This window comes from Micromonospora sp. NPDC001898 (assembly GCF_042891255.1).
Lineage (GTDB): Bacteria > Actinomycetota > Actinomycetes > Mycobacteriales > Micromonosporaceae > Micromonospora.
Genome location: NZ_JBIATC010000014.1, coordinates 1 through 57,394 on the forward strand (window position 1 = coordinate 1; position 57,394 = coordinate 57,394).

Consider the following 57,394-nt stretch of genomic DNA (forward strand, 5'->3'; position numbering starts at 1 on the left):
TTGGTCGACTGCTGTCTTACCGGGAGCCTCGTCCTATGTCGACACGGGCTCCCCGCACCCACCGTGACCAGCACCATCACGATGGAAAAGCCTCAATGCACCTCCGGTGAGGATCATTTCCACCCGGTCGACCTTCCCCATCCAGGCCCGGCCCAGACGTCACCAGCAGCAAGCGCGTCGCTCCGGACTATCGATCATCGGCGCGCCGGCATCTCGTCACCCCCACGGCCGACATCGACGGCCCTGGTGCCCTGGGTTGGTACGTGCTTCGATCCCGAACGTTGGTCCGGTGCCGCGTAGGTGGTGCGGGCGGGAGGTGGATTCAGCCGGTGATGAGGTGGGTGAGGTGGTAGTGGTTCCACCAGTCGGTGTGGTGGTGGAGGTGGATGACGCCGTTGGTTCGGGTCAGCAGGAGGTGGTTGCCGTCCTGGATGAGGGCGGCGTCCTCGTCCCGGCCGGCTAGGACCTTGGCGACGGTGGTGATCATGTTGGGGATGGCTTTGTCGGCCAGGTCGTCGGTGTGGGGTGAGAAGGTGATGTTGACGTACGTTTCGGGTTCCCATTCCCAGCGGGTGCCGTCGTCAATTTCGGCTTCGTAGTAGCCGTGGGTGCCGGATCGGACGGTGATGGCGTAGCCGCGCTGGTCGTAGAGGCGGGCGGTGAACAGCCCCGGGTTCGCTGTCGGTCGCGGCGTCTCGTCGGGGTGCGCTGCGGTGAGGGCGGCGATCTCCTCGACGGGTGGATTGCCGACGATGATCAGCCGGAACTCGACGCCCATGTCCGCCCCCGCCTCTGTTCAGTGTCGCCGGATGATCTGTTGGATCGTACCGTCGGGTTTCACCACGGCCAGTTCCTTCAGTCCGTCGATGGGCCAGCCGTCGAACTGGCGGCGTAGCGCGGTCAGGTCACCTTCCCAGTCCTGGAGGTTGACCACCACCCGCTGGGTCTGTTTGTCGTCGATCTTCTCCCGGACCTGGCTCCAGACGTTGCGCACGGAGGTGCGGGCGCCGGGGGAGTAGCAGTCGAAGACGTGACTTTCAACGAGGTAGTCGGGATCCTTGTCCGGGTTGCCGTGGTCGCCGGTGCGTTCGCGGGCGTCGCTGGTCTGCGCCGGGGTGGGGTTCTGGTGCACCTGGTAGCCCTTGGCGGCCATGCTGTCGGCGCATTCGTTCTCCAGCTCCAGGGCTCGTCGGGTGCTGGCATCCACCTTGGGTCCGATTCTGGTACGTGGGCCGGTCGGTGTGCCGCCGGGGACGCCGGTGGGTTGCCGGCTCCACGGCGGGAACACCTCGGCCGAGCCCCGAGCGTGGCTGGGTTCGGCGGGGGAGGGGTCGGTGCTGGTGGTCGGGGTGGGGCTGGCCGGTGGGTGCCGGTCAGCCCCGGTCAGTTTCCCGGGGACCCGAGCTGCCGGGCCTGGCCGGTCGCCGCGTCGACGGCCTGCCCGGCGGTGCCAGCGCGTTGCACGAGCAGCACGAGGACCTGTTTGACGCCGTCGAGGGCCTGCAGGAGCGGGCCCGGTTGCCCGCCATGCAGAACCACGTTGACCAGGTGCCGGGCGTCGTCGAGGTGGCTGATCGTCGCGGTGGCGCACTCGCGGGCAGCGGCGATGCCCTGCTGCACCGGTACCAGCGCGGCGATGGTCTCCTGCGCGGCGGCCTGCCGGGGAACCCCTGCGGCGGCCGTGGTCGCCTCCCCGACCGCAGCGGCGACGCTGCCCAACCCGCCCTGGACGGTGGAGACCATCGCCCGTACCCGGGCGATCCCTGCGGCGACCCCGGCGAACCCCGCGGCGGCAGCCCGTAGGGCGATCTCCTGAGCCTGCCGGTCGATCGCCGCCGTGAGACCCTGGGCCCGCTCAACCCCCGCCGTCAGGGCGCGCAGCTCCCCGATGATCTGTTCCATGCTCGACACGCGTCAGCCACCCCGACCCAGAACGGACTCCGGAGCCTGCAACCTACCGGGACAACCCGATCCAGGGGCACCCCAAGCCGCGCGAGCACCACCGAAGGTGCCGTCAGGCTGCCGCAGCGGCGGCTCGGTGGGCGGATGGGCTCGGAATGGGGAGCCGCTGGTGGACGAACACCGATCTGGGCTCGTGGAACCCGGTCACCAGACACACCGACGCCCTTGTCGTCGGCTCGTGTACGAATCCCCCCTCGGACACCAAGAACTGATCTATAAAACAGCAAGTCAGACCCCCTCCGGTGGAGGGGGCCTGACTCGTCATGGGGGCGCCGTAGGGGAACTCAGCCTGCAGGGAAATCCTGGACCCGGCGGGCGATGCCGTCGACGTACCCCTCGGCGTATCCCTGGGCTCGGGCCGCCTCCGTTCGATCGGCTTGGCCGAGGACGCCGAGCGGCAGCCCCAGAGTGCCTGCGTCGACTGGGCCGCGGCCCGGACCGGCGGTCCGCGAGACGTAGGGCTGCCCGACCGCCCCTACGGCCGCCCGCCGGCACCCTCCGCTGTGCGGCGAACTCGCGCAGGTCGCCCACCTGGCTGGCCAATTCGGCCACCTGCGCGCGGGCTCGCCTGCGCGTACCCACCATGCGGCGGATGACCCAGCCGCAGCCGCCGATGACGATGCCTTCCCCGATGATCGTGTAGCCGCCACCCTCAGGCCCCCGCCCAGCCCGAAGGCTGGGCGGGGGCGTTCGCGTGTGGTGCGGTGTGGCTACAGCTCGCCGGGGACCAGGCACGGGGAGCCCGGCTCCCCTCCGGCCACCGACACGATCGACGTGAGCACCGACAACACCGCCGCGCCGGTCGCCACGCCGCCGGCCACACCCACGGGAGGTGTGGCGGCATCGGTCGGCAGGCCACGGCACGCAGCCTGGGCCCCGACACGCAGCAGCGCCCCCGCCCAGCCGTGCGGCCAAAGCAGGGGCGCTGTCGTAGCTAGACGCCGTGAGGCAGCAGGGGCGCCTGTGATCAGCGGGTGCAGTTGATCTGCGCCAGCACCGAGTAGAGGCCCGGCCACGGCTGAGTCGTGAAGCTTCCGCCGTGGCTGCACTGCGTGTCCGGGTCGAAGCCGTCCGCGCTGGCGAGCGAGCGCGCGTTGTTGGTGGCGAAGGACAGCGCCGTGAAGTAGTTGTTGTTCATGCCTCTGCCGTAAAAGGCCTTGGTCTCGGCGGCGGATGCCGGTCCGGCGAGCAGGACGGCCGCGGACACCGTCCCGGCCAGCACTGTGGCTGCGACGATCCGACGAAGTGCGGGCATTCGGGCTCCACTCTGTTCGATCCGAAGCCCGAGCTTGACAGATAAATTGACACACATCAACCACAGTGCGAAGCGGCCCCGCCACCCGGAAGGGGTGACGGGGCCGCTTCGCTTCACCACACATGCGCGGGGGACGCGAGTCGTGCAGACCTTCGACGGTGATCACGTCGGGATCACCCCCGCCTGCGCGGGGAACAGACCTTCGTTCAGGTCCGCACGGGGTCGCCCTCCGGATCACCCCCGCATAGACGAGGAACAGGCCCTGATCCTAACGACCCGTGGTGGTTGCGAATCCTTGAGTATGATGATCGTTGTTTGCGTCATGGTGGGTGCTGCGATTCACCGGGCTGCAGCCCGCCCAGTTCCGCAGGCTGGCCCGGCTCCCAGTGGATCAGAGCGGACATGCCCGCGGCCCTGATCATCGCCGTGCTGTACGCGCTGGCCCTGCGCGAGCGACCAGCCGTCCGCAAGCCCTGAACCGGACCAGTCCTGAAGCGGACTCGCGCATCGCAACCGGCGACTCACGCGACCGACACCTCAGAATGTGCGCTCGACGCACCTCGGGCCGGTCCGGACTGGCCAGGCATCGAAGTAGCGGCCCGGCCGCGTTCCATTCGCCCGTCCACTGCTGCGGGCCTTGGGCTGGACGCCCGGCCTCACGCTGCACGTCGGCGTCGTGACCGGCGCGATCGTGATCACCCGGCCGCTGATGGCGCGGACCTCGTGGGCACCCGCGAGGAACTGCCCCTCGACACCGACAGGGCGAGCAGGCTCACGGCGAGGGCATCGGGTGTGGCAGGGGGGCGGTGGCGCGCGGGCCCTGGTCGCGCCGGTGTCTTTCTCGGCTGGACGATGTGAGCGATAACAAGATGATCGTCCCATGCGCCCGTGACACCGAGCCGGCGCCCTCGGCAGCCCGTTCCATGGCGACGGCGAGGGACGCGGACAAGATTCGTTCGGATGGAACGGTGTTCCGGAGGGCGCGGGCATGGATGCCCCGTCACGTCTTGACGAACGGAATGTTATCGCTCACTCTCGATGTCGAGGATGACGGCATCTGTGGCTCACCGGGCGAGCCTCGCTGGCCGAACCTCGCGTCCAGGGCAGCCCCCAGGGCATACGGACGTCGCTTCAGGACCATCAGCAGCTGTCTGCGACAGCCGGTCGGACTGCCCGAGCCAGCGCGGACCGGCCGACGATGACCGGCGGTGCGCACCTGGAGGCGCCGCCACTCACCCATCTGACCGTCAGCGAACCGGTCTGCCGTCCCGGACCGGCTCCCCTGAGCGAAAGGGCACCACACCACCACCGGTGCAAGACAACGAGAAGGAACGACATGAGAACCAAGAGAACTCTGCTGTCGGCGGCGACTATCGCCGTCGCACTGACCGCGGGTATGACGGTGGCGCTGGCCTCGACGGCCAGTGCCGGCACGACCCTGAAAGCGTCCGCCGCAGAGAAGGGCCGCTACTTTGGCGTGGCCGTCGCGACGGGCAAGCTCTCCGACAGTCAGTACGTTGGCATCCTCAACCGCGAATTCAACAGCGTTGTCGCCGAGAACGAAATGAAGTGGGACGCCACCGAGCCGCAACAGGGTCGGTTCAGCTACACGGGCGGCGATCGTCTCGTCAGTCACGCTCAGGCCAACGGCATGAGCATGCGCGGTCACGCCCTGCTGTGGCACGCGCAGCAACCGGGTTGGGCGCAGGGTCTGTCCGGCACCACCTTGCGCAACGCCGCGATCAACCATGTCACCCAGGTGGCCACCCATTTCCGAGGGAAGATCCATTCCTGGGACGTGGTCAACGAGGCATTCGCCGACGGGGGCAGCGGCGGCCGGCGTGACTCGAACCTGCAGCGTACGGGCAATGACTGGATCGAGGCGGCATTCCGCGCAGCCAGGGCGGCCGATCCCGGCGCGAAGTTGTGCTACAACGACTACAACACCGACGGCGTCAATGCGAAATCGACCGGTATCTACAACATGGTTCGGGACTTCAAGGCCCGTGGCGTACCGATCGACTGTGTCGGTTTCCAGTCCCACCTGGGCACCTCGGTCCCGGGGGACTACCAGGCCAATCTGCAGCGCTTCGCCGACCTCGGCGTCGACGTGCAGATCACCGAACTCGACGTCATGACGGGCTCCAACCAGGCCAACATCTACGCCACGGTCACCCGCGCCTGCCTGGCTGTCTCGCGCTGCAACGGCATCACGGTCTGGGGTGTGCGGGACAGCGACTCCTGGCGCGGCACCGACGACGCCCTGTTGTTCGATCGGTCAGGCAACAAGAAGGCGGCGTACACCTCCGTTCTCAACGCCCTCAACGCCGGCGCCAACCCGCCCTCCACGCCTCCGCCGGGCTCCCCGGTGGATACCAGTGCCTGGTACCTGCTGGTGAATCGGAACAGTGGAAAGGCGTTGGACGTGTACAACCTCGCGACCAACGACGGTGCCCGGATCACCCAGTGGTCCCGGAACAACGGTAACCAGCAGCAGTGGCAGTTCGTGGACTCGGGTGGTGGCTACTACCGGTTGAAGTCCAGGCTCTCCGGCAAGGTGCTGGACGTTTACAACTTCTCCACCTCCGACGCCGCGGCGATCGTGCAGTGGAGCGATGGCAACGGCACGAACCAGCAGTTCCGCCTCGCCGAATCAGCCGGGGGTTACGTACGTGTGATCAACCGCAACAGCGGCAAGGCCGTGGAGGTGCAGGGTGCGTCCACCGCTGACGGGGCGAACATCGTCCAGTACGCCGACTGGGGTGGCAACAACCAGCAGTGGCAACTGATCCGCATCGGTTAGGCCGACCGTTCCGTCGGCACAGACTTGCGGGTCGCGTGGCTGCCGGGAGCCAGGCCATGCACCGCCGCGGTCGGCGCGGTCCTGCTTCTCGGCCGGTCCGGGCTGCGGCCGGGACGTGGGCCGGTGGCCGCATCTCCACCCGCACAACACCTCGATGTGCCGACGCCACCAGCAGAGGCCGGCACACACGCCAGGGCACGCGCGTGCGTTCTGCTCGTGGGTGACCCCGATCGAAGGAGTGGACCATGAAGGCCATCGGTGAGGCTCATCTCGCCTCTCCACGCAGGCGTCGCTGGCGGTCAGGGCTGGCCGCGGCGGCGGCCGCGGTCATGGCGGCCGGCACGTTCGTCGCGGTGAACGCGGCGCCCGCAGCGGCTGCGACCGTGGACACCAACGCCTGGTACGTCCTGGTGAACCGGAACAGCGGCAAGGCGTTGGACGTGTACAACCTCGCGACCAATGACGGGGCCCGGATCACCCAGTGGTCCCGGAACAACGGTAACCAGCAGCAGTGGCAGTTCGTGGACTCGGGTGGCGGCTACTACCGGCTGAAGTCCCGGCACTCGGGCAAGGTTCTCGACGTGCACAACTGGTCGACCGCCGACGGCGGTGCGATCGTGCAGTGGTCCGACCTCAACGGGACGAACCAGCAGTTCCGGCTGGCCGACTCGGACGGCGGCCACGTCCGGTTGATCAGCCGGCACAGCGGCAAGGCCGTGGAGGTGCAGGGCGCCTCGACGGCCGACGGCGGGAACATCGTGCAGTACTCCGACTGGAACGGTGCCAACCAGCAGTGGCAGCTTGTCCGCGCGGACAGCGGCAACCCGCCGTCAGGTGGCGCCGGGTGCGGCAGGGTGCCGACGCTGTCCAGCGGCACGCACACGATTCAGAGCAACGGCAAGAGCCGCTCCTTCATCCTGCGGGTGCCCGCCAACTACAACAACAACAACCCCTACCGGCTGATCTTCGCGTTCCACTGGCGGGGCGGCACCATGCAGGAGATCTCCTCGGGCGGCACCAGCGGGGCCGCCTGGTCCTACTACGGGCAGCAGGAGCAGTCGAACAACAGCGCGATCCTGGTCGCACCGCAGGGGCTCGGCAACGGCTGGGGCAATGCCGGCGGTGAGGACGTCACCCTCGTCGACGACATGATCAGGCGGATCGAGAGCGACCTCTGTGTCAACCCGAGGCAGCGGTTCGCCCTCGGCTTCAGCTGGGGCGGCGGCATGAGCTACGCCCTCGCCTGCGCGCGGGCCGACGTCTTCCGGGCCGTCGCGGTGATCTCCGGGGGGCAGATCAGCGGGTGCAGCGGCGGCACGCAGCCCATCGCGTACTTCGGGCTGCACGGCATCTCCGACAACGTCCTCAACATCGCCCAGGGGCGGTCACTGCGCGACACGTTCGTCCGGAACAACGGTTGCGCAGCCCAGAGCCCGCGCGAGCCGGGGGCGGGCAGCCGTACGCACATCACGACCACCTACTCGGGATGCCGGGCCGGCTACCCGGTCCAGTGGGCTGCGTTCGACAACGGTCACATACCCGGGCCGGTGGACGGAACCTACGCCGAGAGCGGCATCACGACCTGGACCAAGGGTGAGATCTGGAGGTTCTTCGCGCAGTTCTCGTGATGCTGGTCGGTGCCATGGCGATCTCAGGCGGCGGCGCCTGCTCCCGCATTCCGGGGGCGGGCGCCGTTCCCGCCCGGATCGACGTGGCGAAGATCCTGAGTGCGGACCATCGAGCCCACCACCGGGGTCAGCGTTGCAGGCGGACCGGCTTGCCCGAACCGCGGCGCCGGACCAGCCCGGCCTCGGTGATATGGGTGAACATCGCCTCCGCCGCACCGTCCGGGTCGTGGGCGGCGATGCGCTCGTAGATACGCCTGTGGCCGAGGTCGGACGTCGACGTTCGGTGCGGCCTATGTAGCGCGCGGTGTTGATGACCTGGCTCTCCAGCGCCCGTACGACACCGCGGGCGATGCGGTTACCGGACGACTGCATGACCGTGTCATGGAAGGCCCGGTCGTGCTCGTGGTCGTCGATGAGTTCGTCCATCCGGCCCACCGGAGCGCGCAGCCGCCTGCGACAACACGATGTGGTCCACCGAGCAGCCTTCGGTCGCGGCGTCGGCCGGCAACGCCACGGCGACCGCGGCCGGTGGCAGCAGGACGGTGCCAGCCGATGCCAAGGCGGCATTAATCGCTCTGTGTTTCCTCACAAGACTTCTCCTATGGGAGGTGGAGGTCGATGACGTGGTCTTTCATTCGGGGGAATCGGCCCAGCATGATCACCGCCGACAGCGCGGGCAGCAGAACGGTCGTGGCTCCCCGCATGGACCGGGGCGGGCTCGGCATTGCACCGAGCCCGCCCCTCAGGAACACTCGGGCCGGACCTGTGTCACACCCTCAGCGTTGCAGGGTCAGTAGACCCGGCCGGTAGGGCAGGAGGCCGTAGTCGCCGCCGGAGTTGGGGGAACGCCCCTGGTAGAGCAGCTGCAGGTTGCAGGGGTCGACGGTCATGGTCTGATCGGCGTTGCTGCGGATCAGTTCGCCGTGGCTGATGTCGTTGGTCCAGGTGGCGCCACTGTTGGCCTTGCCGGCGAAGGGGTTGCTCTCGGTGGCGGCCTGCGGGGTCCACGTACCGCCCAGGCTGGTGGCCGTGAACGAGCGGAAGTAGCGACCCTGCGAGCCGATCGCCTCGACGATCATGAGGTACCGGTTCTGGCCCTGGAGCTTGTATACCTGAACCGCCTCGAACAGGTTGTTCGTCGTGTCACTCATGATGGTCGTGTAGGTCGAGCCGAAATTGCCCGGGAAGTTCCCGATGGGCATGCTGGCCCGGTAGATTTTGCCGTTGTCTCCGGCGAAGAACAGGTACATGTTCGTGTCGTCACCGATGATTGCCTGATCGATCGGCCCGGTGCCGGAGCCGGAGATGCTGCCGGTGAAGAGCGTCTGCTGCGACGACCACGAGTTCACATTGGTGGGGTCGGTCGACGTCCGGTAGGAGAAGGCGGTCCCACCCCACTGGTAGGCGAGGACCCAGATGTTCCTCGGAGCGAAGTAGAACAGGCTGGGCGCGACAGCGGCGAAAGGCATCGTGTTCTGGCTGGCCGAGCCCATCTCAGACCAGTTCGAGAAGAGGCCGAAGTTCATCGAACCCCACGACGTCCCCGTGTCGTGCGTCGTCGCGTAGACGAGCTGCCTGCCGTTGTAGGGGGCGTGGGTGAAGTCCTTGAGCGAGACCCATCCCGACTTCGGATTCGCCAGCTGGCCCGTCGAGTTCCAGCGGTACGTCGACGGCAGAGCGCAGGTGCCGGGCGGCGGAGTGGTCGGGTTGCCCCCGCCGTCGACGCGGACGAGTTGCCACTGCTGGTTGGCGCCGTTCCAGTCGTCGTACTGCACGATGTTGCCGCCGTCGGCGGTTGACGCGCCCTGCACCTCCACCACCTTGTTGCTGTTTCGGTTGATCAACCGGACGTGGCCGCCGTCGGAGTCGGCCAGCCGGAACTGCTGGTTGGTGCCGTTGCCGTCGGTCCACTGCACGACGCTGGCACCGTTGGCGGTCGAGAAGTTGTAGACGTCCAGCACCTTGCCGGACAGCCGCGACTTCAACCGGTAGTAGCCGCCGCCGGAGTCCACGAACTGCCACTGCTGCTGGTTGCCGTTGTTCCGGGCCCACTGGGTGATCCGTGCACCGTCATTCGTGGCCAGGTTGTACACGTCCAGGGCCTTGCCGCTGTTGCGGTTGACCAATACGTACCAAGTGTTCGTGTCCACTGTCGCCGCAGCGGCGGGTGTCGACGCCACCGCCGCCGCGGCAACGCCGGCCATCACCGCCGCCACGCCGACGGCGGCGAACCGTAGCAACCACCCTCGCCGCCGCGACGGCAGCGCGATCGATGGAGATCTACTTAAAGCAGACATGATCCTCCTTTTGATAACCAAGAGCCAAACGGTCTACCCGAAAATGGGCGCACCGCGGCGCGTGGCGGGGCGCAGGCGTTGAGAGGACGTCTGCATGCCCCGGCGCACGGCGGATTCGAGGTTGACGACGCAGGCTCGCCCGGTAAGCCGCAGGTGTCGTCGTCTCTGGCCATCGACTGTGAGCGATAACATGCCGTTCGTCAAGTCGTGATGTTCCGCCAACCCGCCGGCGGCGTGTCCCACCCTCTGGGCGACCCACGGTGGCGGTCCGAGCAGCGTGACTTCCTGTGCGCGGGCCGGGGGAACTCCGACAACGGCGCGGCGCCATGCCGCCGCCCCGCCCTCCGCCGAGAGGTGCGATCGAGAGGGCTGAGGCCGTCGGGAGGCAGCTCGCCACTTCCGCGCGAGGGCAGGTCGACGGTAGTCGCGAAATCGAGTCAGTTGAATGTGACGAAGCGGTTCCGTAACATGGAAACGGTTCATGTGAACGTTCACATGGTCAGCGTGGCGAACTGGGTGTCCCGCTCCACTTCGCCCTGCGCCGCGCCCGGACGGCATCACTGACGGGAGACTCTGGTGAAGCGATTCGTGCGAGCCCGCCGTTGGGGGCGGGCCCTGGCGGCCGGGTTGCTCCTGGCCGGTGTCCTGACCGGCGTGCACGCCCCGGCGGCGCAGGCCCTGGAGAACGGGGTGGCCCGCACGCCCCCGATGGGGTGGAACTCCTGGAACTCCTTCGGCTGCAACATCAGCGAGACGCTGATCCGGCAGATGGCCGACTCGATCGTCAGCAGCGGGATGCGCGACCTGGGCTACCGGTACGTCGTCGTCGACGACTGCTGGTTCAACCCCAACCGCGACTCCGCCGGCAACCTGCAGGGCGACCCGACGCGCTTCCCCAGTGGGATGAGGGCCCTCGGCGACTACCTGCACGGCCAGGGGCTGAAGTTCGGCATCTACCAGGTGCCGTTGGACAAGACCTGCGCCCAGTACTTCGGCTCGTACCCGGGCGCTACCGGCAGCCTGGGCCACGAGGCGCAGGACGCTCGACAGTTCGCCGCCTGGGGGGTCGACTTCCTCAAGTACGACTGGTGCTCGCCGACCGGGTCGATCGACGAGCAGGTCGCCACGTTCGCCAAGATGCGGGACGCGCTGGCGGCGACCGGGCGGCCGATCGTGTACAGCATCAACCCGAACAGCATCCACGCCAAGACCGGCCCCCAGCGCAACTGGGGCGACGTGGCCAACATGTGGCGCACCACCGAGGACATCACCAACGCCTGGAACACCGGCCAGACCAACGGCTACCCGATGGGCGTCCAGAACATCATCGACGTGACCGTCCCGCTCGCGCCGTACGCGAAGCCGGGGGCCTTCACAGACCCGGACATGATGGAGGTCGGCCGGGGTGGCATGACGGACACGGAGATGCGCAGCCACTTCGCGATGTGGGCGGTGATGGCCTCTCCGCTGATCGCCGGCAACGACATCCGCAACATGACGTCGGCCACCCAGACCATCCTCAAGAACGCCAACCTGATCGCCATCAACCAGGACCCGCTGGCGCTGCAGGCCACCCAGGTCTCGTTCGACAGCACCCGGCGGGTGCTCGCCAAGCGGCTGGCCAACGGTGACGTCGCCGTCGCCCTGTTCAACCAGGGCGGTTCGACGACGACGATCTCGACCACCGCCGCCGCCATCGGCAAGTCCGGGTCCTCCTTCACGCTGCTGGACGCCTGGACCAACGCCGCCACCACCACCAGCGGGACCATCAGCGCCAGCGTGCCGTCGCACGGCACGGTGGTGATCCGCGTCAGCGGCGGGACGACGACCCCACCGCCGTCCACGTCGAGCGCGTTGGCGAGCGTCTCCTCGGGGCGCTGCCTGGACGTCCCGCAGAGCAACACCGCCAACGGCACCCAGCCGGTGATCTGGGACTGCAACGGGGCCGCCAACCAGCGCTGGACAGTGAACGGGCAGACCCTGCAGTCCCTCAACAAGTGCCTGGACGCCCCGCTCAACGCCACCGCCGGCGCCAAGGTCCAGATCTGGGACTGCAACGGCGGGGCCAACCAGCGGTGGACGCTCAACGCCAACGGCACCATCAGTAACGGGCAGTCCGGCCTGTGTCTCGACGTGTACGAGAACGGGACCGCCAACGGCAGTGCAGTGATCCTCTGGTCCTGCACCGCGGCGGCGAACCAGCGTTGGACCCAGCGCTAGCCGGGTGCCGCAGCCGCCGACGTAAACCGCGAACGGGGCGCGGTCCCGGCCGGCCTCCCCCGCCAGCCACCGTCGCCGCCCGGCTGCGGCGGCGGGTGGCCGGCCGGTGCCGGATCGGGCCAATGGTGGGGCGGGTGGCCCAGGTCGTCCTTGCTGGACGGCGGCCGGCGGGCTGAAACCGGGCGGAAATTCGCAAGATCCCCGTTACGGGACCGTGACATCCGGATTTCCGGAGGGGTGTTGACGAGGAGCTATGTGAACGCTAACACTCACCCCAAGGTGACAGGTGGTCCCGGCGTTCGACGGGAGTTCCAGAGAGGAGAAACCTGTGCGCAGGAAATTCCTGGTCGCTCTCGGTTCCGCGGCAATGGCGCTCAGCCTGGCCGCGTGCAGTGGCGAAGGCGCCGGCAGCGGCGGTGACACCAGCGGGGAGAAACCCGCCAACCTGACCATCGGCGTCGCGATGCCGACCCAGACCTCCGAGCGGTGGATCGCCGACGGCAAGGCGGTGAAGGAAAAGCTGGAGGCCAAGGGCTACAAGGTCGACCTGCAGTACGCCGGCGACGACATCCCGACCCAGTCCCAGCAGGTCGACCAGATGATCACCCAGGGCGCCGACGTGCTGATCATCGCGGCGATCGACGGCACCGCCCTCAGCGGCCAGTTGCAGGCCGCCGCCGACGCGAAGATCCCGGTCATCGCGTACGACCGGCTGATCCGGGGCAGCAAGAACGTCGACTTCTACGTCAGCTTCGACAACTACAAGGTCGGCGTCGCCCAGGCGACCGCGCTGCTGGTCGGCCTCGGCCTGCAGAACAAGGACGGCTCCAGGGGCAGTGCCACCGGCCCGTTCAACGTCGAGTTGTTCGCCGGCTCGCTCGACGACAACAACACCCAGTACTTCTTCGGCGGGGCGATGGACACCCTCAAGCCGTTCCTCGACAACGGCTCGCTGCGGGTGAAGTCCGGCCAGACCCGCATCGAGCAGGCGGCCACCCTGCGCTGGCAGCAGGAGACCGCGCAGAAGCGGATGGAGGACCTGCTCACCTCCAGCTACGCCGACGGCACGCAGGTCCACGGCGTGCTGGCGCCGTACGACGGGATCTCCCGGGGCATCATCACCGCATTGCAGAACGTCGGCTACGGCCAGGGTAAGAAGAAGCTGCCGGTGGTGACCGGCCAGGACGCCGAGGTCGCCTCGATCAAGCTGATCAACGACGGGGTGCAGAGCTCGACGGTGTTCAAGGACCTCCGGCTGCTCGCCGAGCAGGCCGTCCTCGCAGCAGAGGCGTACCTGAAGGACCAGCAGCCGCAGGCCAACGACACCAAGACCTACGACAACGGGGTCAAGGTCGTCCCGGCGCACCTGTTGCCGATCCAGACCGTCTACAAGGACAACATCAAGACGGTGCTGATCGACTCCGGCTACTACACGGCCGAGGAGGTCGCCGCCGGCCAGACCAAGAAGTGAGCCGGCCTTCGGGCGCGGCGACGGCCGTCGCCGCGCCCGAAGGCACCGCGAGCCCGCCTCCGGCCTTGACGATCAGGACGCTGACCATGGACGACACCATCCTCGAGATGCGACGCATCACGAAGACCTTCCCCGGGGTCACCGCACTGCAGGACGTCTCCCTCGCGGTGCGCCGAGGGGAGATCCACGCCATCTGCGGCGAGAACGGCGCCGGCAAGTCCACCCTGATGAAGGTGCTCTCCGGCGTACACCCGACCGGCTCCTACGACGGCGAGATCGTCTTCGACGGTCGGCCGGTGCACTTCCGGGGCATCCGCGACAGCGAGTCCCACGGCATCGTCATCATCCACCAGGAACTCGCCCTGGTGCCGCACCTGTCGATCGCCGAGAACATCTTCCTCGGCAACGAGCGCCGTGGGCTGGGCGGCCTCATCGACTGGAACCGGGCCAACGCTGACGCCGCCGACCTGCTGGCCTCGGTCGGCCTGCACGAGAACCCGGTCACCCCGGTCCTCCAGCTCGGCGTCGGCAAGCAACAGCTGGTCGAGATCGCCAAGGCGTTGTCCAAGAAGGTGCGCCTGCTCATCCTGGACGAGCCGACCGCAGCCCTCAACGACGTCGACTCGGCACACCTGCTCGACCTGCTGCGACGGCTGCGGGAGCGGGGCATCACCTGCATTCTGATCTCGCACAAGCTCAACGAGGTCACTGCGATCGCCGACTCGACCACCATCATCCGGGACGGGCGCACGGTGGAGACGCTCGCCATGGCGTCGGGGGCCGTCGTCCAGGAGCGGATCATCCGGGGGATGGTCGGCCGGGATCTGGACAGCTTCTACCCCGATCGGGTCTCGTCGCCGGGGGAGGAGGTGCTGCGGGTCGAAAACTGGAGCGTGCGGCACCCCACCCAGGACCGGCTGGTCGTCGACGGGGTCAGCCTGGACGTACGCGCCGGCGAGGTGGTCGGCATCGCCGGACTGATGGGCGCCGGGCGGACCGAGCTGGCGATGAGCGTCTTCGGCCGGTCGTACGGCCGGGACGTGCGCGGCCGGCTGTTCGTGCGTGGCCGGGAGGTGCGGGCGCACACCGTCGCGCAGGCCATCGGCCACGGCATCGCCTACGTCACCGAGGATCGCAAGCGCTTCGGCCTCAACCTGATCGACGACGTCCGGCGCAACGTCTCCGCCGCCGCACTGGGCCGGCTCGCCCGCCTCGGCTGGGTCAACGGCAACGAGGAGATCGAGGTCGCCGAGCGGAGCCGACGCGAGATGAACATCAAGACGACCAGCGTGATGGCGGTGGTCGGCAAGCTCTCCGGCGGCAACCAGCAGAAGGTCGTGCTGTCGAAGTGGTTGTTCACCAGCCCGGACGTGCTGATCCTCGACGAACCGACCCGGGGGATCGACGTCGGGGCGAAGTTCGAGATCTACACGATCGTCAACCGGCTCGTCGCCGCCGGCAAGGCGGTCATTCTGATCTCCTCGGAGCTGCCCGAGCTGTTGGGCATGTGCGACCGCATCTACACCCTCGCCGCCGGCCGGATCACCGGCCAGGTGCCGGTGGTCGAGGCGACCCAGGAGTACCTCATGGACCTGATGACGAAGGACAAGGAGCGCGTGGGATGACCAGCGTCAAGACCTCGTCGGCCCCCGCCCCGCAGCCCACCGGGAAGGCCCCGGGCGTCGCCCTGCACACCGGCACCAGCGACCTTCGGGCGCTGGTGCTGAACAACCTGCGGCAGAGCGGCATCTACGTCGCCCTGGTCGTCATCGTCGCGCTCTTCGCCGTGCTGACCGACGGGGTGTCGCTGAGCCCCGGCAACATCACGAACATCGTGCTGCAGTACTCCTACATCCTGGTGCTGGCGATCGGCATGGTGATCGTGATCATCGGCGGGCACATCGACCTGTCGGTGGGCTCGGTGGTCGCGCTCACCGGGGCGGTCTCCGCCGTGCTGGTCATCCGGGAGGGTTACCCCTGGTGGGTCGGCATCCTGGCCGCGCTGGCGGTCGGGGTGGTGGTCGGCGCCTGGCACGGCTTCTGGGTCGCGTACGCCGGGATCCCCGCCTTCATCGTGACGCTGGCGGGCATGCTGCTGTTCCGCGGCCTCACCCTGCGGGTGCTGGACAACATCTCGCTGTCGCCGTTCCCGGCCGACTACCAGCAGGTCGCCGCCGGCTTCCTCAACGGACTGCTCGGCGGTCAGGGCTTCGACGCGTTCACCCTGCTCATCGGGGCCGTCGCGGTGGCCGGGTACGTGGTCAGCGGCTTCCGGACCCGGGTGGCCCGGGTCCGGTACCAGCAGCCGGTGGAGTCGTTCCCACTGTTCGTCGCCCGGGTGGCGGTGGTCGGGGCGGTCATCATGTACTTCGCCTGGCAGTTGGCTCACGCCCGGGGACTGCCCATCGTGCTGATCGTGCTGGCCGTTCTCGTCCTGGTCTACGGGCTGCTCACCCGGCGTACCGTCTTCGGCCGGCAGGTCTACGCCATCGGCGGCAACCTGTCGGCGGCGACGCTGTCCGGGGTGAAGGTGCGGACGGTCAACTTCTGGATGTTCGTCAACATGGGCTTCCTGGCGGCAGTCGCCGGGGTCATCTACTCCTCGCGGTCCAACGGCGCCCAGCCCGCTGCGGGCAACATGTTCGAGCTGGACGCGATCGCCGCCGCCTTCATCGGTGGCGCGGCCGTCACCGGTGGTGTGGGCACCGTGGTCGGTGCCGTGGTCGGCGGCCTGATCATGGCGGTGATGAGCAACGGTATGCAGCTCATGGGCGTCGACCAGTCGGTCCAGTCGGTGGTCAAGGGGCTGGTGTTGCTGGTCGCCGTGGCCTTCGACGTCTACAACAAGCGTCGCGCCGGCACGGCCCGCTGAGAGCGGCGCGGCGGCCACCCCACGCGCTCCGATCCGGGGTCAGACACCCTCGCGGCGGCCCCGCGACACGTGGGACATGCCGACCGTGTCGCGGGGCCGCCGCGCTTCTGCCAAGGGCTCCGCGTCGCGGATGTCTCGTCTCGACAAATCAAGTCATCGCTCAGTGCCCATGACCAGCGGAGTGAGGTCGACGATGGTTCGTCGTATGCGTCCGATCTCCTGGCGCGTTGCCATTCGTGCGACCGAGAGCCCTCGCCGTCCCGCCCGGCGCCTCGGGCCGGCGCCCGGTTTCGACCGATCGCCGCCTACTGGTTGGCGACGAGCCGCCAGCGGTTGTCCGCGCTGCCGTTGTCGGAGTCCTGCACGGCCTGCGCGCCCCAGGCGGTCGAGCCGTTGAGGATACCGAGCAGCTTCCCGCTGTTGACGTTGCGGATCTTGTAGGTGCCGTCGCCCTGGCCCAGGAGGGTCCACCGGTGGTCGGCGGTGCCGTTGTCGGACCACTGCAACACGACGGCGTTGTCGGCGGTGGACATGTTCTGCACGCCGAGGACCTTGCCGCTGTTGACATTGCGGAACCGGACCGCGTCGCCATCGGTCACGATGACCCAGTTGTGGTCGGCCGTCCCGCTGTCGCCCCACTGCACGGCGAGCCCGCCGTCGGCGGTGGACATGTCCTTGATGCCGAGGACCAGGCCGGTGCCGACGTTGACGAGGCGGTGGCTGCTGGCACTGGAACCGCCGCTGGTGTTCCAGTAGACCGTGTAGTTGAAGCCCTGGGCGTCGTGGAACGGCCCGAGGTTGACCGTGGACCCGTTCGCGGTGGCGGTGAACGCCAGCGAGTTGGTGCTGGTCCGGGTGATCGACGAGACGTTGAGCGTCGGCAGGGCGCTGAGCGCGGTGTTGCCGTAGTTGCCGCACAGCACCGCCGGGCCGTACGTGACCGCGCCGACGTTGGCGTTGTCGTTGGCCGCCTGCAAGACCACCCGCATCGGCAGCCGTACGGTGATGGTGTCGCCTGCCGCCCAGGTGCGGGTGACCGTGGCGTAGCTGCCGGGCGTGGTGACCACGCTCTGCGTCGCCCCGTTGACGGCGATCGTCGCGTTGGTGGTCCACGCCGGGATCCGCACCCGGATGCTCCACGAGCCGCTCATCGTGCCGGACAGGGTGAGCGTGCTGGTGTCGCTGACCGGGTAGGTGGTGTTCTGGGTGACGGTGATCCCGCGTTGCGACCAGGTCAGCACCGACGGCACGAACAGGTTCACGGTCAGCGTCGTGCCGTTGTGGAAGTAGATGGAGTCCATCAGCTTCGTGTTCGTCTCGATGCCGGTGCCCTGGCAGCACCAGAACGAGTCGTAGTCGGTGCTCCAGGTGCCGCCACCCCAGGCCGGGCCGACCCCCCGGCGTGCGCCCGGCTTGAGTGGGGTGAAGTAGGTGATGTGACCGTGGCTGTCCGCCGGGTTCTGCGCGCCGATGAGGTGGTTGAGCAGAGCACGCTCGTAGTAGTCGAAGTACGCGGCCCGGTTCGGGTCGAGCAGCCACAGCTCCCGGGTCAGCTTGAGCATGTTGTAGGTGTTGCAGTGCTCGCAGGTGTCGTTGTTGAGGTAGCCGGCGATCGCGTTGGGTGGCCGGAAGTGCTCGGACTGGCTGTTGCCGCCGATGGCGTAGGTGTGCGCCCCGACGATCATGTTCCACGAGTTGCTGGCGATGTCGCGGTAGCGGGTGGTGCCGGTCTGCTTGTACTCCTTCGCCGCGCCGACCAACTTGGGCAGCATGGTGTTGGCGTGCTTGCCGTTGAGGGTGTCGGAGTTCACGGCGAGCGGGTCGTAGACGGCGGCGTGGTCGAACCGCTGAGCGACGGTGAGCCAGCGCCCGTCACCGGTGTACTGGTAGAGCTGGGTCAGCACCTCGTTCATGCCGCCGAACTCGGTGTTCAGGACCGTCTGCATCTGGTTGTAGTTCAGCCGGCCGGTGCGCCACTCGACCCAGCCGGCGAACCGCAGCAGGACGTCGCGGGCCTGGGTGTTGCCGATGTACCGCCAGACGTCGAGCAGTCCGGCCAGGGTCTTGTGGATGCAGTAGTACGACACGGCGACGGGCGTGCCCGCTTCGACCGCGCTGATGTCGGACTCGGGGAAGCCGGACAGGTAGCCGGTGTTGAACCCGGCGGCACTGTTGTTCGCCTGACACTTGGCCAGCTCAGCGACCATGTAGTTGGCCTTGTCCCGGCACGTGGTGTCGCCCAGCACCGCGTAGGCGTGCGCCCAGGCGGTGAGGAAGTGCCCCTGCATGTGGGTGCGGAAGGGGAAGTTCGGGGCATCCCAGCCGCCGTTCGTCGCGGCCCCGTTGGTGGAGAGCCGGTGGTTGGCCCGGAAGTTGTAGAGCATCCGGTCCACGTCGATGAAGCGCAGGTAGTTCAGCGTGCGGTTCTGGTTGTCCTGGAAGCGGCCGGCGGTCAGCCGTACCTGACCGAGGTCGAACGGGTACGCCGAGACGCCGATGTCCGCCCGCGCCGGGGGGACCACCGCCGCGGCGGCCGGCAGTTGACCGAGGATGGTGCCGCCGGCGGCGGAGACGAGGGCGGTGGCACCGGCGGCCTGCAGCAGCTGGCGTCGGCTGAGGGACGGGGATGACATGGATCCTCCATGGGACTGCGGCTCGGACCAGGGCCCGGCCGGGGGGACTCGTTATGGGCGGTGGACGGTGGTGGGGTGATGGTCCGCCCCGCCCCGGTGGGGCGGGGCGGACCATCACGATCGTCAGGCGGGTGTGCAGGTCAGGTTGGTCGGCGGTTGGTTGCTGCCGGTGGTGGCGCTGATGTAGCCGACGGTGGTGGTTGCGCCTGCGGCGAGCTGGCCGTTGTAGCTGGCGTTGGTGACGGTCACCTGGTTGCCCTGCTGGCTGTGGGCGCCGTTCCAGGTCTGCGACACCGTCTGTCCGCTGGGGAAGGTGAAGCTCACCCGCCAGCCGGTGACCGGGACGGACCCGTTGGTGATGGTCAGCCGGCCCTCGAAGCCGCCCTGCCAGGTGTTGACCACCTCGTTGGTGACCCCACAGGACAGCCCTCCGGGGCCCGTCGGGGTCGGCGTCGGGGTCACGGTCGGGGTGGAGGTCGGCGTGGGCGTCGGGGTGGGCGTTGCCGTCGGTGTCGACCCGGACGCTTTCTGGAACTGCCACCAGTTGACGTTGAACAGGTAGCCGCTGCCACCGGTGAACCGCAGGTACAGGTCGTGGGTGCCGGTCGCGCCGGAGACTCCGCAGGAAACGGTCTGCCAGGTCTGCCAGCCGCTGGTGCCGGGCACGGCACAGGCGCCCACCCGGGTGCCGGTGGGGCTGTCCAGGCGGACCTCGATGGTGCCGCCGCTGGCCGCCGAGGCCACCCGGGCGCTGAAGGACGACGCGCCGGTGCCGAAGGCCACGCCCTTGACCTTGATGTAGTCGCCGTTCTCGATCCAGCCGACGTTCATCCCGCCCTCGCTGGCCGGCTCCGTCTCGATGCCGGAGCCCCAGGCGATGGTCTCGGCCTCCTGACGCACGTACGGGTTGAGCGTGCCGATCTGCGGAGCGCCCGTGGTGGTCATGTTCATCGTCGGGATGGTGCCGTTGCTGTTGTAGGCGAACTTCTCCACGGCTACCGACCGGGTGAAACCACTGCCGCCGGGCAGTGCGCCGTTGTGGTAGAAGAAGTACGAGCCGCCGTTGAAGTCGACGACCCCGGCATGGTTGGTGAAGCTGCCGCCCTGCCTCGGCATGATCGTGCCTCGGTAGGTCCACGGCCCGGTGGGGCCGGGGGCCGTGGAGTAGGCGATGAACTCCGAGCAGCACTCCGCCGCGAAGACGTTGTAGTAGAGGCCGTTGCGCTTGTAGACCCAGGAACCCTCCTCGTACAGCGTCGGCCGGCTGGCGTTGCCGGTCCGGGTGCCGAATCCGGCGGTGGTGAGGGGAATCTTGGTGGCGCTGCCGGAGTACGAGATCATGTCGGCGTTCAGCTTCACGTACCACAGGTTCGGGTTGCCCCAGTACATGTACGCCTGCCCGTCGTCGTCGATGAAGACGGTCGGGTCGATCTCGCCGTTGGCCACCAGGGGACGGCCGATGGCGTCGTGGAACGGTCCGGTGGGGCTGTCGCCCACCGCCACCCCGATGGCCATCGAGTTGGTCGACGTGGCGGTCACCGGCACGTACCAGTAGAACTTGCCGTTGCGGGCGATGACCTGGCCAGCCCACGCGTTCGCCTTCGCCCAGCTGAAGGTGCCGACGTTGAGCGGCGAGCCGTGGTCGGTCCAGTTGACCATGTCGGCGGACGACCAGACCCGCCAATCCTTCATCGTGAAGTTCGTGGAGCCGTCCTCGTCGTGGCCGGTGTAGAGGTACACCCGGCCGCCGTGCACCAGCGGGGCCGGGTCGGCGGTGTAGATGTGCTGGACGATCGGGTTGTCGGCCTTGGCGGCGGTGGCCGGGAGCAACGTGGAGACCAGGAGCAGGCTGACGAACCAGGCGACAGAGCGCCGCAGTCTGATCAGCGGTGGCGGTGGGGGTTTCACCAGTGCCTCCCAGGGGGGTGGATGGGAACATCTGTTCAGCACGACCGGGTGGAGACGACGGCCGTCCGCTGCCCGGCCGGCACTTTGGTCGGCGTGTGGTCGGGGCGGGGTCGCCACGCGGAGGTGGGCGGCGCGCGCCGTGGCTCCCGGGTGGGTCGGGCGGCCAGCCCGACCCGCCATGCGCGCAGCGCCCGCCGGAGACGCCCGGAGACGCCCGGAGGCGGATCGGCCGGCGTTGGCCGTGTATCGCTCCACCAGGCCGGGTGCGGGTCGGGTGGAGCGTGGAGGCGTGCCCTTCGCCTCCGTGGCCGACGGTATCTGTTAGCGCTAACATGCGCAATGCATAGACGTACGTGACTCGGCGTGGTGCCGGACCGGGGTCTGATCGCGCGGCCACCGTCGGCCGGCCGTCAGCGCCGCCGTCCGTCGTGGCGGGCGGAGCTTCCTGGCCCTGGCATCCCGCTCCGCGTCGCTGGTCGACGGGCTCTGGAAGAACACGGTGGTGTCGAGTGGGATCCTTGTCTCCCCGGCCGGGTCGCGTAGAGGGTGGTGTTTCCCTCGACCGCGTCGCGTCGGCTCGCGCAGTGCCGCAGGCGCTCGTGCGGCGCGAGCGGGTGCGCCAGGAGCCGCCTCTGCCGCGACCGGTGCTTCCACATCGCGCAGCTGACCTGAAGACGCACCATCCCGGCCCCCTCCCGCCACCCCGGGCATTCCGGCAGCCGCAGCCCCCCGTGCCGCGACGCCGACCCCCCGCAACCGCCTCGTTATGCAGCTGTTGCGAACAGATGCCTTGACGAGAGTGGATGTGAGCGTTAACACTATCCGCGTCAAACGGTGGAGGTGAACATGGACCGTGTCGATGGAGCGGGCGACGGCTACGTCGTCGGTGTCGACTTCGGGACCCTGTCCGGCCGGGCCCTCGTGGTCCGGGTCCGCGACGGTGCCGAACTGGGAACCGCGGTGCACGAGTACGGCGACGGGGTCATCAGCGCGGCCCTTCCCGGCGGGCAGCCGCTGCCCCCGGACTGGGCGTTGCAGAACCCGCAGGACTACCGCGACGTGCTGCGCCACGCGGTGCCCGCGGCCCTGGCCGCCGCCGGCGTCGACCCCGCACAGGTCATCGGCATCGGCATCGACTTCACCTCCTGCACAGTCCTGCCGACGCTCGCCGACGGCACGCCCCTGTGTGAGGTCCCCGAGCTGCGCGAGCGTCCACACTCCTGGGTGAAGCTGTGGAAGCACCACGCCGCACAGGCGGACGCCGACCGGATCAACGCCCTGGCCCACGAGCGCGGTGAGCCGTGGATCGGCCGCTACGGCGGCAAGATTTCGGCCGAGTGGCAGTTCGCCAAGGGGTTGCAGATCCTCCGCGAGGACCCGGAGGTCTACCACCGGGCCGAGCGCTTCATCGAGGCCACGGACTGGATCGTCTGGGAGCTGTGCGGCACCGAGACACGCAACGTCTGCACCGCCGGCTACAAGGGCATCCGGCAGGACGGCCGCTACCCGGGCATCGACTTTCTCACCGCCCTCGATCCGGCCTTCGGCGACTTCGTTGCCAAACTGGACGGCCCCCTGTTGCCGCTGGGCGCCCGCGCCGGGGCGCTCACCGCCCGGGCCGCAGGGTGGACCGGTCTGCCGGAGGGGATCGCCGTGGCCGCCGGCAACGTCGACGCCCACGTCACCGCCGCCGCCGCGCAGGCGGTGCGACCCGGACGGCTCGTCGCCATCATGGGCACGTCCACCTGCCATGTGGTCAACGGCACCCGCCCCGCCAGCGTGGCCGGCATGTGCGGCGTCGTCGACGGCGGCATCAGCCCCGGCTCCTGGGGCTACGAGGCGGGGCAGAGCGGGGTGGGGGACATCTTCGGCTGGTTCGTCGCGCAGGCCGCCCCGGCCGGTGTCGCCAGCCACGAACGTCTCACCGAGATGGCCGCCGCCCAGCCAGTCGGCGCCCACGGCCTGATCGCGCTGGACTGGTGGAACGGCAACCGGTCGCTGCTGGTCAACCACGACCTCAGCGGAATGATCGTCGGGTTGACCCTGGCGACCCGGCCGGAGGACGTCTACCGGGCGCTGCTGGAATCCACCGCGTATGGCACCCGCATGATCATCGAGGCGTTCGCCGCCGCCGGAGTGGCGGTCGACGACCTGGTGATCGCCGGCGGCCTGACCTCCAACGACCTGCTGATGCAGATCTACGCCGACGTCACCAACCGCCCGCTGAACATCATCGCCTCCGCGCAAGGGCCGGCGCTGGGCTCGGCGATCCACGCCGCCGTCGCCGCCGGCGCGTACCCCACGATCGAGGAGGCGTCGCAGGCCATGGGCCGGGTGCACGAGGCCGTGCACCGGCCGGACCCAGAGCGGGCGCGGGCCTACGACGCGCTCTACGCCGAATACCGGCGGCTGCACGACCACTTCGGTCGCGGCGGCAACGACGTGATGCTCCGGCTGCGGGCCATCCGCAACGCGGCCCTGGACACGACGGCGGGCCGGACCGAGACCCTGTGGGAGATGGTCGGATGAATGCCGAGGCGACCCGACAGGCGGACGAGCTACGCGAGACCGTTGCCCGCCTGCACCGCCAGCTGACCCGCTACAACCTGGTGGCCTGGACCTCGGGCAACGTCTCGGCACGGGTGCCCGGCAGCGACCTCATGGTGATCAAGCCGAGCGGTGTCGACTACGACGACCTGTCGGCGGCCACGATGGTGGTGTGCGACCTCGACGGCACCCTGGTCGAGGGGGACTTCGCGCCGTCCAGCGACACCGCTGCGCACGCCTACGTCTACCGGGCCATGCCCGAGGTCGGCGGTGTCGTGCACACGCACAGCGCGTACGCGACCGCCTGGGCGGCCCGCGGTGAGGCGATTCCCTGCCATCTCACCGCGCAGGCCGACGAGTTCGGCGGCGAGATCCCGGTCGGCCCGTTCGCGCTCATCGGCGGCGACGATATCGGCAAGGGCATCGTGGCCACCCTCTCCGGGCACCGTTCGCCGGCGGTGCTGATGCGCAACCACGGCGTCTTCACCATCGGCCGCGACGCCCGTGCGGCGGTCAAGGCCGCCGTCATGTGCGAGGACGTCGCCCGGACCGCGCACCTGACCCGTGTCCTCGGCGACCCGGCGCCGATGGCGCAGGCGCACATCGATGCCCTGTACCACCGCTACCAGAACGCCTACGGCCAACGCGGCACCTCGGCGGCGACCTCCTGAACCGCCCCCGGGTACGACCGTCCGTCCGGCGGACGGTCGGCGCCACCCCACCACACCCCACCACACCAATCCGAGGAGAACTGATGCGAAAGATGCGAATGCCTTCCCGGCCCTGGCGCGCCGCCGCCACGGCCCTGGCCACCGTGCTGCTCGTCGGCAGCGTGGCGGCCTGCGGCAACAGCGACACCGGCGACGCCGGCGACGATGGAAAGATCGTCCTGGGCTTCTCCCAGGTCGGCGCGGAGAGCGGCTGGCGGACGGCCAACACCACCTCGATCAAGGAGTCGGCCGCCGCTGCGGGCATCGAGCTGAAGTTCGACGACGCGCAGCAGAAGCAGGAGAACCAGATCAAGGCGATCCGTAACTTCATCCAGCAGAAGGTGGACGTGATCGCCTTCTCGCCGGTGGTGGAGTCGGGCTGGGACACCGTGCTCAAGGAGGCCAAGGACGCCGACATCCCGGTGATCCTCACCGACCGCAGCGTCGACTCGGCCGACAAGAGCCTCTACAAGACCTTCATCGGCTCCGACTTCGTCAAGGAGGGCCGGCTGGCCGGCGAGTGGCTGGTCGAGCAGAAGAAGGGCACGTCGGGCCCGGTGAACATCGTCGAGCTCCAGGGCACCACCGGCTCGGCGCCCGCCAACGACCGCAAGAAGGGCTTCGCCGAGGCGACCGCCGTCAACCCGAGCCTGAAGACCATCGCCTCGCAGAGCGGTGACTTCACCCGGGCCGGTGGCAAGCAGGTCATGGAGCAGTTCCTCAAGGCCAACCCGAAGATCGACGTGCTGTTCGCGCACAACGACGACATGGGCCTCGGCGCGTTGGAGGCGATCACCGCAGCCGGCAAGGTGCCGGGCAAGGACATCACCATCATCACCATCGACGCGGTCAAGGACGGCATGCAGGCCCTGGCCGACGGCAAGTTCAACTTCATCGCCGAGTGCAGCCCGCTGCTCGGCCCGCAGCTCATGGACCTCGTGAAGAAGGCCCACGACGGCGAGCAGGTGTCGCCCCGGATCGAGACCGAGGAGACCACCTTCACCCAGGATCAGGCCAAGGCGGCCCTGCCCAACCGCAAGTACTGATCGCGGCCTGGGGCCGCCGCGGTGACGTGGCGGCCCCGCCGCGACGCGAACTCAGAAGAGGTCTGATGGGATGACGGATAGCCGTCCGGTCCTGACGATGACCGGGATCAGCAAGTCCTTTCCCGGGGTACGCGCACTCCACGACGTCGACTTCCGGCTCTTCCCCGGTGAGGTGCACGCCCTGATGGGCGAGAACGGGGCCGGCAAGTCGACCCTGATCAAGGTGTTGACCGGCGTCTACGACACCGACGGCGGCACGGTCACCCTCGGCGGTACGGAGGTCTCCTTCGCCGGCCCGATGCAGGCCACCGCGGCCGGGGTGAGCACCGTCTACCAGGAGGTCAACCTCTGCACCAACCTGTCGGTGGCGGAGAACATCTTCATCGGCCGGGAACCCCGCCGGCTCGGCGCCGTGCGCTGGGGCGAGATGCGCCGCCGGGCCCGCGCGCTGCTGTCCCGCCTCGACCTCGACCTCGACGTCAGCGCGCCGCTGGGGTCGTACTCGCTGGCGATCCAGCAGATGGTCGCCATCGCCCGTGCGATCGACGTCCAGGCTCGGGTGCTGATCCTGGACGAGCCGACCTCCAGCCTCGACGCGGGTGAGGTCGCGCAGCTCTTCCGCATCATGCGCCAGTTGCGCGACGAGGGCATCGCCATCCTCTTCGTGACCCACTTCCTCGACCAGGTCTACGCCATCGCCGACCGGATCACCGTGCTGCGCAACGGCCAGCTGGTGGGGGAGTACCCGACCGCCGAGCTGCCCCAGCTCACCCTGGTCGAGAAGATGATCGGCAAGGAGCTCGACATCCTCGAGGGCATCGACGAGCAGCCCAAGCGCGATCTGGCCGCGCTGGAGAAGGGGACGCCGCTGGTGGCGGTCTCCGACCTGGGCCGGTCCGGAGCGGTGGAGCCGTTCAGCCTCACCATCCACGCCGGGGAGGTGGTCGGCCTGGCCGGGCTGCTCGGCTCCGGTCGTACCGAGGTCGCCCGCCTGCTGTTCGGCGCGGACCGGGCCGACCGCGGTGAGATCGCCATGGACGGGCAACCGACCGGGCTGCCCACCCCCGCGCGGGCCATCGACCGGGGCATCGGCTTCTGCTCGGAGAACCGCCGGGCCGAGGGCATCGTCGCGGAACTCTCGGTCCGGGAGAACATGCTCCTGGCCATGCAGGCCGCCCGCGGTTGGCTCCGGCCCATTCCGCGCCGCCGTCAGGACGAGCTGGTCGAGAAGTACATCACGGCATTGCAGATCCGGCCGGCCGACCCGGAGGCGCCGATACGCAACCTCTCCGGGGGTAACCAGCAGAAGGTGCTCCTGGCCCGCTGGCTGATCACCGAGCCACGGCTGCTGATCCTCGACGAACCCACCCGGGGCATTGACATCGGGGCGAAGACCGAGCTCCAGAAGCTGGTCGCGCAGTTGTCCGACGGCGGGATGGCCGTGCTGTTCATCTCCGCCGAACTGGAGGAGGTACTGCGGCTGAGCCACAAGGTGGTCGTGATGCGCGACCGGCGGATGGTCGCGCACCTCGCCAACGACGACAGCCTCGACGCCGACCGCGTCATGCAGACGATCGCCAGCGGTTCCCACCGCGAGGAGGTGAACCGATGACCGACCCCAGGAGCCGCTACCGTGCGGTGACCGGGCACCAGCTGTTCTGGCCGGTCGCGGTGCTCGTGGTGATGCTGGCCGCGAACACGATCTACCGTCCCGGTTTCCTCTCCGTCGAGGTCAACAACGGGCATCTGTACGGCACCCCGATCGACATCCTGCGGCTGAGCGCGCCGTTGATCCTCGTCGCGTTGGGCATGACGGTCGTCATCTCCACCGGCGGCATCGACCTGTCGGTCGGCTCGATGGTCGCGATCAGCGGCGCGACCGCCTGCCTGTACATCAGCGAGCAGCCGGACCAGAACAGCCTTCCGGCAGTGCTGACCGCGCTCGCGATGGGTCTGGGGATCGCGCTCGTGCTCGGCGCCTGGAACGGGGTGCTGGTCGCCGTGATCGGCATCCAGCCGATCATCGCGACCCTGATCCTGATGGTGGCCGGCCGGGGTCTCGCGCAGCTGATCACCGAGGGCCAGATCATCACCATCAACTCCGGGCCGTACCGGGCGATCGGGCTCGGCCACGTCCTGACCCTGCCGCTGGCCATCCTCATCGCGCTGGCGGCGGCGCTGCTGGTCGCCGCGTTCACCCGCCGGACCGCGCTCGGCATGATCATCGAGTCGGTGGGCGGTAACGCCGAGGCCAGTCGACTGGCCGGCATCCGTTCGGGGCGGGTCGTGTTCCTCGCCTACGTGCTCAGCGCCGTCTGCGCCGCGGTCGCCGGATTCATGATCACTGCCAACGTGTCCAGCGCCGACGGCAACGCCGCCGGTCTCTGGGTGGAACTCGACGCCATCCTCGCGGTGGTCATCGGCGGCACGGCCCTCGCGGGTGGCCGGTTCCATCTCAGCGGCACCATCCTCGGTGCGCTGATCATCCAGACCCTCACCACCTCGGTGTACGCCATGAACATCTCGCCGCAGACCGCGCTGCTGTTCAAGGCGGTCGTGGTCATCGCCGTCTGCCTCATCCAGGCCCCGGCCTTCCGGGCCCGAATCACCCGCCAGCGCAGAGCTGCCCCGACCAGCCCGCCGACCCCGGCGCGGGAGAAGGAGGAGGTGCCGGCATGAGCAGCACGTCAATGACGCTCGGGCGGGCCAAACTGCGGCTGCCCCGCCGGCAGGTGCCGGTGCTGGCGACCCTCGTCCTGCTCCTGGTCATGTACGGCATCGGGGTGTCCCAGTACCGGGCGTTCTCCAACGTCCAGGTGGTCTTCAACGTCTTCATCGACAACGGATTCCTGCTGGTCGTCGCGGTCGGGATGACCTTCGTGATCCTCACCGGCGGCATCGACCTGTCGGTCGGCTCGGTCGTCGCGATGACGGCGATGGTGTCGGCGTCCCTGCTCCAGCAGGGCCTGCCGGCGCAGGTGGTGCTCGTCGTCGCGCTGCTCATCGGGCCGTTGCTCGGCTTCCTGATGGGCTGTGCGATCCACTTCTTCGAAATCCAGCCGTTCATCGTCACCCTCGCCGGGATGTTCTTCGCCCGCGGCATGTGCACCTTCATCAGCGGGTCGTCGATCCCGATCACGGACGGCTTCTGGACCACCATGTCTCAGCAGCGGATCGGCGATCCGCAGGGCAACTTCGTGTCGATCAGCGTGCTCATCGCCTTCGCCGTGGTCATCGCGGCGGCGTGGACGCTGGCCTACACCCGCCTCGGCCGCAACGTGTACGCCGTCGGTGGCAACCCCCAGTCGGCGCTGCTGATGGGGCTGCCGGTCGGCCGTACCCGGATAGCGGTCTACACGATCAGCGGTCTGTGCTCCGCGATCGGCGGGATCCTGCTGTCCTTCTACACGCTCTCCGGCGCCCCGCTGATCGCCGTCGGCATGGAGTTGGACGTGATCGCGGCGGTGGTGATCGGCGGCACCGTCCTCACCGGTGGCTCGGGTTACGTCTTCGGCACGGTGCTCGGCGTGCTGGCGCTGGGCGTGATCCAGACCCTCATCACCTTCGACGGGAGCCTGAACTCCTGGTGGACGCGGATCGTGATCGGCGGTCTGCTCTTCGCGTTCATCCTGCTCCAGCGTCTCGTCGGAATCCGCTACAAGTGACCGCCCCTCCCGCGGAAGGCAACCATATGGCGACACACGCGCAACCCGAGGTCTGGTTCCTCACCGGTAGTCAGGGCATGTACGGCGAGGACACCCTCCGCCAGGTGGCGGAGCAGTCCCGCCAGATCGCTGCGGCCCTGGACGCCTCACCCCACGTCCCCGTGCGGGTGGTCTGGAAGCCGGTCCTGACCACCAGCGCGGACATCCTGGAGGTCTGCCGCGACGCCGCCGTGCGGGGGGCGATCGGGGTCATCGCGTGGATGCACACCTTCTCGCCGGCGAAGATGTGGATCGGCGGCCTGGACGCGCTGCGGACGCCACTGCTGCACCTGCACACCCAGGCCAACGTCCGGCTGCCCTGGGACGAGATCGACATGGACTTCATGAACCTGAACCAGGCCGCCCACGGCGACCGGGAGTTCGGGTATGTCCAGACCCGGCTCGGTGTCGCCCGCAAGACGGTCGCCGGGCACGTCAGTGACCCTCGGGTGGCCGCGCGGGTGGGTGCCTGGGCCCGGGCCGCGGTGGGCTGGTCGGCCATGCGGTCGCTGCGTCTGGCCCGGTTCGGCGACAACATGCGCGACGTCGCGGTGACCGAGGGCGACAAGGTGGAGGCGGAGCTGCGCTTCGGTGTCTCGGTCAACACCTACGGCGTCAACGACCTGGTCCGGGTGGTCGACGAGGTCGCCGAGGCGGAGATCGACGACGTGGTCAAGGAGTACGACGACACCTGTCGCGTCCCCGCCGAGCTGCGTGTCGGCGGGGAGCGGCACGACTCGTTGCGCTACGCGGCCCGGCTGGAGATCGGTCTGCGGACGTTCCTCGACGCGGGCGGCTTCCGGGCGTTCACCACGAACTTCGAGGACCTCGGGGGGCTGCGCCAGTTGCCCGGCATCGCCGTGCAGCGGTTGATGGCCGACGGCTACGGCTTCGGCGGCGAGGGTGACTGGAAGACGTCGGTCCTGGTGCGGACGTTGAAGGCGATGTCGGTGGGCGTCGACGGCGGCACCTCGTTCATGGAGGACTACACCTACGACCTCACTCCCGGTGAGGAGTTGGTGCTCGGTGCCCACATGCTGGAGGTCTGCCCCACCATCGCGGCGGACGTGCCGAAGGTGGAGATCCACCCGCTGAGCATCGGTGGGCGGGAGGACCCGGTCCGGCTCGTCTTCGACGCCGCGCCCGGCCCGGCGGTGGTGCTGGGGCTGGCGGACATGGGGGAACGCTTCCGGCTGGTGGCCAACGAGATCGACGTGGTGCCGCCGCCGCACCCGCTGCGCCGACTCCCGGTGGCCCGTGCTGTCTGGCGTCCCCGCCCGAGCCTGCCCGGCTCGGCCGAGGCGTGGATCACCGCCGGCGCGCCGCACCACACGGTCCTGTCGCAGGCGGTGGGTGTGGAGGAGCTGCACGACCTGGCCGAGATGAGCCGTACCGAACTCGTCGTCATCGACGCGGACACCGATCCGCGTCGCTTCGCCGACGAGCTGCGCTGGAACCAGGCCTACTACCGACTCGCCCGCGGCTTCTGACACCGCGACCCGGGCGCCCCCGACGGGTGGCCCGCTCCGGCTCGCCCGAACTGAAGGTCATCGCTCGCCCGAACTGAAGGTCATCGAAGGAGGATCATGGCTTCCATTGGCTGGCTCAGGTGGTCCGCGCCGCGACGGCGCGGGTGGTTGTCGCGGGTCGCCGCCGCGATGGCGGTGGTGGTGGGCGGGGCGCTCGCGGCGGTGGGCCCGACCTCGCCGGCCGCGGCGGCGACGGTGGACACCAACGCCTGGTACGTGGTGGTGAACCGCAACAGCGGCAAGGCTCTGGACGTCTACAACCGGGCGACGACCGACGGCGCGCGGATCACCCAGTGGACGCGCAGCGACGGCACCCAACAGCAGTGGCAGTTCGTCGATTCCGGTGGCGGCTACTACCGGTTGAAGTCTCGCTTGTCGGGCAAGGTGCTCGACGTCTACAACTTCTCCACCGCCAACGGTGCGTCGATCGTGCAGTGGGGCGACGGTAACGGGGTCAACCAGCAGTTCCGGTTGGCGGACTCCGCCGGTGGTTACGTCCGGCTGATCAACCGCAACAGCAACAAGGCTGTGGAGATGCAGAATGCCTCCACCGCTGACGGCGGCAACGTGGTGCAGTACGACGACTTCAACGGCTCGCACCAGCAGTGGCAGCTGATCCGCGTCGGTGACGGTGGCAACCCCGGCGGTACGTACACCAACCCCGTGGTCTGGCAGGACTTCGCCGACGTCGACATCATCCGGGTGGACAACGTCTACTACTTGTCGGCGTCCACCATGCACTACTCGCCCGGCGCGCCGGTGCTGCGCTCGTACGACCTGGTCAACTGGGAGTTCGCCGGCCACTCGGTGCCCCGGCTGGACTTCGGCTCGAAGTACGACATGGGCAGCGGGCGGGCCTACGTCGACGGGATCTGGGCCTCGACGCTGAACTACCGGCCGAGCAACCGGACGTTCTACTGGGCGGGGTGTATCGACTTCGCCCAGACCCACATCTACACCGCGTCCGCCGTCGACGGCACCTGGAGCCGGCACGCGACCATCCCCAACTGCTACTACGACGCCGGCATGCTGATCGACGACAACGACACGATGTACGTGGCGTACGGCAACGGCACCATCAGCGTCGCGCAGCTGTCCGGCGACGGGCGTACCCAGGTCCGCAACCAGCAGGTCTACACGACCCCGTCGAGCATCGGCACCCTGGAGGGCGCCCGCTTCTACAAGCGCAACGGCGCCTACTACATCTGGCTCACCCGCCCGGCCAACGGGCAGTACGTGCTGAAGTCGACCAACGGTCCCTTTGGCCCGTACGAGCAGCGCCAGGTGCTGCTCAACATGCCCGGCCCGATCTCCGGCGGCGGCGTGCCGCACCAGGGCGGGCTGGTGCAGACCCAGAACGGCGACTGGTACTACATGGCCTTCGTCGACGCCTATCCCGGTGGGCGGATGCCGGCGATGGCCCCGATCACCTGGACCAGCGACGGCTGGCCGCAGGTCCAGACCGTCAACGGCGCCTGGGGCGGCTCGTACCCGGTGCCGAACCTGCCCGCGCCGCCGCGGGCGGTGAAGCCGCTCACCGGCGTGGACACGTTCACCGGCACCACTCTGGGGCCGCAGTGGGAGTGGAACCACAACCCGGACACCAGCCGGTTCTCGGTCAACAACGGGCTCCGGCTGCAGACGGCCACCGTCACCAACGACCTGTACGCGGCCCGCAACACGTTGACCCACCGCATCCAGGGCCCCAGCTCCACGGCCACGGTCGAACTCGACTACTCCGCGATGGCGAACGGGGACCGCGCCGGTCTGTCGGTGTTCCGTAACACGTCGGCCTGGACCGGCGTCAGACGCGACAACGGCATCACCCGCGTGGTCATGCAGAACGGCCTGACGATGGACGGCAACTGGAACACCACCAGCACCGGTACGGAGGTGGCCAGCGCGCCGGTCTCCGGCGGTCGGATCTGGTTGCGGGCCACCGCCGACATCAGGCCCGGGGCCGGCCGGCAGGCGACCTTCTCGTACAGCACCGACGGCGTGACCTTCACCCGACTCGGGAACGCGCTGACCCTGGCCAACAACTGGGAGTTCTTCATGGGCTACCGGTTCGCCATCTTCAACCACGCCACGCAGTCCCTGGGCGGCGCGGTCACCGTACGCCGGTTCGAACTGGCCACACCGTGACACCGACCGCGTCCTTACCGGTCGCTCCGGAGGAGGGCTGTTTCTTCCGGAGGTGACGCGCGATTCAGACGTGCGGGCCCGTCTCCGCGCCCCCGAAGGGCGGGGGGACGGGCCCTTCGTCTCGCGTGGCCCGGCCCGCGGGAACCCACCCACGGTATTCGTCGGACCTCTGGCGGGTGACCGCCGAGAGGGCTCGGTCGTGCCATGCCCAGTGCGAGGGCTGGCGTAGACTAGCGGCGGTGCAACGCTGGTCACCCAGGGCATCCGCACCGGCATCGTGGCCGCGCGAGGGGATCGGGCACGAGTCCGCGTGAGTCGACGTCGACGGGCCGCGGTAGCTGGGACGTCGGCGGGGGGAGTGACAATGGCCGTGCACGGTCCTGCGATGACGGACGTCGCCCGTCTGGCCGGAGTCTCCCATCAGACGGTGTCGCGGGTGCTCAACGGTCACCCCAACGTCCGCGAGCAGACCCGGTTGCGGGTGCAGGCCGCGATCGTCGAGCTGGACTATCGGCCCAACGGTGCCGCGCGGGCCCTGGTCACCGGCCGGTCGAAGGTCATCGGGGTGGTCGCGCAGAACACCACCCTGTACGGACCGGCGTCGCTGCTCGCCGCGCTGGAGCAGACCGCAGCGGAGCAGGGTTTCGCCGTCAGCGTGGGCAGCGTGCGTAACCTGGACCACCGGTCCATCTCCGTCGCCGTCGAGCGGCACCTGGCGCACCGGGTCGCCGGCATCGTGGTCATCGCCCCCGTCGAGTCGGCCGGGGAGGCGTTGGAGCGGCTGCCCAAGGGCGTACCGCTGGTCACCGTCGACGGTGATCCGCGTCGGCCGGTGCCGCTGGTGACGGTCGACCAGGTGGCCGGGGCCCGGGAGGCCACCCGGCACCTGCTCGACGCGGGGCACCGCACGGTCTGGCATGTGTCCGGGCCGTCGGACTGGTTCGACAGCGCGGGTCGCATCGACGGCTGGAGGGATGCGTTGTCGGCGGCGGGGGCGGAGGAGCCGCCCCTGATGTCGGCGGACTGGTCTGCCGCCTCCGGCTACCGGTGCGGGCAGATGCTGGCCCGGATGCCCGAGGTCACCGCGATCTTTACCGCCAACGACCATCTCGCGCTCGGCGTGCTGCGGGCCCTGCACGAGGCCGGCAAGCGGGTGCCCGACGACCTCAGCGTGGTCGGTTTCGACGATGTGCCGGAGGCGGCATACTTCATCCCGCCGCTGACCACCGTCCGACCGGACTTCGACGCCGTGGCCCGGGCGAGCCTGAACATGCTGCTCACCCAGATCGAGACCGGCGGTGGTGGCGCGTTGCGGCAGACCATCGCCCCAACCCTCGTCGCCCGCGACAGCGTCGCCGCCCCCCGCCACATCCGGGGGATTGGATAGCCGCGAGCCAGGACCGGCCATCCCCCCTGCCGCCGGGATGCTCGGTGACGCGGGCCAGGTGAACTGGGCCAGGGTAGGTCAGCCGGCTGCTGATCCGCCGCCCGGTCTTCGGCGGCGGCACGGCCGTCTGCGTCCGACACTGCCGGCCCGCCCAGGTGCCTTCGAACAGCTGTCGACTACCTGCTCGGCGACAAGCTGACCGCTCCTCGGTGGCCGGTGGCCACTGCGTGAGCAGGAAAGCCTGCGCCGATGGCGGGGGATCTCCCGCCATCGGGGTTGCTGTGCTTCAATCAGAGACATCGATGTTATCGATAACATCTCCACCGGTAGGCCACGTTCGGCTTCCTGGCGAGCGGCTCGGAGACACCGTCGCTCACCTGCACCAGCGCTTGAAATGGCGATCGGGCAAGGGTGACCTGCCCGAACCCTGCCACGCCGTGACCCGAGAGGAACAGACATGCGACCAATGGCAAGGTGGCTCACCGCGGGCGCCGCGATGGCCCTCATGATCGTCGGCATGGTGGCCCCGGCCGGCCCGGCCGGCGCGGAATCCAACGGTGGGGTACGGGTGATGCCGCTCGGTGACTCCATCACCGAGGGCACCCAGGTGCCGGGCGGCTACCGCATCGGCCTGTGGCAACGCCTCGCCAACGGCCGGTACACCACCGACTTCATCGGATCCCAGTACAACGGGCCCGGCAGTCTCGGCGACCACGACCACGAGGGCCACCCCGGCTGGCGCATCGACCAGATCGACGCGAACATCGTCGGCTGGTTGAAGACCTATCAGCCGCGTACGGTTCTGCTGCACATCGGCACCAACGACATCCTGCAGAACTACAACGTCTCCACCGCGCCGAATCGGCTCTCCACCCTGATCGACCACATCACGAGTACTGCCCCCGGGGCCGAGGTGTTCGTGGCGCAGTTGATTCCGTTGGCCAACAGCGGTCAGGAGTCGGCCGTGGGCAGATTCAACGCGGCCATCCCCGGCATCGTGCAGAGCAAGGTGAACGCCGGTAAGCGCGTCCACCTCGTCAACATGCACAGCGCCGTGACGACCGCCGACCTGATCGACGGCATTCATCCCACCGCGACCGGCTACGACAAGATGGCCGCTGTCTGGTACGGCGCCCTGCAGGCGGTGCCCGGCAGCATCGGCACCCCGGGTGGCACGGGCGGATCGACCACCGAGATCGTGGGCGCGCAGTCCGGGCGCTGCCTGGACGTGCCGAACGGCAGCACCACCAACGGCACCCAGGTGCAGCTGTACGACTGCTGGGGCGGCACCATGCAGCGCTGGACCTACACCTCGGGCAAGCAGTTGCAGGTGTACGGCACCAAGTGCCTGGCCGCCGAGGGCGGTGCCAGCGCGAACGGCACCCGCGTGATCATCTGGGACTGCACCGGTGGCGCCAATCAGCAGTGGAACCTCAACGCGAGTGGCACGATCAGCGGCGTCCAGTCGGGACGGTGCCTCGACGCGTACAACTGGGGCACCGCGAACGGGACGAAGATCGTTCTCTGGGACTGCGCCGGTGGCGCCAACCAGCAGTGGCGCCTGCGTAGCTGACTACTCGCAGTGTGGTCGGGCGACGGACGCGTCGCCCGGCCACAGCGGGGAGGGGCTGCCTGATCGGCGCGGGCGTCGGTCTGCCCGGCGAACAGGGTGCTGCCCGTGGTGTTCCGGCAGGCCACTGCACCCGGGGGGGGGGGGGGGGGGGGGGGGGGGGCGGGCCCGGCGGGGGGGGGGGGCGGCCCCGCGCGCCCCCCCCCCCCCCCGCCGGGTGCAGCGCTCAGGGGCTGGTACAGGTGATGTTGGCGGGCGGGACGGCGCCGTCGCCAGCGGCGGTGAACCCGGAGGTGGTCGACGCGTTCGAGCCCAACGGGCCGTTGTAGGGGGCGCTCCTGACGGCGACGTCGCCGGTGGTGCCCGTGTTGGTTCCGTCCCAGACGTTGCTGATGGCCTGGCCACCGCTCAGGGTCATGCGTACGGTCCAGCCGTTGAGTGTGGCGGCGGTGTGGTTGGCCTTGGCCGCGTGTCGCGCGGCGACCGGCCCATGGAGGTGGTCAGCACGCTGTCGTTGGTGCCGTGGATGCCGAGTTGGGCGACGGGCTGGGTACCGCCGTTACATCCGCTGAGGTTGGCGCCGGACAGGACGGTGACTGCGCGGACGATCCGGAAACACCCTCAGCGAGACGCGGCAGAAGCGGACACCGTCCTGCCGCAGGTCGTTCGGCGGTACGTCGGCGGCGGGACCGAGCCTGCCCGGCGACCCATCCGTTGACAACATCACGCGCCTTTCCATACGCTTAACATGTTGGTTAAGTGAAGGGAGCTTCCGATGGCTGGCACCGATCAGCTCAGCGTGGTGTTCTCGGCGCTGTCCGACCCGACTCGACGGGCGATCATCGCCGAGTTGGCCGTACGCGACGCCACGGTCACAGAGCTCACCGCTCCTTTGTCCATCTCGATGCCGGCGGTGTCACGGCACCTGAAAGTGCTCGAGCGCGCCGCGCTCATCTCGCGGTCGCGGTCGGGCAAGTGGCGCGCGAGCCACCTCGAATCTGCCCCGCTGCGCGAGGCGGCCGACTGGATCGAGCGCTACCGGCGGCTCTGGGACTCGTCCCTCACCCGCCTCGATGCCCACCTCGCCGCGGTGCAGGCCGCCGGACGGGCAACGGACCGGATGGTCGACGACCCCAGGGAGGTCGAATGAAAACGGAAACTCCGCAGCTCGTCATATCGCGCGTGTTCGACGCGCCGCGACAGCTCGTCTACCGAGCCTTCACCGATCCCGACCACCTGGCGACGTGGTGGGGCCCGATCGGCAACTCACTGCCGCGCGATGAGATTGAGTTCGACGTGCGCCCCGGCGGCTTTCAACGGTGGACGGAGGTCAATGCGGCCGACCCCGAGCTTCGCGTGCACATCCAGGTCGACCTCACCGACGTCGCCGACGGCGAACTACTCGAAGGCGTCATGCACGTCAGTGGCCGGCTGCAGGAGGACATCGAGCCGTTCGAGACGAGACTGCGGGTCGAGTTCTACGACGAGGCTGACGGACGGACGCGACTGGAGATCCGCCAGTGGCTCCCCGAACATCTGGCGCACCCCAGCGAGGAGGGTTGGCGCCAAGCGTTCACCAAGCTGGACGCCACGCTGATGAATGTCCAGGCTGTTGCAGCTGATCATCGAGAGGTAGAGGCATGGCAAAGCTGATTTACGTGACGAACGTGTCGCTTGACGGCTACATCGAGGACGAACGCGGCGCGTTCGACTGGTTCCCCATCGACGACGAGGTATTCGCGTTCACCACCGACCTCCTGCGGTCCGTGGGCACGTTTCTCTACGGGCGGCGCCTGTACGAGGCGATGGCCCTCTGGGAGACCGACGCCGCTCTGGCCGCGCAGTCCGACCTCACGGCCGACTTCGCGAGCGCCTGGCAGGCGGCGAGCAAAGTCGTCTACTCCACGACCCTCGCCGCGGTGTCGACTGCCGACACCCGACTCGAACGCCGTTTCGACCCCGCCGCAGTACGCGAATTGAAGGCCACGGCCAGCAGCGACCTCATGGTCGGAGGCGCCAACCTCGCGACGGAGGCTTTCAAGGCCGGGCTGGTCGACGAGTGCCAGCTGTTCATCCTGCCCATTGTCGTCGGCGGGGGTAAGCCGGGGCTGCCGACCGGCATACGCGCCAACCTCGAGCTCCTCGATGAGCGCCGATTCCGAAACGGCGTCGTACACCTCCGCTACCGCACTCTCGGACAGTGAACGACAGCCCTAATCCCTCGAACCCGGCGTGCTGCACGAGTGGGCGATCACGGGTCGTTGATGCGCTCAAGGATCTCGTCCAGGGCGGAGACGTATGGCAGGTCCGGCCGTGTGGGCGTGCCGGTGCGGCAGAGCGCGAGACCGTGGTAGCCGAGGCTGATGGCGGCGGCGACCAGGTCGGCGTTGTCGTCTATGTAACAGGTGTGTGGTGGTGGCACGCCCAGCGCCTCGCTTGCCGCCCGGTAGATCGCCTGGTCCGGCTTCCGGTAACCCAGCTCGCCGGCCACCGCGAAGTATCGGAAGTAGCCGCGCAGGTTGATCTGTTCGTAGCTGGCCCGTAAGGACTCTGCGGTCTCCAGGCTGTCGGTGACCACCGCCATCGGCAGGGCTCGCTCGTGCAGTCGTTTGAGGGTGATGGGCACCTCGGGGAAGGGCCGTAACGGGTTCAGATCCGCGGCGACCAGCTCGTCCAGCAGTGGTTGCGGCGGCCGGCCGATCCCGAGTTCGGCCAGGACGGTGCGGCAGTAGCCTTCCCACGTTCCGGCCCCCTGCGCACGGTCGAGCATGGTGGTCCCGGACCGGATCGCGTGCGGCAGGTCCTCGATGGGCGCCGCCGGCCAATGCCGCCGGAGGATTTCCTCCAGGTTCTGGTAGGGACGCGCGGGCGCAGGTTGGAGCAACGTGCCGGACGAGTCGAAAAGGACCGCCCGGATGCCGGGCCGCTGGAGGCGTTCCTGATGCATCCTGCCCGGGCGTCTCACAGCCGGGCGTGCGCTGCGATGAGGCGTTCCTGGTCCGGGCGTTGCGATCGGTTGCCGGAGATCTCGTCGGCCCAATCGAGTAGGCGGTTCAGGTGGCTGTCGACGGTTACGGTGGCGCTGCCCGGGTTGCCGATCACGATTTCTCCGCTGGTGCCGTCGATGGTGACGAGTGTCCCTTCGGCGACGACGCGTTCGCCGGCCCGCACACACTCCGCCACCACGTCGACGGTGAGGGCGGTGGCGTCCACGACGGCGGGTTTGCCCATGGCTCGGGCGACGACGGCCGCGTGGCTGGTGGGTCCGCCGAGGGTCGTGACTATCCCGGTGGCGGCCGCCAGGCCGTGCATGTCCAGCGGTGAGGTGCAGGGGCGTACGAGAATGACCGGGCCGTCGGCGGCCATGCGTGCGGCCCGGTCGGCGGTGACTGCGATGCGCCCGGCCGCGACACCGGGACATGCGCCCCGGCCGCGAGTGAGGACGTCGAGCCCGGCGCCGGTGCGGATCCGGGGTGTGTGGGCGTTGCGCAGATGCTGTGGTGAGATCCGCCCCAGGGCCGTGTGCCGGTCGATGAGCTGCTCATCGGCGAGGTCGACGGCGACGCGGATCGCGGCGCGGCCGGTCAGGCCGCCGGGCCGTACCTGCAGAAGCCACAGGCGGCCTGCCTCGAAGGTGAACTCGACGTGGCAGGCGTCGCGGTAGTGCTGTTCGATCCGGTGCAGGGCCGCCAGGAGGTCTTCCCATACCGCAGGCTCCCGGTCGGTGAGCTCGGGCAACGGCCGGGTGCTGGACCGTCCGGAGACGACGTCCTCGCCCTGCCGGCCGAACAGAACGTCACCGAACGGGCTCTTCTCGCCGGTGTTGGGATCGCGGCTGAAGGCGACGCCGGTGCCGCTGCGCTCGTCGCGGCTGCCGAACACCATTGCTTGGACGATTACGGCAGTGCCTGATTCGTGTGGGATGTCGTGCAGTTCGCGGTAGGTGATGGCGCGCGGGGTGTTCCAGGACGCGAAGACGGCACACACCGCCGCCCGCAGCTGGTCCATCGCGTCGTCAGCGACAGCTGTGCCGGAGAGCCGAGTGCCGGCTTCCGCCTCGTCCGTGGTCCCGTGGAGAGCGGCCGTGAAGCTGGTCAGGAATCGCCGGCGCGCCTCCTGCGCGAAGGCCGGGTTGCCGGTCTCGGCAGCCAGCCCGCCGGTCGCCTCGGTGGTGAGGCCGAGGTTGAGGACGGTGCTCATCATGCCAGGCATCGACACGGCGGCACCGGACCGAACCGACACGACCAGGGGCCGTCGGGCGGCACCAAGGCGCCTCCCGGTGGCCGCCTCAAGTCCTTGGACGGCGGTGGCCAACTCGGCGTCAAGGCCTTCCGGTAACCGCCCGGCACGGAGGAAGGCGCGGCAGGCGTGGGTGCCGATGACGAATCCGGCCGGAACGGGCAGGCCGAGACGCCGCAACACGACGAGACCGTGTCCCTTACCGCCAAGCAGCGTCGGGGGCTCGTCGGTGTCGGGAGTGAGGGGATGGATCCAGCTCATCGGATGGCGGCCCACTGACGCGGGATGCCGAGGGTGGCGAGCAGGTCTTCGTGGAGTTGGAACCACACGGTGTGGTAAGAGGTGATGGTGTCGACCAGCTGTTCCAGAGCACCGGCCTGGGCACGGTCGAGCGCTGCGGCGAGTCTGATCCGGTACCGCCGGAACCGCGGCAACGCCGCGGACAGGTCCGCACACACCGCCTGGGCACGTTGGTCCAGGTCAGCGAATCGGTCCAGGACCCGAGCGTCATACGCGCGGTCGGAGTGGTCGTTCGGCGTCACAACGCCATCCACGGTACGTAGCTGCCATGCGGAGCAAAGATCCAGCAGCTCGGGGTTCAGCACCATGAATTTCTCGTACGCCGCGGCCACGGCGTCCCGGGCACCGGTGGCGTCGACCTCGCCGGTAACCCGTCGGGCGTTCTCGACGCGGCCAGCCTCGGTGAGACCCCACCCGCCGAACTCGCCCGGTGTCCGCGTCACCAAGCCGGCCACGGCGAGATCGATCAGGTGGGACTCCACCTCCGCCGCAGGAAGGCCGACTGCATCCGCAAGGCGGGACAGCTCGGCGAATCCGATGCAGCGAAGCACGTGCAGCACGACCGATCCCGTGGAGCCCGTCATCGTTCGTCCCTCTCGCGTTGTGCCTCGGCCACAGGGGTGGTTGCTGCCGCGTAGGCGGCGCCCCGGCCGTATGCCCGGGCGATGATCTTCCCGGCTCGGATGCGTATCGCGGCTTCGGTGTCCTCGGCGGCACCGGCGCCGATGGCGGACGCGAGCGCGGCCTGGTCATCGAGGACGAGACGCATCGACGGGCTGATCGCCGGCCCGAACAGCCGTCGCAGGCGGGCGGCTAGGTCGGTGATCCTCAGTCGGACCAGTGCTCCGGTCTCGGCCGGGTCGCTCGTGACGACCGCGACAGTGACGAGGTCCCCCGGCCGGGCGGCACGAACCGCTTCCTCGGCCGCCCCCAGGCGGCCTGTTCCGAGGACCACGACGAGTCCGTCGCTGTCGAACCCGACGGGACGGTCGCTGATCGCATCCGTCAACTCCGTAGGCGGTGTCCAGGTGTCGCAACACAGTTCGGGTGCGGCGACGTACGGCAGGTGGGGTGGGTTCCAGACGTCGGCCACATCAAGACCGGCGAGATGACGGCAGGCGCGCGCCACGTCGAACGGGTCACCGAAGCCGGGCGCGGTCTGGGCAAGATGACCTGCCCCGTTCAGCAGGGTCAGGATCAGCTCAGCCAGCCGCACCCGCCGACCCGCATCGCGTGGCTGACAGGACTCCAGCGCAAGAGCCACCAGCAGGCCTTCCAACGTCGTGAGCTCGGCCAGGGCGCTGCGCCCGGGTTCGTCGTCGAACACCCCGGTCAGTGACTGGGACTTCAGTTTGGCGGCGGCGGGCGGATCACCGGCCAGCGGCAGCCGTTCGAGCCAGACGCGCGCAAAGGCCTCGGCCGCCGCTGCCACATCCATCGCCACGGCGGGCGCGTCCAGCGCGGCCGTGCGCGGCACAGACTGGAGCAGAACCGCCAGGTACAACGACCGCTTGCTCGGGAAGTTCGAATAGACGGCGCCTCGGGTCAGGTCCGCCCGAGCGGCGATGCGATCGATTCTGGCATCGGCGTAGCCGTGCTCGGCGAACTCCTGCGTCGCCGCCGCCAGCACGGATGCACGCGTACGCACCTGCTGTTGCGCCCGGGTCAAGCGCACCATCGGAACCCCCTCTGCCGTGTTCGTCCGCTTGCAGCATACTGCCAACATCCGGATGTTGATAACATCCGGATGTTGTCTGTCTGTAGGTTCTCACCGAAGGGAGCGCCATGACCCACCACGGCCTGGAAGCGCACGGGCTCACCAAGCGTTTCCGCGGCACCACCGCCCTTAACGGCGTCGACCTCGCTGTTCCCCGGGGCCAGATTCTGGGTTTGCTGGGCCCAACGGCGCAGGCAAGACCACCCTCATCCGTGTCCTCGCCACCCTGCTCAGGCCCGACAGCGGAACCGCGCGTGTGGTCGGTCGGCTCCTCGACCTGACCCGGCGCGACGCCACCCGCCGGGCCGACGAACTGCTGTCTCGGTTCGGCCTCACCGAGGTAGGCAACCGGCGCGTCGCGGCGTACTCCGGAGGCATGCGCCGCCGGCTCGACCTGGCGGCGAGCCTGGTCGGTCATCCCCAGGTGGTCTTCCTGTACCTGGAAGAGGCTGACACCCTCGCCGACGCCGTCATGGTTATCGACCGCGGCCGGGTCATCGCCAGCGGAACTCCAGCTCAACTCAAACAACAGGTCGGCGGACACACCGTCAACGTGCGGGTCAACGACCCCGCCGACGCCGATCGCGCCGCCGCCATCCTCACCGCCGTCACAGACCGAACCCCGGCACGCTCCACCCGGCGCCAACTCGCCGTGCCGGTGTCCGATGACGACGACTTCCTCCAGATCGCCGCCGAACTGCGCCGCCAAGCCGTCGACATCAGCGAGCTGTCGCTACGCCTACCCAGCCTCGACGAAGCATTCCGCGCCCTGACCAGCGCAGCAGCCGCCACGCCGACTCCGTAGGGGCCCTGACATGACCACACCCACCCGTTCGCTCAAGGCGAAGCAGGCCGACCGCCGCGCTGGCTACGCCACAGCCTCATCCTCGCCCGCCGCAGCCTCGCCAAGACCTCGCGCAATCCAGGCGCCATCGTCAACGGACGCCGAGGCCGTCCTGGCGTTCAGTTTCCTGACCTTCCTACCGCTTCAGCTCGGTACCAGCCTCGCCACCCCACCACGAGCCTCCCCTGGGTACACATCAACCCGGTGACCGCCGTCATGGACGCCTGCCGCGCGTTGCTCAACGGAACGCCGCCCGGCGACCTGCTCACCATCACGCTCATCTGGTGTGCGGCGATATTCCTGTCGTTCTGCCCGCTGGCGGTATGGATCTACGGCCGCCGCGAATAGCCGGACGACGGCGGTCCGGGCGGGAGGCGAGACCGTGTTCACGAGCCTGTCCAGCGAGGATCTCCGCGTGAACGGCGGATCTCACCTGCGGGCCCGGCTCGGCTTCGGCGGAGCTGGGGAGACGTCGAGCAGGTCGTCGCTGCTGCGACGTCCGGACCGGAGGCGGTGGGACTGGCTGCGGTAGCAGCCAGTCCCACCGTTACCCCATCACGGCTTTGAGTATCGCCTCAGCAGCGCTTACGTCGCGTTGACCGGGGAGACGTACCACGATCCGGATCCGTTTGCCGGAACTCAGAAATCGTCGGTCTCGCAACGCGTGGCCTGGGCGCCCATGCCCGACACGACGGTGCACCATTCCTGATCACCGCTGCGATTGGGGGCGCTGGTGTTGGCGTAGACGCCGTACGTGGCGATCACGGCCGTGTAGCTGTTGCTGGCGACATCGTGGCCGTCCATCCGCAACTTGACCGTCATGGAGATCTTCTTCGGGTTGAGGCAGTTCACCTCGCCGCTCGCGATGACTGTTCCTCCCGAATAAACCGGGGCGATGGCGACCGCTGAGCACGCAGGATCGGCGGCGGCGAAGGCCGCCCCGCCCGGGAACAGCGCCAGGGCGGTTGAGGCCGCCGCCGTCGCGCAGATCGTGGCCAGCACCCGGCTGGGCGTATTGTTCATGGACCGTCTCCTCAGATGATTTCCCGTGGGTCGCCGCACTGCCATGTCACCTGATCCCAGAATGGTGCGAACGAACACACAGTGACCACCACCGAATAAGCATCCCCGGAGTAGGGGAACGTGCGTGTGGCGAACGTCAGGGAGTTCGGGGAGTACGCGCATGCGGCCAGGTTGTTGTAGGCTGCGACGTCAGTTTCGACGTGGACGTAGACGCACGCTTTGGCGGTCGAACCCGTCGGGTGGATCCTGCCATTGATCTTGACATTCGTCGCGTTGACGACAACCGAACCCTCGTAGAAACCGTAGCTCTGGTGGCCATCGGACACTCCGAAAGCGACGTACGACGCGGCGTGCGCTACGCCGGGTGCGACGGTCAGCCCGAGCAAACTCATGAGCACTATGGCCAGTGGTGCGAGGAAGAGCCTTTTCATGCGGGTGGTCGGCTTCATAAGAACTCCTTTCCAGAATGTTGGGCGCACGGCTCGGCGCGGTCAGCCGCAGCGTCGGCCGAAGACCGGACCCGATTGGTCGACGTGCGCTTCCGTGTTCCTTACCGAAACAGTGGAGTAATCAGAGCACCATCGGTCGCCCCTGACAACTGTCCAGGCTGTCCGGACGCGTTCGGCACTGTTCCGAACAGACTGAGGAATGCGGCCGGACGGCAGCGGCTCTGCCGCCGATCCGCAAACGGAACAGACCAGAGTCGGACGGGTGGCTGCCGCCCACATCACGACGATGGGCGTCAGCAGGCGTCGGCGTCGGCGTCGGCGGCGGAAAGGTGGGGGAGGAGCCCGGCGAGCCTGGCGGTGTCGCCGAGGCGGGTGAAGATCGCAGCTGCCTCTTCGAACGCCCGTCGCGCGGCCGACGGCTCGGTGTGCGCATACGCCTTACCCAGGCTGGTGAGCGTGGCGGCTTGCATCGAATGCCACCCGCGTGTCCGCCACATCGCAACGGACTCCTCAAGGTGACCGATCGCCCGAGCCGGGCGGTCCTCCGCCAGTTCGATGTCGCCCAGCACTGCGAGGGCCTCGGCCAGGTGATGGCTCATGTTGTACCCGCGACTGAGCGTCACCGCCGCCTCGGCGGTGACCCGCGCGTCCGGACCACCGCGCCGCAGATCCAGGCGGGCCAGCGCGAGCAGCGTCAACACCTCGGTATACCTGTCGCCGTAGTACCGCGAGATGCCCAGCGACTCGTGAAGCATGCCGTGGCTGCGCTCCAGGTCGCCGAGTTCGCGGTAGGCGATACCGGAAAACTGCAGGACGGTCGCGACCCAGCGTGGGTTGCCCAACGCACGCGCCTCGTCCAGCGCATCGGTCAGGCCACCGGCGGCGGCGGCGAAGCGCCCCTGCTCGTAGCTGACGATCGACAGCGCCAACCGGGCTCGGATCCGGCCGCCCGGGTGATCCGACCGCTTGGCGAGGTACAGGGCACGACGGGCGTGGGCGGCAGCGGCCGGAAGGTCCCCGATGGCGGTGAGCGCCCACGAGCACATCACGGCGGCGTCGCACATGCCCTGTTCGTGTCGGAGTTCGGTGAACATGCCCAGTAGCCGGAACGCTTCGTCGCGCAGCCGGGACATCGCGTCACCGTCGGGGCCGTCGGTGGTCCAGGTGGTCACATCGATCAGACCGCGCAGCATGACCGCCTCACCGAGCAGGTTGCCCGCCGCACGGCACACCGACATGACCTCAGTGTTGGTGTCGGCCCAGTCGCTGTACATGCCGCGTAGGTCGAAGTACTTCTCCATGCACCCGGCCAAGTCAAATGCCACGTCGTCGAGGCCGAGCACGCAGGTCTGCCGGATCAGGGACAGCAGCGCCGCTCGTTCGGCGTCGAACCACCGACCCGCATCGGTATGCGACGGGAACCGCTGTAGCCAGTCCATGGGCGGACGTGGCGCGTGCCCGCTGATCGCCGCATAGCAGGGACCGGGTATGCGCTCGGCCATCCGTTCGGCGATGGCCAGCCAGCCACCGAACCCGCGGGTGAGCGCGTCGGCGAGTGATTCTTCGGTGTCCTCGAGCGAGGCGCGTTCCCGCGCGAACAGTCGCACCAGGTCGTGAAAGCGGTAGCGCGGCTGCCCGGCGACATCGGTGCTGGCGGCCGTGAGTAGCTGCGCGTCCACCAACGCCTCGGCGTGCTCGATCCCGCGTTCGAGGGTGGCATCGAGCACGATCGCAGTGAACCAGGCGGGGAAGTCGGGCAGGTCGAAGAGGCTGAGCATCCGGAACAGCTGTCGTACTTCCGGTTCGAGCCCTTGATAGCTCAGCGCGAGCGATGCGCGGACGGCCAGGTCGCCAGCCACCAACTGGTCCAGGCGTCGTCGCTCGTCGCCGAGCATCGCCGCCAGATGACCGAGCTGCCAGGTGGGCCGGGCGGCGAGCCGCGCGCCGGCGACGCGTACCGCCAGTGGTAGCCCGCCGCACAGTCCGACGATCTGTGCCGCCTGGGCGTGCTGTGCCGCCACTCGCTCGTCCGCGATGACGCTGGCCAGCAGCCGGATCGCGGTGGCGGGCGGGAGCACGTCGAGGTCGACGCGACGGGCGCCCTCGATGCCCGTCAGCCGGATCCGGCTGGTCAGCAGGACCGCACAGGTCGCCGTGCCCGGCAGCAGCGGTCGGACTTGCTCCTCGGTGGCGGCGTTGTCCAACACCAGCAGTACTCGGCGGTCGGCGAGGCGGGTGCGGTACAGCTCGGCGCGTTCGGTCTCGTCCGCCGGAATCACCTGGCTGGGCACGCCCAGTGCGCGCAGGAACCTGGCCAGCACGTCGCCGGAGCGCAGCGGCGACGCCTCAGCTCCCCGCAGGTTCACGTATAGCCGAGCGTCCGGGTACGCGGCGGCCAACCGGTGCGCGACGTGGACCGCGAGGGTCGTCTTGCCGACACCGCCCATGCCGCTGATCGCCGCGATCGGCACCGCGTGGTGCTGTCGACCATCACGCCGCAGGCCCGCCAGGTACTCGCACAGCTGCGTCACGTGCTCCTCTCGGCCGGTGAAGTCGGCGATGTCGGCGGGCAGCATGGCGGGCACGGCTAAACCGTCCGGCACTGGCACCGGCTGCGGAACGTCGTGCGGGGCGGGTGCTGTGCTCTTCGGCCGCGTGGCTGTGGTGGCGAGCGTGTTGCGTACCGTGACCCAGGTGGCGACCGCCGCCTCGTCGAGCCCGCAGGCCCGGACGAAAGCTGCGACGATTTCGCCCCTGGGCAGGCTGGAACGGGCCAGCATCGAGGCGGCCGTGCTGGCGGGCATGACGTCGCCGGCAGCCTCCGCCCGGCGGGCGAGCTGTCGATAGGTCAGATCCGACCAGGCTCGTAGCTGGCGCAGGGCCGCGAGGAACTCCTCCGCACTAGTGATTTCCTCCGGGTTCGGCAGCCCGTCAACATGCTCAGCCACAAGACCTTCCCGCACTGACGTCATCCCTAGTTGATCAATATAGCCGCAGGCCCGGTTCCGGGGCCAGCGCGTTCGAGTTGGTTCGGTACAAACGCGAACACCGTGAGTCGTTGTGTTGTTCCTCCGCCGATGCTGCGATGAAAAACAATTCAGCACTGAACATCCGGAGGTACACATTGCTCAAACGGATCCTGGCCTGCGCCATGGCTGCCGTCCTGACCACGATATTGGGGGTGGTGACCATGGGTACGCCTGCGCACGCCGCTCCCGCCCGCAACGACAGCTTCAACGAACCTGTCTACTTCGTACCCGGGTTCACCTTCGATCTGCTCGGCCGCGATCCCGCCCACCACTGCTGGGAGGGCTACTGGAAGTCGACCGCCGACGCCATGCGCTCGTGGGGGTGGACCGGCAGTTACCACACGGTCAGCTTCTACAAGGGCGACAACGGTTGCAACACGGTGATCAGGGAAAACGGCGACCGAGACGTATCCATCTACGAGCTCGGCCGGCTTCTGGCCTGGAACATCTACAGCTCCTACTCCAAGAACAACATTTCGGTCGACATAGTGGCGCACTCCATGGGCGGGCTCATCGCCCGCTCGGCGCTCACTGGCGTCGCCGCGCACGCCAGCGGCTGGCCGCCCTACCTCTACGTCGAGGACGTCGTCACGATCGGAACCCCGCACCTCGGCACGTCGCAGGCAAGCCTCTGCGCGGCAACCTACGGCTACCGGCAGTGCACCGAGATGTCGCCCGGTTCACCGCTGCTGAACGCGCTCTACCAGAGTCCACAGTCGGCGCAGGGCACCGACTGGACGTTGATCGGCTCCGACGACGACGACACGGTCTCGACCGAGTCCGCGCTCGGCATGACCGCCGGACACTACCTCCGCTACGACGCGAACCAGGGCCTCGAACACAGCAACGTTCACCAAGTGACCAACGGTAGCTACTACCAGCGGTACAAGAACTACTACGAATCCAACTGGGTCGCGGGATGGGGCGCCCCGCCCGCGCGCTCGGCCAACAACTCCCTCTACTTCTGGTGGCGCTGGTAGCCCGGATACGAACCTCGATCGGCCATCTGGTCGCCGCTGGCCGTCGCTCCTCGACGGCCAGCGGCGATGCGAGGCCGGCATCCAACCGGCAACCTGAAGACCAGGGGTGCGAGCCGTCGACCATCCCGCAGACCAGTCTCACAACCGCCCTCATGCGCGACCGGGCGAAGCCGCACGACTCCTGTCGCGGGGATGCCGGGTTAGCTGCCCGCAGGCGGGATGTCTCCTGGCAGTAGCAGCCGGAGTTGCTCGGATGTCGGTGCCGGTATGTCCGCGAGCCGCTCAGCTTGCCGTTCGATCATGGCGCCGAACAGCTTCCGTGCGCCGCGCCCGTTGCCGAAGTCCGGTTCGTGGGCGGCCTCGGTGAGCCGCTCCCGCAGGGCGGCGCTGGTCGGCTTCGTCAGGTCGTACCCGTGCTGGCCGGCTAGCCCGGAGACGATGGCGAGCAGTTCGTCGGGGGTGTAGTCGACGAACTCGATGGTCTTGGTGAACCGTGAAGCGAGGCCGGGGTTGGTGGCCAGGAATCCCTCCATCTCGTCGGGGTACCCGGCAACGATCACCACTACCTGGTCCCGGTAGTCCTCGATCAGCTTGACCAGGGTGTCGATTGCCTCCAAGCCGAGGTCTGAGGTGGTGCCGAACCGGCGGGCGAGCGTGTAGGCCTCGTCCACGAACAACACGCCGCCAAGCGCTCGCTCGAATACCGCAGAGGTTTTCAGCGCGGTGCTGCCCAGGTATTCACCCACCAGGTCGACCCGGGCCACCTCGACGACCTGCCCTTTCGACAGCATGCCGAGTTGGGCGAGCAGCCGCCCGTAGATGCGCGCGACGGTCGTCTTGCCGGTCCCCGGCGGCCCGGTGAAGACGAGATGCCGGCTGAGTGGCAGCACCGGCAGGTTGGCACGCCGCCGCTGCTCGCCCACCCGAATCAGGTGGACCACGGTTCGTACCTCGCGCTTGACCGCTGCCAGTCCGATCATCGCGTCCAGTTCCGCCAGCGCGGCGTTGACGGTGGTGGCGGCGTCGGCATCGCCGGGGCGACCGGCGGCGGCGTGGTCCGGATCGTCGTCGCGGCCGGTGCCGTCCGCAGTGGCCGCCGAACCAGTCGGTCCGTGCGCGTTGTCGGGCGGGTGTGGGGCGCCTACCGACACGAGCGGCCGGTCGGCACCACGCACCGGTTCGCCGGCGACGTTGATGAACTCGCACCCGTCGACCAGTACCGGGGCGTCGGTTTCCACCTGCACGCCGTCCCCGCCGCAGTCGCGCACCGTGCCTGCCCGCATGTCCAGCCGGGACTGCTCCCGCAGCACCACCCCGGACCCAGTCATGCTGGTGACCGTGCAGCGGTCGAGTCGCAGGCTGGCCTGGCCTGCCCCGACGACACCGACAATGCCGCCGGAGACCGTCGCGTCGGTGAGGCTGATCGAGATCCTCTCGGACCCGACCACGCCCGCCGGCGCATCCTCTACCCGCACCATCGTGCCGGTAAGCCGGCCAGATCCCTCAGCAGCGATCCCGCTCTGTGACGCGCCTCGAAAAGTGGCGCCGTCGATTCGGACATCCGTATCCAGGGCGCCGTCGAGCACAATTCCATGCTCGCCGCCCGTCACCGTCAGGTCGGTGAAAGCCGGGCCGCCGCCCTGCACCCGCACGCCGCACCGGCCCGGGTCCTCAATTTTGACGTTGGTGTACCGGCCGGCGGCGGACTGGATCAGCAGTGCGTCCTCTCGCGCGCCCCGCAGCACACCTCCGTTCACCTCCGGTGCCGCTCCGTCGACTGCGGCGACTGCGGGCAGCCGACTGGCCGTCACGGTGCAATCGGAGAACTTTCCCTGCGCGCCGCTGACGTAGATTCCGTTGCGGCCCACCCGTTCGATCAGACAACGGCGGATGTCCGGCTCGGCCCCGCCGGAGACCTCGATGCCAGAACCCTCCAGGTCCGTTAGCTCGCACTCCTCGACCAGTCCACCGGCCGATCCGCTGAACGCCATCCCACTGCCCCGGCCGCCCGAGATCCGGCACCGGCGTACGGTCGGGCGGGATCGGCCACTCACCGCCACGGCTGTCTGCCGTACGCCGATGAAATGGCTGTCTTCTACCGTGCCGCGCCCGCCCTCGAACGCCTCGAAGCCCTGACCGACATTCTGGACGTGACAGTGCCGCACAATCGGCTGGCTATCCCGCTTGGACAACACCGCGTACTCGTCGAAGTCCCACAACCGGCAGTGTTCGACGACTCCGCTGGAATCGACGAAGGCCATTCCGCGGCGCATCCCATGAAAATGGCAGCTGCGCAGGTGGGCCGCACCCCGCTCGCTGATCACGGCGTTGACCGCCTGCCCGGTGACAGTGCACAGCTCCAAGGTCAAGGTTCCACCGACCGCCGAGACTGTCGCCGGCGCCTCGGAACTCCACGTCCGCAGCACCAGACCCTGCAACGTGACCTCGGCACCCTCGCAGTAGACCGCAGGGGCGGCGTCGCGGTTCTCCACCGTCACCCCACCCGGCATGGCCGCACGGATAGTGACCGCCTTCGCGCGCACTGTGACCGGCCCGTCGTAACGGCCCGGCTCCACCACGATCAGCGCGCCGTGGGGGGCCGCCGCCACCGCCGGCCCGATCCCGCGGTACGTGTTCGGCCGGGTCAGCGACACGACAAGCGTCGGTACCCCCATGGACCTCACCCTCACCTTTCCCGCGATCAGGCCCCCGCCAGGTAGGGCGACAGACACGCGGAAGCATAGGTCTCGTACGCCACCGACCAGCCGCGCTGGCCGAGGCGGGGTGATTCCTTCTGTCGCGCGGCGGCGAGGCTGTCGAGGAGGGCCTCCAGCCGGAACTCGAAGCGCGCCCGCCGCTCTTGCTCGATGTCGGCGGACATAACGGTCTCAGCGGTAGGAGCCAGACGTCTCGTCGCCAGCCAGCGGGCCGCGGCAGGCGTCCGCAGCGCCGTCACCTCGCCAAACGGCACCGCTGATGACGGGGTCAGCAGCGGGAATGTCACACTGAACCACGGCGAAGCGCCGGCCAAGGGCGAGGTCCGTGAGGAAACCTCGTCCTGCCGGAGCTTCCCGCTCAACATGCCGAAGTTGCCGTATCACCAACCGCTACCTACAGCGACATTATGATCTTGATGGTCGTGGCGGTTGCAGGTGGACCTGGTTCGCCCCGCGCACTCGGCAAACCGGCCATGGTTGCACATCGAGGAGTATTTATGTCGGCACAGGACAAGCTAGAGTCGATTTTCACTTCGGTGGTGCGGCGCAATCCTGGCGAGGGCGAATTCCACCAATCGGTGCGGGAGGTGCTCGACAGTGTCGTGCCGGCCTTGGAACGGCATCCCGAGTACGCCGACGCGAAGATCATCGAGCGGATCTGCGAGCCTGAGCGGCAGATCATCTTCCGGGTGCCATGGGAGGACGATCGCGGTGAGGTCCACATCAACCGCGGCTTCCGGGTGGAGTTCAACAGTGCCCTGGGCCCGTACAAGGGGGGTCTTCGGTTCCACCCGTCGGTCTATCTGGGGATCGTGAAGTTCCTCGGTTTTGAACAACTGTTCAAGAACGCGTTGACCGGCATGCCGATCGGCGGTGGCAAGGGCGGGTCGGACTTCGACCCCAAGGGCCGCTCCGACCGTGAGGTGATGCGGTTCTGCCAGTCGTTCATGACCGAGCTGTACCGGCACATCGGCGAGTATACGGACGTGCCGGCCGGTGACATCGGAGTCGGTGGCCGAGAGATCGGCTATCTGTTCGGGCAGTACAAGCGGATCACCAACCGGTACGAGTCCGGGGTGCTGACCGGCAAGGGCCTCAGTTACGGCGGCGCCCAGGTGCGCCGGGAGGCTACCGGCTACGGTGCGGTGTTCTTCGCCGAGGAGATGCTACGCGCCGACGGCGGTGACAGTCTCGACGGAAAGCGGGTGGTGGTTTCCGGCTCGGGCAACGTGGCAATCTACGCGATTGAAAAAGTGCATCAGCTCGGTGGCACCGTGGTGGCATGCTCGGACTCCTCCGGCTACATACACGACGAAAAGGGAATCAACGTCGAGGTGCTCAAGCAGGTCAAGGAGGTCCGCCGGGCACGGATCGACGAATACGTCGACGCGCGCCGGCACGCCACATTCGTCGCGGGTCGCCCGATCTGGGACGTGCCCTGCCAGGTGGCGATCCCCTGCGCGACGCAGAACGAGCTCACCGCCGCCGACGCGCTCACCCTGATCGCGGGTGGCTGCACCATCGTGGTGGAGGGGGCCAACATGCCCACCACGCCGCAGGCGGTGCGGGGTTTCGCCGAGGCCGGGGTGCGGTTCGCGCCCGGTAAGGCGGCCAACGCCGGTGGAGTCGCGGCCAGCGCGCTGGAAATGCAGCAGAACGCCAGCCGCGACTCGTGGACCTTCGCCCATTCTGAGCAGCGGCTGCAGGAGATCATGGGGACTATCCATGCCCGCTGCTACGCCACCGCCGACGAGTACGGCATGCCGGGCAACTACGTCGCCGGAGCCAACATCGACGGCTTCCGGCTCGTCGCCGAGGCGATGCTCGCCCACGGGCTCATCTGAGACGGCGGCGTACCCGTAGCGGGGCTGCTGGGCCAGAGTCGCCACGACGGCGACGTGGTCAGAGCGGCGTAGTCGGCGGGCGCCACGGCTCACGTTCACGGCATCGCACCAGACCCGCAGAGGGCACCACCTACCGGGCCGCCCCTCAGGCCCTGGTGTAGTGCACGGCCTTCGTCGCTATGTCGAGTGCGGCCTGGCACTCCTGCGCCGTGTCGGCCACCGCGGTCACGTACGCGATCCGGCCCCAGACCGTGCCCTTGGGCGGTGGCGACACGGTCCGGCCCGGGTCAACCAGGACCACCGCCTGGTCGACGGCGGCGGGCAACTGCGCACGGTCGACCGTCACCAGGCCGATGGTCGTGTCGTCGACGTCCACGTAGAGGAAGCGCACCCCGGCCACCCGCCGCCGGGTCGGAACAATCGCCGAGGACCGGCCACAGGCTGCCGCCGCCGCGATCAGGGCCGGGTCCAGGCCGCTGGCCAGCAGCCCGAGGTACGGGACCAGGTCGCCGCCGAGCCGGCCGTTGACCTCGATCAGCTGCGGGCCTTGGGCGCTGAGCATGAACTCGGTGTGGGTCCAGCCGTCGCGGAAGCCCAGCGCGTCGTGCGTCTGCTGGAGCAGCGCGCGAAACCCGTCGTCGTGCAGCAACGGGTCCGTCGCGTCCACCAGATGACCGACCTCCTCGGCGTACGGCGGGAACCCTACGGTTTTGCGACCGACGAACAGCGGGACGACCCGCCCGTCGGTCACCACGGCATCCACGCTGATCTCCTCACCGGTCACACACTCCTCGACCAGGACCGGCGCGTCGGTGCTGTAGCGGACCGGGTCCGGCGCGGGGGTGTCCCGAGTGAAAGGGAAGAACCGGCGCAGCGCCTCGGCGTCGTCGACCCGCACGACACCGAGGCTGGCGCCCAGGCCACGGGGCTTGAGGATGATGGGGTAGCCGATCGGGTCGGCCGCCGAAAGTGCCTGTTCGACCGTGGCCACCGGGACCGATCTCGGCTGCGGCACGCCGGCGCGGCCGAGCGCCTGCCGGGTCTGGGCCTTGTCCCGCAGCCGCCAGATCACCATCGGGTCACCGTTACGGCAACCCAGCTCCTGTGCAATGTGGGAGCTGGCGTGAATCCGTCCCTCGTCCCAGCAGAGGACCCCGGCGAATGGCGCTTCTTCGTGCAGCCCGCGTGCCACCGCCGCCATCGCCTGGCCGTCGATGGTGTTCTCCAGCACGGTCCAGCCGTCGAGGTGGGGGAGTTCCCAGGTCGGCTCCACCGTGTGGAACAGGTGAACCCGGTAGTGGGAGCCGAGCGAGGCGAGCAGGTACTCCCGATAGGCCTGCATGCCGCTGGCCACGAGCAGCAGCCTGGGCGGGTCAGCGGCCCCGGTGACGGAGGTCATCTGGCAACTCCTGGCGTGTGATGAGGTGAGGACGCACGGTCCGGGTGTCCGCCGGTACCGCGCGGGTCGGCACCGGGTAGGTCAGGCGTCCCTGTCCGGCGGGGACGCCGGGATCTCCTCGATCTGGGATACGCCGCTGGCGGCGTGGGCGCCGTGGCGCTGCCACGTCTCGTGCAACAGGATGCGCCCGTCGGGGAGGATCTCGGGGGTGCTGTGACACTCGCCGACGATGATCCGCCCGTCGTCGAGCACCATGCAGTACGCGAAGTCGACCGAGCCGTCGGGCCGGCACTGTCCGGCGAGGGTGCCCCGGCGCGCGTGACCCCCGGTGAATTCGCCCCAGAGCAGGTCGCCATCCTGCCAGTAGTTCGCGACGCGGCTGTGCTCCCCGCTGCCGTCCGCGACCGGCCGGAACCGGCGCCCGTGATAGTTGATCGAGAGGGCCGTGGCGTTGGCTGAGGGCACGCGTGCTCCTTGAACGGGGTGGAATGGCGGAACGGTCGAGGTGAGTGGCTCTGGCGGTGCGCCAGACGCCGGGACACGCAGGAGACCAGCGAGTGACCGGTCCTCGGCGGCCGACGGGCGCCCGCCAGCCGCCGAGGTAATCAGTCGAGCAAGACGACGCTGCGTAGCACGTCGCCACGGCGCATGCGCTCGAACGCCACCTCGACGTCGCCCAAGCCGATCCGCTCGGTGACGAACAGGTCGAGCGGCAGCCGGCCCTGCAGGTGCAGATCGACCATCATCGGCATGTCCCTGGAGGGCAGGCAGTCGCCGTACCAGGAGGTCTTGTAGGTGCCGCCGCGCAGGAACAGGTCCAGCAGCGGCATGTCCAGCCGCATCGACGAGTCCGGCCTGGCCACCAGCACGAAGGTGCCGCCGAGGGAGCGCGCGTGGAAAGCCTGGCTCCATGTCTCGGGCGACCCGGCCGCGTCGATGGTCACGTCGGCGCCGAGCCCACCGGTGATCTGCCGGATCCGGGAGACCACGTCAGGTTCCCGGCTGGCGTCGACGACATGCGTGGCGCCCAGCTGGGTGGCCATCGGCAGCTTTCGCGGATCGATGTCGACAGCGACGATGGTCGTCGCCCCGGCCAGTCGCGCGCCGGCCACGGCCGCGCAGCCCACCCCGCCGCAGCCGATCACCGCGACGGTGTCTCCGGGACTGACGCCCCCGGTGCGCATCGCCGCACCCAGTCCGGACATCACACCGCAGCCGAGGAGGCAGGCAGCGGCCGGGTCCACCGCCTTGTCGACCAGGGTGCACTGGCCCGCGTGGACCAGGGTGAGCCGGGCGAAGGCACCGATGCCCAGCGCCGCCCCGAGCGGTTCCCCGGTGGTCAACGTCATCGGTCGGCTGGCGGTGAGGTCGTCCAGACACGCCTCGGGTGCCCCGCGCTGGCAGGGACGACAGCGCCCGCAGACCGCCCGCCAGTTGAGAATGACGAGGTCGCCTGGGACGACGTGCGTCACGTTGTCACCCACCTGCTCGACGATCCCGGCTGCCTCGTGTCCCAGCAGGTACGGGTAGCCGGAGCCGATCACGCCGTCGCGGTAGTGCAGGTCGGTGTGGCAGACCCCGCAGGCCAGCACCCGCACCGTTGCCTCGTCCGGTCCCGGGTCCGGGACCACGATGTCGCGGATCTGCACCGGTTGGCCCGGGCCGAGCGACACCACGGCCTCGACTGTCTGCGGCATGAACCATCGTCCTTGTCTGTCTGTCTTGCTGCTGCTGGTGTAGGGGCGGGACGGCCGGGGGAGCGGCCCGGATCAGTCGGCGAACTCCACCTTGATCAGGTCCGCGAACCGGATCATCGTGGCGAAGGCGTCCTCCTCCGAGGTCCCGGTGGTGCCGAGGAACCCGAGGATCGTGTTGCCGTGCGGCGGGCGCTTGATGACGTCGCCCGGCCGTGCGGTGATCTTCAGGTCGAACGTCCGTTCCGACTCGCTGACTTCGGCCGGCACGTGCACGCTGGCGATGGTGCCGGCCGCGCAGATCAGACACATCGACGCGGTGTGCGTACCGGTGGGCTGAAAGTGCCGCACCCGGGGCCGCACGCCGCGGGCGATGTCGACGGCCGCCGCGATCGGGTCGTGATCGGCGGTCAGCCTGGCGATCAGGTCGAGCCCGCCGCCGCCGACCCGTCCGGCGATCTCCAGAAGGTGCGGCCGGCCGTCGTGGAACCGTACCTCCGCATGCCCCACGCTGCGCCGCAGCCCCTGCGCCCGCACCCCGGCGGCGACCACGTCGTGCACCGCTGCGAGGTCCTGCGGGCTCATCGACGTCGGCGCGTGGTGGACATCGTCGTCGAAGGTCTGCCCCTCTATGGTGATCCGGTCCACCACCGAGCCGAGGTAGACCTCGTCATCCCAGACGACCACCTCCATCAGGTACTCCGCGCCGTCCAGGAACGACTCCACCAGCAGGCCGCTCGGTCCGAGGTCCACCCCCTCCGGCTCGGACCGCGCCCAGAACATGTCCCGGCTGCCTTCCTCCGCCTGCGCGTACCGCTCGGCCAGCTCCGCCGGGGAGCCGACCTTGAACACGAAGTTGCTGCCGGCGCCGTGCGTGGGCTTGATGATGACCGGATAACCGAACTCCTCCGCCGCGGCATGTGCCTCGGCCAGGGTGCCGGTCAGCCGGAACTGGGGAGAGGGCGCGCCGGCCCGCTCGTACGCCTGCCGCATCAGGTACTTGTTGCGGCAGTTGACGGCGGTGTCGACTCCGATGCCGGGTAGGCCGAGGGCCTCGGCCACCGCCGCTACGGTGATCACCGACGACTCCGAGAACGTCAACACCCCGTCGAAGCCCTCGGCCTGGTGCCACTGCTTGCCGGCGGCGATGATGTCGTCGATGTGGCGGGAGCCGACCACCTGGTACCGCTCGGCGGGCCAGAAGTCCGGCTTACCTTCACCGTTGAGCACGTAGAGTGTCGCACCCAGGGCTTCCACCTGCGCGTAGCGCGACAGGTAGTACTCCAGATACTGGCAGGTCTCGATGGCGAGTAACTTCATCTGGTTCTCCTACGATGCTCGTCCGGCGCCAGCGCCGGGAGCCAGCTGGTCGAACGTGGCCGGCAGCATCGGCAACCGGAACATCGTGACCTTGTCCACGGACCCGTCGTCGATCCGCAGCCGTACCCCGGCGCCGGCCAGCGTGTCGGTAA

General features: G+C 68.8%; 48 protein-coding genes and 1 pseudogene (1 of these 49 cut by a window edge). 24 read left to right on the forward strand and 25 right to left on the reverse strand.

From position 1 onward, the window contains the following. Positions 1-322: 322 nt before the first annotated feature. The 5 genes from ACFYZF_RS23940 to ACFYZF_RS23960 all read right to left on the reverse strand — a co-directional run bounded on the left by ACFYZF_RS23940 (position 323) and on the right by ACFYZF_RS23960 (position 3,217). Complete coding sequence (locus tag ACFYZF_RS23940) at positions 323-778, reverse strand: SitI3 family protein (protein WP_387024264.1); 456 nt, start codon at positions 776-778, stop codon at positions 323-325. An 18-nt stretch (positions 779-796) separates the two neighbouring features. Next, on the reverse strand, positions 797-1,153 hold the full coding sequence (locus ACFYZF_RS23945; RefSeq protein WP_387024427.1) for a hypothetical protein: 357 nt from the start codon (positions 1,151-1,153) through the stop codon (positions 797-799). A gap of 230 nt (positions 1,154-1,383) precedes the next feature. Next, the gene (locus tag ACFYZF_RS23950) at positions 1,384-1,911 is read right to left on the reverse strand and encodes a DUF6244 family protein (RefSeq protein WP_387024266.1); all 528 of its coding nucleotides are present in this window, start codon (positions 1,909-1,911) and stop codon (positions 1,384-1,386) included. 761 nt (positions 1,912-2,672) lie between these two features. Further along, the gene (locus ACFYZF_RS23955) at positions 2,673-3,011 is read right to left on the reverse strand and encodes a holin (RefSeq protein WP_387024267.1); all 339 of its coding nucleotides are present in this window, start codon (positions 3,009-3,011) and stop codon (positions 2,673-2,675) included. Next, positions 2,930-3,217 (reverse strand): hypothetical protein, encoded by a 288-nt coding sequence (locus ACFYZF_RS23960; RefSeq protein ID WP_387024269.1) that lies wholly within the window; start codon positions 3,215-3,217, stop codon positions 2,930-2,932. Before ACFYZF_RS23960 ends, ACFYZF_RS23955 begins: the two co-directional genes overlap by 82 nt. 1,336 nt (positions 3,218-4,553) lie before the next feature. Here ACFYZF_RS23960 and ACFYZF_RS23965 point away from each other — a divergent pair. Both ACFYZF_RS23965 and ACFYZF_RS23970 read left to right on the forward strand, forming a co-directional pair. Further along, on the forward strand, positions 4,554-6,020 hold the full coding sequence (locus tag ACFYZF_RS23965) for an endo-1,4-beta-xylanase (protein ID WP_387024271.1): 1,467 nt from the start codon (positions 4,554-4,556) through the stop codon (positions 6,018-6,020). A 245-nt stretch (positions 6,021-6,265) separates the two neighbouring features. Then, positions 6,266-7,648 carry an RICIN domain-containing protein gene (locus ACFYZF_RS23970; protein ID WP_387024273.1) on the forward strand — a complete coding sequence of 461 codons (1,383 nt, stop codon included), beginning with the start codon at positions 6,266-6,268 and terminating at the stop codon, positions 7,646-7,648. 127 nt (positions 7,649-7,775) lie between these two features. Here the strand turns inward: ACFYZF_RS23970 and ACFYZF_RS23975 are convergent, their stop codons facing one another. Both ACFYZF_RS23975 and ACFYZF_RS23980 read right to left on the reverse strand, forming a co-directional pair. Further along, positions 7,776-7,898, reverse strand: coding sequence for a hypothetical protein (locus ACFYZF_RS23975; protein ID WP_387024429.1), 123 nt, complete (start codon positions 7,896-7,898; stop codon positions 7,776-7,778). Positions 7,899-8,424: 526 nt separating this feature from the next. Continuing rightward, positions 8,425-9,852, reverse strand: a complete 1,428-nt coding sequence (locus ACFYZF_RS23980; protein ID WP_387024431.1) for a non-reducing end alpha-L-arabinofuranosidase family hydrolase — start codon at positions 9,850-9,852, stop codon at positions 8,425-8,427. Between ACFYZF_RS23980 and ACFYZF_RS23985 the strand changes: the two genes are divergently transcribed. The 5 genes from ACFYZF_RS23985 to mmsB all read left to right on the forward strand — a co-directional run bounded on the left by ACFYZF_RS23985 (position 9,791) and on the right by mmsB (position 16,508). After that, positions 9,791-10,027: a hypothetical protein gene (locus ACFYZF_RS23985; RefSeq protein WP_387024447.1), complete on the forward strand. Its 237-nt coding sequence runs from the start codon at positions 9,791-9,793 to the stop codon at positions 10,025-10,027. The genes ACFYZF_RS23980 and ACFYZF_RS23985 overlap by 62 nt on opposite strands. Positions 10,028-10,653: 626 nt before the next feature. Beyond that, entirely contained in the window at positions 10,654-12,165 is a 1,512-nt protein-coding gene (locus tag ACFYZF_RS23990) for a glycoside hydrolase family 27 protein (protein ID WP_387024433.1), read from the forward strand. Between the two features lie 328 nt (positions 12,166-12,493). Further along, positions 12,494-13,636, forward strand: coding sequence for a multiple monosaccharide ABC transporter substrate-binding protein (chvE, locus tag ACFYZF_RS23995; RefSeq protein ID WP_387024275.1), 1,143 nt, complete (start codon positions 12,494-12,496; stop codon positions 13,634-13,636). Between the two features lie 86 nt (positions 13,637-13,722). After that, positions 13,723-15,261: a multiple monosaccharide ABC transporter ATP-binding protein gene (gene mmsA, locus ACFYZF_RS24000; RefSeq protein WP_387024435.1), complete on the forward strand. Its 1,539-nt coding sequence runs from the start codon at positions 13,723-13,725 to the stop codon at positions 15,259-15,261. Then, positions 15,258-16,508: a multiple monosaccharide ABC transporter permease gene (mmsB, locus tag ACFYZF_RS24005; RefSeq protein ID WP_387024276.1), complete on the forward strand. Its 1,251-nt coding sequence runs from the start codon at positions 15,258-15,260 to the stop codon at positions 16,506-16,508. Before mmsA ends, mmsB begins: the two co-directional genes overlap by 4 nt. Before the next feature lie 305 nt (positions 16,509-16,813). On the opposite strand, the gene ACFYZF_RS24010 is transcribed toward mmsB, so the two are convergent. The 3 genes and pseudogenes from ACFYZF_RS24010 to ACFYZF_RS24020 all read right to left on the reverse strand — a co-directional run. Beyond that, positions 16,814-19,141 (reverse strand): beta-L-arabinofuranosidase domain-containing protein, encoded by a 2,328-nt coding sequence (locus ACFYZF_RS24010; protein ID WP_387024278.1) that lies wholly within the window; start codon positions 19,139-19,141, stop codon positions 16,814-16,816. A gap of 123 nt (positions 19,142-19,264) precedes the next feature. Continuing rightward, complete coding sequence (locus tag ACFYZF_RS24015) at positions 19,265-20,989, reverse strand: family 43 glycosylhydrolase (protein ID WP_387024437.1); 1,725 nt, start codon at positions 20,987-20,989, stop codon at positions 19,265-19,267. 578 nt (positions 20,990-21,567) lie between these two features. Then, positions 21,568-21,705: pseudogene (locus ACFYZF_RS24020) on the reverse strand (DUF72 domain-containing protein); the annotation flags it as partial. Positions 21,706-21,895: 190 nt separating this feature from the next. Between ACFYZF_RS24020 and araB the strand changes: the two are divergent. From araB to ACFYZF_RS24070, 10 genes are all read left to right on the forward strand, one after another. Further along, the gene (gene araB / locus ACFYZF_RS24025) at positions 21,896-23,578 is read left to right on the forward strand and encodes a ribulokinase (RefSeq protein ID WP_387024281.1); all 1,683 of its coding nucleotides are present in this window, start codon (positions 21,896-21,898) and stop codon (positions 23,576-23,578) included. Further along, positions 23,575-24,267, forward strand: a complete 693-nt coding sequence (locus tag ACFYZF_RS24030; protein ID WP_387024283.1) for an L-ribulose-5-phosphate 4-epimerase — start codon at positions 23,575-23,577, stop codon at positions 24,265-24,267. Before araB ends, ACFYZF_RS24030 begins: the two co-directional genes overlap by 4 nt. A 98-nt stretch (positions 24,268-24,365) precedes the next feature. Next, a complete protein-coding gene (locus ACFYZF_RS24035; RefSeq protein ID WP_387024439.1) occupies positions 24,366-25,352 on the forward strand; it encodes an ABC transporter substrate-binding protein in 987 nt (328 codons plus the stop codon). A 70-nt stretch (positions 25,353-25,422) separates the two neighbouring features. Next, a complete protein-coding gene (locus tag ACFYZF_RS24040) occupies positions 25,423-26,964 on the forward strand; it encodes a sugar ABC transporter ATP-binding protein (RefSeq protein WP_387024285.1) in 1,542 nt (513 codons plus the stop codon). Next, the gene (locus ACFYZF_RS24045) at positions 26,961-28,031 is read left to right on the forward strand and encodes an ABC transporter permease (RefSeq protein ID WP_387024287.1); all 1,071 of its coding nucleotides are present in this window, start codon (positions 26,961-26,963) and stop codon (positions 28,029-28,031) included. Before ACFYZF_RS24040 ends, ACFYZF_RS24045 begins: the two co-directional genes overlap by 4 nt. After that, positions 28,028-29,017, forward strand: a complete 990-nt coding sequence (yjfF, locus tag ACFYZF_RS24050) for a galactofuranose ABC transporter, permease protein YjfF (RefSeq protein WP_387024289.1) — start codon at positions 28,028-28,030, stop codon at positions 29,015-29,017. The genes ACFYZF_RS24045 and yjfF overlap by 4 nt, the downstream gene beginning before the upstream one ends. 26 nt (positions 29,018-29,043) lie before the next feature. Further along, a complete protein-coding gene (araA, locus tag ACFYZF_RS24055; protein ID WP_387024291.1) occupies positions 29,044-30,546 on the forward strand; it encodes an L-arabinose isomerase in 1,503 nt (500 codons plus the stop codon). A 96-nt stretch (positions 30,547-30,642) separates the two neighbouring features. Further along, positions 30,643-32,730, forward strand: coding sequence for a family 43 glycosylhydrolase (locus tag ACFYZF_RS24060; protein ID WP_387024293.1), 2,088 nt, complete (start codon positions 30,643-30,645; stop codon positions 32,728-32,730). A 385-nt stretch (positions 32,731-33,115) separates the two neighbouring features. Then, on the forward strand, positions 33,116-34,117 hold the full coding sequence (locus tag ACFYZF_RS24065; RefSeq protein ID WP_387024295.1) for a LacI family DNA-binding transcriptional regulator: 1,002 nt from the start codon (positions 33,116-33,118) through the stop codon (positions 34,115-34,117). Positions 34,118-34,574: 457 nt separating this feature from the next. Further along, positions 34,575-35,690 (forward strand): RICIN domain-containing protein, encoded by a 1,116-nt coding sequence (locus tag ACFYZF_RS24070; protein WP_387024297.1) that lies wholly within the window; start codon positions 34,575-34,577, stop codon positions 35,688-35,690. Positions 35,691-35,913: 223 nt separating this feature from the next. Here ACFYZF_RS24070 and ACFYZF_RS24075 read toward each other — a convergent pair whose 3' ends face one another. Next, positions 35,914-36,105 (reverse strand): cellulose binding domain-containing protein, encoded by a 192-nt coding sequence (locus ACFYZF_RS24075; RefSeq protein WP_387024299.1) that lies wholly within the window; start codon positions 36,103-36,105, stop codon positions 35,914-35,916. Positions 36,106-36,462: 357 nt separating this feature from the next. On the opposite strand from ACFYZF_RS24075, the gene ACFYZF_RS24080 reads away from it, so the two are divergent. The 3 genes from ACFYZF_RS24080 to ACFYZF_RS24090 are packed head-to-tail and all read left to right on the forward strand — an operon-like array spanning position 36,463 to position 37,891. After that, positions 36,463-36,837, forward strand: coding sequence for an ArsR/SmtB family transcription factor (locus tag ACFYZF_RS24080; RefSeq protein ID WP_387024301.1), 375 nt, complete (start codon positions 36,463-36,465; stop codon positions 36,835-36,837). Further along, on the forward strand, positions 36,834-37,340 hold the full coding sequence (locus ACFYZF_RS24085) for an SRPBCC domain-containing protein (protein WP_387024302.1): 507 nt from the start codon (positions 36,834-36,836) through the stop codon (positions 37,338-37,340). The genes ACFYZF_RS24080 and ACFYZF_RS24085 overlap by 4 nt, the downstream gene beginning before the upstream one ends. Beyond that, positions 37,328-37,891, forward strand: a complete 564-nt coding sequence (locus tag ACFYZF_RS24090; RefSeq protein ID WP_387024304.1) for a dihydrofolate reductase family protein — start codon at positions 37,328-37,330, stop codon at positions 37,889-37,891. Before ACFYZF_RS24085 ends, ACFYZF_RS24090 begins: the two co-directional genes overlap by 13 nt. A 47-nt stretch (positions 37,892-37,938) precedes the next feature. Here the strand turns inward: ACFYZF_RS24090 and ACFYZF_RS24095 are convergent, their stop codons facing one another. Genes ACFYZF_RS24095 through ACFYZF_RS24110 form a run of 4 tightly spaced genes read right to left on the reverse strand, consistent with a single transcriptional unit; the run spans position 37,939 to position 41,904 of the window. Next, positions 37,939-38,634 (reverse strand): HAD family hydrolase, encoded by a 696-nt coding sequence (locus ACFYZF_RS24095; protein WP_387024306.1) that lies wholly within the window; start codon positions 38,632-38,634, stop codon positions 37,939-37,941. 14 nt (positions 38,635-38,648) lie between these two features. Next, a complete protein-coding gene (locus ACFYZF_RS24100) occupies positions 38,649-40,187 on the reverse strand; it encodes a pyruvate, phosphate dikinase (RefSeq protein ID WP_387024307.1) in 1,539 nt (512 codons plus the stop codon). After that, a complete protein-coding gene (locus ACFYZF_RS24105) occupies positions 40,184-40,810 on the reverse strand; it encodes a transcriptional regulator (RefSeq protein ID WP_387024309.1) in 627 nt (208 codons plus the stop codon). Before ACFYZF_RS24105 ends, ACFYZF_RS24100 begins: the two co-directional genes overlap by 4 nt. After that, positions 40,807-41,904, reverse strand: a complete 1,098-nt coding sequence (locus ACFYZF_RS24110; RefSeq protein ID WP_387024311.1) for a TetR family transcriptional regulator — start codon at positions 41,902-41,904, stop codon at positions 40,807-40,809. Before ACFYZF_RS24110 ends, ACFYZF_RS24105 begins: the two co-directional genes overlap by 4 nt. 247 nt (positions 41,905-42,151) lie before the next feature. Here ACFYZF_RS24110 and ACFYZF_RS24115 point away from each other — a divergent pair, with 247 nt between their 5' ends. Next, entirely contained in the window at positions 42,152-42,748 is a 597-nt protein-coding gene (locus ACFYZF_RS24115; protein ID WP_387024441.1) for a DUF4162 domain-containing protein, read from the forward strand. Between the two features lie 243 nt (positions 42,749-42,991). Further along, entirely contained in the window at positions 42,992-43,135 is a 144-nt protein-coding gene (locus ACFYZF_RS24120; protein ID WP_387024312.1) for a hypothetical protein, read from the forward strand. Positions 43,136-43,426: 291 nt separating this feature from the next. Here ACFYZF_RS24120 and ACFYZF_RS24125 read toward each other — a convergent pair whose 3' ends face one another. From ACFYZF_RS24125 to ACFYZF_RS24135, 3 genes are all read right to left on the reverse strand, one after another. After that, positions 43,427-43,810 carry a hypothetical protein gene (locus tag ACFYZF_RS24125; protein WP_387024314.1) on the reverse strand — a complete coding sequence of 128 codons (384 nt, stop codon included), beginning with the start codon at positions 43,808-43,810 and terminating at the stop codon, positions 43,427-43,429. An 11-nt stretch (positions 43,811-43,821) separates the two neighbouring features. Next, on the reverse strand, positions 43,822-44,259 hold the full coding sequence (locus ACFYZF_RS24130; protein ID WP_387024316.1) for a hypothetical protein: 438 nt from the start codon (positions 44,257-44,259) through the stop codon (positions 43,822-43,824). Positions 44,260-44,552: 293 nt separating this feature from the next. Further along, positions 44,553-47,207 carry an ATP-binding protein gene (locus ACFYZF_RS24135; RefSeq protein WP_387024318.1) on the reverse strand — a complete coding sequence of 885 codons (2,655 nt, stop codon included), beginning with the start codon at positions 47,205-47,207 and terminating at the stop codon, positions 44,553-44,555. Between the two features lie 203 nt (positions 47,208-47,410). Here ACFYZF_RS24135 and ACFYZF_RS24140 point away from each other — a divergent pair, with 203 nt between their 5' ends. Further along, a complete protein-coding gene (locus ACFYZF_RS24140) occupies positions 47,411-48,268 on the forward strand; it encodes an esterase/lipase family protein (RefSeq protein WP_387024320.1) in 858 nt (285 codons plus the stop codon). Between the two features lie 200 nt (positions 48,269-48,468). Here the strand turns inward: ACFYZF_RS24140 and ACFYZF_RS24145 are convergent, their stop codons facing one another. Both ACFYZF_RS24145 and ACFYZF_RS24150 read right to left on the reverse strand, forming a co-directional pair. Further along, positions 48,469-50,877 (reverse strand): right-handed parallel beta-helix repeat-containing protein, encoded by a 2,409-nt coding sequence (locus ACFYZF_RS24145; RefSeq protein WP_387024322.1) that lies wholly within the window; start codon positions 50,875-50,877, stop codon positions 48,469-48,471. Between the two features lie 92 nt (positions 50,878-50,969). Beyond that, positions 50,970-51,149, reverse strand: a complete 180-nt coding sequence (locus tag ACFYZF_RS24150) for a hypothetical protein (protein WP_387024324.1) — start codon at positions 51,147-51,149, stop codon at positions 50,970-50,972. Between the two features lie 333 nt (positions 51,150-51,482). Here ACFYZF_RS24150 and gdhA point away from each other — a divergent pair, with 333 nt between their 5' ends. Beyond that, positions 51,483-52,829, forward strand: coding sequence for an NADP-specific glutamate dehydrogenase (gene gdhA, locus ACFYZF_RS24155; RefSeq protein ID WP_387024326.1), 1,347 nt, complete (start codon positions 51,483-51,485; stop codon positions 52,827-52,829). A 145-nt stretch (positions 52,830-52,974) separates the two neighbouring features. Here the strand turns inward: gdhA and ACFYZF_RS24160 are convergent, their stop codons facing one another. From ACFYZF_RS24160 to ACFYZF_RS24180, 5 genes are all read right to left on the reverse strand, one after another. Then, positions 52,975-54,228: an ATP-grasp domain-containing protein gene (locus ACFYZF_RS24160; RefSeq protein WP_387024328.1), complete on the reverse strand. Its 1,254-nt coding sequence runs from the start codon at positions 54,226-54,228 to the stop codon at positions 52,975-52,977. Positions 54,229-54,309: 81 nt separating this feature from the next. Then, the gene (locus tag ACFYZF_RS24165; protein WP_387024329.1) at positions 54,310-54,693 is read right to left on the reverse strand and encodes a hypothetical protein; all 384 of its coding nucleotides are present in this window, start codon (positions 54,691-54,693) and stop codon (positions 54,310-54,312) included. Positions 54,694-54,833: 140 nt separating this feature from the next. Further along, a complete protein-coding gene (locus ACFYZF_RS24170; RefSeq protein WP_387024331.1) occupies positions 54,834-55,925 on the reverse strand; it encodes an S-(hydroxymethyl)mycothiol dehydrogenase in 1,092 nt (363 codons plus the stop codon). A gap of 72 nt (positions 55,926-55,997) precedes the next feature. Beyond that, entirely contained in the window at positions 55,998-57,242 is a 1,245-nt protein-coding gene (locus tag ACFYZF_RS24175; protein ID WP_387024333.1) for an ATP-grasp domain-containing protein, read from the reverse strand. Between the two features lie 9 nt (positions 57,243-57,251). Next, on the reverse strand, positions 57,252-57,394 hold the 3' end of the coding sequence (locus tag ACFYZF_RS24180; RefSeq protein ID WP_387024335.1) for a class I tRNA ligase family protein. The gene runs 1,456 nt beyond the window's last position; the window shows 143 of its 1,599 coding nt (coding positions 1,457-1,599); the start codon falls outside the window, past its right edge; the stop codon is at positions 57,252-57,254.

What these genes read in the sequence shown, in the direction of transcription:
- ACFYZF_RS23940 (WP_387024264.1), bottom strand. Translation starts at nt 778, where the DNA reads ATGGGCGTCGAGTTCCGGCTGATCATCGTCGGCAATCCACCCGTCGAG.
- ACFYZF_RS23945 (WP_387024427.1), bottom strand. Translation starts at nt 1,153, where the DNA reads ATGGCCGCCAAGGGCTACCAGGTGCACCAGAACCCCACCCCGGCGCAG.
- ACFYZF_RS23960 (WP_387024269.1), bottom strand. Translation starts at nt 3,217, where the DNA reads ATGCCCGCACTTCGTCGGATCGTCGCAGCCACAGTGCTGGCCGGGACG.
- ACFYZF_RS23965 (WP_387024271.1), top strand. Translation starts at nt 4,554, where the DNA reads ATGAGAACCAAGAGAACTCTGCTGTCGGCGGCGACTATCGCCGTCGCA.
- ACFYZF_RS23970 (WP_387024273.1), top strand. Translation starts at nt 6,266, where the DNA reads ATGAAGGCCATCGGTGAGGCTCATCTCGCCTCTCCACGCAGGCGTCGC.
- ACFYZF_RS23980 (WP_387024431.1), bottom strand. Translation starts at nt 9,852, where the DNA reads ATGGCCGGCGTTGCCGCGGCGGCGGTGGCGTCGACACCCGCCGCTGCG.
- ACFYZF_RS23990 (WP_387024433.1), top strand. Translation starts at nt 10,654, where the DNA reads ATGGGGTGGAACTCCTGGAACTCCTTCGGCTGCAACATCAGCGAGACG.
- mmsA (WP_387024435.1), top strand. Translation starts at nt 13,723, where the DNA reads ATGGACGACACCATCCTCGAGATGCGACGCATCACGAAGACCTTCCCC.
- mmsB (WP_387024276.1), top strand. Translation starts at nt 15,258, where the DNA reads ATGACCAGCGTCAAGACCTCGTCGGCCCCCGCCCCGCAGCCCACCGGG.
- ACFYZF_RS24010 (WP_387024278.1), bottom strand. Translation starts at nt 19,141, where the DNA reads ATGTCATCCCCGTCCCTCAGCCGACGCCAGCTGCTGCAGGCCGCCGGT.
- araB (WP_387024281.1), top strand. Translation starts at nt 21,896, where the DNA reads ATGGACCGTGTCGATGGAGCGGGCGACGGCTACGTCGTCGGTGTCGAC.
- ACFYZF_RS24030 (WP_387024283.1), top strand. Translation starts at nt 23,575, where the DNA reads ATGAATGCCGAGGCGACCCGACAGGCGGACGAGCTACGCGAGACCGTT.
- ACFYZF_RS24035 (WP_387024439.1), top strand. Translation starts at nt 24,366, where the DNA reads ATGCCTTCCCGGCCCTGGCGCGCCGCCGCCACGGCCCTGGCCACCGTG.
- ACFYZF_RS24040 (WP_387024285.1), top strand. Translation starts at nt 25,423, where the DNA reads ATGACGGATAGCCGTCCGGTCCTGACGATGACCGGGATCAGCAAGTCC.
- ACFYZF_RS24045 (WP_387024287.1), top strand. Translation starts at nt 26,961, where the DNA reads ATGACCGACCCCAGGAGCCGCTACCGTGCGGTGACCGGGCACCAGCTG.
- yjfF (WP_387024289.1), top strand. Translation starts at nt 28,028, where the DNA reads ATGAGCAGCACGTCAATGACGCTCGGGCGGGCCAAACTGCGGCTGCCC.
- araA (WP_387024291.1), top strand. Translation starts at nt 29,044, where the DNA reads ATGGCGACACACGCGCAACCCGAGGTCTGGTTCCTCACCGGTAGTCAG.
- ACFYZF_RS24060 (WP_387024293.1), top strand. Translation starts at nt 30,643, where the DNA reads ATGGCTTCCATTGGCTGGCTCAGGTGGTCCGCGCCGCGACGGCGCGGG.
- ACFYZF_RS24065 (WP_387024295.1), top strand. Translation starts at nt 33,116, where the DNA reads ATGACGGACGTCGCCCGTCTGGCCGGAGTCTCCCATCAGACGGTGTCG.
- ACFYZF_RS24070 (WP_387024297.1), top strand. Translation starts at nt 34,575, where the DNA reads ATGCGACCAATGGCAAGGTGGCTCACCGCGGGCGCCGCGATGGCCCTC.
- ACFYZF_RS24075 (WP_387024299.1), bottom strand. Translation starts at nt 36,105, where the DNA reads ATGACCCTGAGCGGTGGCCAGGCCATCAGCAACGTCTGGGACGGAACC.
- ACFYZF_RS24080 (WP_387024301.1), top strand. Translation starts at nt 36,463, where the DNA reads ATGGCTGGCACCGATCAGCTCAGCGTGGTGTTCTCGGCGCTGTCCGAC.
- ACFYZF_RS24085 (WP_387024302.1), top strand. Translation starts at nt 36,834, where the DNA reads ATGAAAACGGAAACTCCGCAGCTCGTCATATCGCGCGTGTTCGACGCG.
- ACFYZF_RS24090 (WP_387024304.1), top strand. Translation starts at nt 37,328, where the DNA reads ATGGCAAAGCTGATTTACGTGACGAACGTGTCGCTTGACGGCTACATC.
- ACFYZF_RS24095 (WP_387024306.1), bottom strand. Translation starts at nt 38,634, where the DNA reads ATGCATCAGGAACGCCTCCAGCGGCCCGGCATCCGGGCGGTCCTTTTC.
- ACFYZF_RS24100 (WP_387024307.1), bottom strand. Translation starts at nt 40,187, where the DNA reads ATGAGCTGGATCCATCCCCTCACTCCCGACACCGACGAGCCCCCGACG.
- ACFYZF_RS24105 (WP_387024309.1), bottom strand. Translation starts at nt 40,810, where the DNA reads ATGACGGGCTCCACGGGATCGGTCGTGCTGCACGTGCTTCGCTGCATC.
- ACFYZF_RS24110 (WP_387024311.1), bottom strand. Translation starts at nt 41,904, where the DNA reads ATGGTGCGCTTGACCCGGGCGCAACAGCAGGTGCGTACGCGTGCATCC.
- ACFYZF_RS24125 (WP_387024314.1), bottom strand. Translation starts at nt 43,810, where the DNA reads ATGAACAATACGCCCAGCCGGGTGCTGGCCACGATCTGCGCGACGGCG.
- ACFYZF_RS24130 (WP_387024316.1), bottom strand. Translation starts at nt 44,259, where the DNA reads ATGAAGCCGACCACCCGCATGAAAAGGCTCTTCCTCGCACCACTGGCC.
- ACFYZF_RS24140 (WP_387024320.1), top strand. Translation starts at nt 47,411, where the DNA reads ATGGCTGCCGTCCTGACCACGATATTGGGGGTGGTGACCATGGGTACG.
- ACFYZF_RS24150 (WP_387024324.1), bottom strand. Translation starts at nt 51,149, where the DNA reads ATGTCCGCCGACATCGAGCAAGAGCGGCGGGCGCGCTTCGAGTTCCGG.
- gdhA (WP_387024326.1), top strand. Translation starts at nt 51,483, where the DNA reads ATGTCGGCACAGGACAAGCTAGAGTCGATTTTCACTTCGGTGGTGCGG.
- ACFYZF_RS24160 (WP_387024328.1), bottom strand. Translation starts at nt 54,228, where the DNA reads ATGACCTCCGTCACCGGGGCCGCTGACCCGCCCAGGCTGCTGCTCGTG.
- ACFYZF_RS24170 (WP_387024331.1), bottom strand. Translation starts at nt 55,925, where the DNA reads ATGCCGCAGACAGTCGAGGCCGTGGTGTCGCTCGGCCCGGGCCAACCG.
- ACFYZF_RS24175 (WP_387024333.1), bottom strand. Translation starts at nt 57,242, where the DNA reads ATGAAGTTACTCGCCATCGAGACCTGCCAGTATCTGGAGTACTACCTG.